Genomic DNA, 57,518 nt, shown 5'->3' with positions numbered 1-57,518 from the left:
GATCGGCGCCACGGCGGGCCGCACGACGCTGGGCGGCGAGGGCCTGCAGCACCAGGACGGGTCGAGCCACATGCAGGCAGCCGCGATCCCGAACTGCCGGGCCTACGATCCGGCCTTCGCGTACGAGATGGCGGTGATCGTCGACCGGGGCGCCCGGGCGATGATGGAGGAAGGCGAGGACGCCTTCTACTACCTCACGGCGATGAACGAGAACTACGCCCAGCCGTCCATGCCGCAGGGGGCGGAGGCCGGGATCCTGAAGGGCATGTACCGCCTGTCGGGGCCGGAGGCGGGAAGCGGCGCCGTGCGGCTCCTCGGCTCCGGGGCGATCCTGCCGGAGGTGATCGCGGCGGCGACGCTGCTCGCGCAGGATTTCGGCGTCGCGGCCGAGGTGTTCAGCGTGACGAGCTTCAGCGAGCTGGCCCGCGATGCCCGCGAGGCCGAGCGACAGGCGATGCTCAACCCGGAAGCCGAGGCGCCGGTCAGCCACGTGGCGGCGCTGCTGCCGGGCACGGCGCCCATCGTCGCGGCGAGCGACTACGTCCGGGCCTACCCGCAGCTGATCGCCTCCTACGTCGGCGCGCGCTTCGTCACCCTCGGCACGGACGGGTTCGGGCGCAGCGACACCCGCAACGCGCTCCGCCGGTTCTTCGAGGTCGACCGGCAGCACGTGGTCATCGCCGCCCTGCACGCCCTGTCTGAGGCCGGCACGGTGCCGCGCGCCACGGTGGCGGACGCGATCCGCCGCTACGGCGTCGCGGCGGACGCGCCCGCGCCCTGGACGATCTGAGGCCGGGCGCCCCGTCGCGGGGCGCCGCCTGCCCCCACCCCTTTTCCGAACGCCCGACCCACGGACACCCGACCGCATGAGCGCCGCGCTGCAGATCGCCCTCCCGGACATCGGCGACTACCGGGACGTGCCGGTCATCGAGCTTCTGGTGAAGCCCGGCGACCGCCTCGCGGTGGACGACCTGATCCTCAGCATCGAGTCCGACAAGGCCACCATGGAGGTCCCCTCCCCGGTCGCCGGCATCGTGCGCGAGTTGCTGGTGTCGGTGGGGTCGAAGGTGTCCGAGGGCACGCCGATCCTGACGGTGGAGCCTGCCGAGGGCGGCGGGGTCGAGACCGCGGCGGCACTGCCTGCCGCGGCTGCAGCGCCGTCGGCTTCCGGGCAGGGCGCGGGTTCCCGCTCCCGTGCGGGAGAGGGACAGGGTGAAGGATCCGGGTTGTCCGGAGACGGCACCCCCCTCACCCCAGCCCTAGCCCGCACGGGAGAGGGAGCCGGTCGCGCCTCGCCGGAGCCGATGCGGGCCGACCCGATCCAGGCGACGAGCGGCGACGTGCATGCCAGCCCGTCGGTCCGCCAGCTCGCGCGCGAGCTGGGCGTCGGGCTCGATCGCGTCGCCGCCACCGGCCCGAAGGGGCGGATCCTGCGCCAGGACGTGCACGCCTTCGTCAAGGCGGCCCTCAACGCGCCGGCCCAGGCGCCCGCCGCCGCGTCCGGCATCGGCGCCGGCCTGCCGCCCTGGCCGGAGGTCGACTTCGCCAAGTTCGGGCCGGTGCGGCGCGAGCCGCTCTCGCGCATCCAGAGTCTCTCTGGCGCCAATCTCAGCCGCAACTGGCTGACGATCCCGCACGTGACCAATTTCGACCGGGCCGACGTCACCGAGATCGAGTCGTTCCGGGTCGGCCTCAACACGGAGACGCGCACGCCGCCCGCCCGGGTCACCATGGTGGCCTTCCTGATCAAGGCGGCGGCCTCGGCGCTGCGCGCCTATCCGCGCTTCAATTCCTCCCTGGAGGGCAGCGACCTCGTCCTGAAGGACTACGTCCATGTCGGCTTCGCGGTGGACACGCCGAAGGGCCTGATGGTGCCGGTGGTGCGCGACTGCGACCGCAAGGGCCTCATCGAGATCGCCACCGAGATGGCCGCGATGGCCGAGAAGGCCCGGGCCGGAACCCTCCCGGGTTCCGACATGCAGGGCGGCTGCTTCTCGGTCTCGTCGCTCGGCGGCATCGGCGGCGACGGCTTCACCCCGATCATCAACGCCCCCGAGGTCGCGATCCTCGGCGCGGCGCGCTCGCGCACCGAGGCGGTGTGGGACGGCAAGGCCTTCCAGCCGCGCCTGATCCTGCCGCTCAGCCTGTCCTGGGACCATCGCGTCGTGGACGGCGTCGCCGCCGCCCGCTTCCTCGGCCACGTGGCCTCGGTCCTGTCGGACCTGCGCCGCGCCCTCCTGTGACCGCCGCCGCCATGCCCGAGACCCTCGACATCCGCGTTCCCGATCTCGGGGACTACGCCGACGTGCCCGTCATCGAGATCCCGGTGGCGCCCGGCCAGCCGGTCGCCAAGGACCAGACCCTGCTGGTGGTCGAATCCGATAAGGCGACGCTGGACATCCCCTCCCACGCGGCGGGCCGCCTCGTGGAGATGCTGGTCGGCCTCGGCGACACGGTGTCGGCCGGCACCCTCGTCGCCCGCCTCGCGGTCGAATCGACCGACGCGCGCGGCGAACCGGCCCCTGCCTCGGCCCCGACCCCCGCGCCCACGCCCGCCGCGCCGCCGAAGCCGCAGGCCGGCGCGGGCTGCGATCTCCTGGTGATCGGCGGAGGACCGGGCGGCTACTCGGCCGCCTTCCGGGCCGCCGATCTCGGGCAGCGGGTCATCCTGGTCGAGCGCCACGCGACCCTCGGCGGCGTCTGCCTCAACGTGGGCTGCATCCCCTCGAAGGCGCTGCTCCACGTGGCCGCGGTCACCGAGGAGGCCGTCCGGCTGGCCGCGCACGGGATCAGCTTCGGCGCGCCGACGGTCGATCTGGAGAAGCTGCGGACCTTCAAGGCCGGCACCGTCCGCCGCCTCACCGACGGGCTCGCCCAGATGGCGCGCCAGCGCAAGGTCGAGGTGGTCCGCGGGACAGCCCGCTTCACCGGGCCCCGCACAGTCTCTGTGACGCTGCACGACGGCGGCACGCGCGACGTCACCTTCACGGGCGCCGTCGTGGCGGCGGGCTCGGCGCCGGTGGCCCTGCCGATGCTCCCGGACGATCCGCGGGTCGTGAATTCCACCGGGGCGCTGGAACTGCCCGCCGTGCCGCGCCGGCTCCTGGTGATCGGCGGCGGCATCATCGGCCTGGAGATGGCAACGGTCTACAGCGCGCTCGGCGCGCGGGTCGACGTGGTCGAGCGCCTGCCCGGCCTGCTCGAGGGCGTCGACCGGGATCTCGTCGGCGTCTGGACGAAGCGCAACGCCCACCGTTTCGACCGCGTCCTGACGGGGGTCGAGGTCGTCTCCGCCGAGGCGAAACCGGACGGGATCGCCGTGACCTTCTCGGGCGGGGCCGAGCCCGGAACCTACGACCTCGTTCTCCAGGCCGCCGGCCGCCGGCCCAACGGGGCGACGCTCGGCCTCGACGCGGCCGGCGTGGCGCTGGACGGCGGCTTCGTGCCGGTGGACGCCCAGATGCGCACGAACGTGCCGCACATCTTCGCCATCGGCGATTGCGTCGGCCAGCCGATGCTCGCCCACAAGGCGGTGCATCAGGGCCACGTCGCCGCCGAGGCCGCCGCCGGCCACAAGGCCGGGTTCGACGCCGCCGTGATCCCGTCGGTCGCCTACACCGACCCGGAGATCGCCTGGGCCGGCCTCACCGAGACGGCCGCGAAGGCGGCCGGGCGGGCCGTCGAGGTGGCGCGCTTCCCCTGGGCCGCTTCGGGCCGGGCCATCGCCAACGGCGCCGATTACGGCCTGACCAAGCTGCTGTTCGACGCGCAGACCAGGCGCGTCGTCGGCGGCGCCATCGTCGGCCCGAGCGCCGGCGACATGATCGGCGAGGTCGCGCTGGCGATCGAGATGGGCGCCGACGCCACCGATATCGGCCGGACGATCCACCCCCACCCGACGCTCGGCGAGACGATCGGTCTCGCGGCAGAGGCCGGGCTCGGCCTCTGCACCGACCTGCCGCCGGTCGCCCGTCGGTAGACACGACATCGGCGCCGGGCCCGTCCGCCCGGCGGCTCGACGGATCGCCGCGTCTTGTATAGATCTCGGCCCGCGTCGCCGGCTCGGCCGGGAAGCCGTCCGGTCGGAGCGTTCTGCCGGGCCTCGATGCGGCGGCACGTAGCGAAGATCTGGTGGTTCAGCTGGGAGGATATGATCCGAGATGCTGTGGCACACCGGAAAGTCTTTCCGCCATGCCGTCCGCATTTTGCCATTACTGGCACGGGATCGATCGGCGCGCGGGGCCCCGCGGCCCGCAACGGCCGCACAGGCGTTCCGGGTACCGCCCCTGGTCCTCGCCGTGCTGCTGGGGTCGGTCGCGGTGACCGGGTCGCCGAGCTGGGCGCGCGACGCCGCCGAGGCGCCGAAGCCGGCCGATACGCCGTCCGCCGCCGACGGGCCGCAGGCGCTGATCGCCTCGCTGCGGAGCCGTATCCTCGCGGCGCACAGCGCGACCTTCGCCCTCGAGAGCTGGTGTGCCGACTACAAGCTCGCCGGGGACCCGCACCTCGTGGCGGAACGCGTGCCCATGGCCGACAAGCCCCTGACGGCCGCGCAGCGCGCCCGTCTCGCGATCGGCCCGGACGAGCCGGTGCGCTACCGCCGCGTCCGTCTCGCCTGCGGGGACCGCGTCCTGTCCGAGGCGGATAACTGGTACGTGCCGGCCCGGCTCACGCCGGAGATGAACGCGACGCTGGACACCACCCGCACGCCCTTCGGCCGGATCGTGCGTCCCCTCGCCCCGGTGCGCAGCACCGTCGAGGTGCGCGCGCCGGTCCGGAGCGCCGCGCCCGGACCGGACGATCCGCTCTTCGAGATCGACGCCGTGCTGTCGACCGGGGCCGGGCAGCCGTTCTGCGAGGTCGTCGAGACGTATCTGGGCGGTGCGCTGCCGCAGGCATCGCGGTAGAACCCGGCCGCGTTCTCGGTTGGGAGGAACAGGTATGGGTTCGAGGTTTCGTCGCGCGGTTCTGGCCCTGCTCGCGACGGGCGCGGCGTGCGCGCCGGCCCTGGCAGCCGATCCGGCCGGCGTATGGCTGACGGAAACCGGCAGTTCGAAGGTCCGCATCGCGCCCTGCGGCGGCGGCTTCTGCGGCACGATCATCAGCGCACCCGGGAAGGGGCTCGACGCGAAGAACCCGGATCCGGCGCTGCGTGGCCGCAGCGTCGTCGGCGTCCAGATCCTCGACGCGCGACAGCCCGAAGGCGGCGGCTTCTCGGGGTCGCTCTACAACCCGAACGACGGCAAGACCTATTCCGGTTCGCTGAAGCTCACGGGACCCGACTCGCTCGAGGTCTCCGGCTGCGTCATGAGCGTGTTCTGCAAGCGGCAGACCTGGACGCGCGTGAAGTGATCGCGCTGGGCGGGCGCCGGGGCGAGGCGGTGCCGCGTCGCAACAACGCGGGATCGATCGCGCGCGACTGAGGTTGCCTGGGTCTGGAACCAGCAAGGATTCTCATGACCCGGACATGTCTCGCCGCTCTTCTCGCCCTCGCCACCGTCGCGCCGGCCAGCGCCCAGGTCGAGGCCCGGCCCGTCGCGCCCGCTCCCGGCGCGCCGGGCGTGGTGAGCCAGCAGATCGACGCCACCGGGAACGAAGCCGCCGTGAGCTACTCGCCCACCGGCCGGCCGGCCGACACGATCTCCAACAACTCGGCGGCGGCGGGCAATGCCAACCAGCCGTCGCGGGTCGCGCCGCAGGGCGGTGGCGGCGGCGGCAGCCGGTGATCTCGCCTGATCCCCGGTGACCCGAGCGGCGCAGGACCCGCGAGGGGGGCCGCGATGTTCGCCCGGGGCCGGAACGGACGCGGGAGCCTGTCGGGGCGACCGCGCCGGTCTCGCGGAGGACAATCGGGCCGCGCCGGCGACGGTGCGGCCCTTCCGCGGCCCGTCGCGGCTCAGGCGGCGTCGGTGAGGGCCTGCGCGACGGCGTCGAGGGCGGCCTCGGCCCCGGCCCCGTTCGGGCCGCCGGCCTGCGCCATGTCGCGGCGGCCGCCGCCGCCCTTCCCGCCGAGCGCCCCGGCCCCGGCCCGGACCAGCCCGACCGCGTCGTAGCGCGCGGTCAGGTCGTCGGTGACGCCGACCACCAGCCCGGCCTTGCCGTCCGGTCCGACGCCGACCACCGCCACGATGCCGGAGCCCAGGCGCTTCTTCTCCTCGTCGACGATCGGCTTGAGGTCGCGCATGTCGAGCCCCTCGATGACGGAGCGGCGGAAGGCCACCCCGCCGATCTCGGTCTGCTGCGCGCCCGAGCCCGGGCCGCCCTCGCCACCCATGGCGAGCTTGCGACGGGTCTCGGCCAGTTCGCGCTCCAGGCGGCGCCGGTCCTCCATCAGCGCGGTCAGGCGGTCGGGCGCCTCCGAGACCGGCGCCTTGAGGATGCCGGCGAGCGCCGCCAGCGTCCGGGCCTCCTCGGCCCGGTGACGGCGCGCCGCGTCGGCGGTCAGCGCCTCGATCCGGCGCACGCCCGCGCCCACCGCGCTCTCGGCCACGATGGTGATCGCCCCGATATCGCCGGTGCGCGCGGCGTGGGTGCCGCCGCAGAGCTCCACGGAGAAGTTCTTGGCGCGCGGTTGCGCGGCGTCGCCGTCGACCGGCAGCCCCATCGAGACCACCCGCACCTCGTCGCCGTACTTCTCGCCGAACAGCGCGCGGGCGCCCGACGCGATCGCGTCGTCCACGGCCATCAGCTTCGTGACGACGGGCGCGTTCTGCAGCAGCACCGCGTTGGCGATGTCCTCGACGCGGCCGAGCTCGTCGGCCTCGATCGGCTTCGGGTGGCTGATGTCGAAGCGCAGCCGGTCGGGGCTGACGAGCGAGCCCTTCTGGGCGACGTGGTCGCCCAGCACCTGCCGCAGGGCCTCGTGGAGCAGGTGGGTGGCCGAGTGGTTGGCCCGGATCGCCCTGCGGCGGGCGTTGTCGACCTTCAGCTCGACCGGCTGGTCGAGGCTCACCGACCCTTCCTCCACGGTGACGTGATGGACGAACACGTCGCCGAGCTTCTTCTGGGTGTCGGTCACCCGCGCCCGCACGCCCGGCGCCAGGATCAGGCCGGTATCGCCGACCTGGCCGCCCGACTCCCCGTAGAACGGCGTCTGATTGACGAGGACGAGGCCGGTCTGACCAGCCTCGAGGGCCTTCACCTCGGCGCCGTCGCGCAGGAGCGCGGTCACGATGCCCTCGGCGGTCTCGGTCTCGTAGCCCAGGAACTCGGTGGCGCCGACGCGCTCGCGCAGTCCGAACCACACCGTCTCGGTCGCCGCCTCGCCCGAGCCCTTCCAGGCCTCGCGGGCCGCCTGCTTCTGGCGCTGCATCGCGGCCGCGAAGGCGTCGGTGTCCACGCCGATGCCGCGGGCCTTGAGGGCGTCCTGCGTCAGGTCGAGGGGGAAGCCGTAGGTGTCGTAGAGGGTGAAGGCGGTCTCGCCGGAGAGCTTGTCGCCCTCCCGCAGGTCGCGGCTCTCGGCGTCGAGGATCGACAAGCCCCGCTCGAGGGTGCGGCGGAAGCGGGTCTCCTCCAGCTTCAGGGTCTCGGCGATCAGGCTCTCGGCCCGCATCAGCTCCGGGTAGGCCTGGCCCATCTCGCGCACGAGGGTCGGCACGAGGCGGAACATGGTGGGCTCGCGGGCCCCCAGGATCTCGGCGTGGCGCATGGCGCGGCGCATGATCCGGCGCAGCACGTAGCCGCGGCCCTCGTTGCCCGGCAGCACGCCGTCGGCCACCAGGAAGGAGGCCGCCCGCAGGTGGTCGGCGATCACCCGGTAGGACGCCATCGTGGCCGCCTCCGGCGCCCGCGAGACCGCGTGGGCCACGGCGTCGATCAGGGCGCGGAACAGGTCGGTGTCGTAGTTCGAGTGGACGCCCTGGAGGACCGCCGCCATGCGCTCCAGGCCCATGCCCGTGTCGATCGACGGCCGCGGCAGCGGGTTCCGGACGCCCGGCTCCAGCTGCTCGTACTGCATGAACACGAGGTTCCAGAACTCGAGGAAGCGGTCGCCGTCCTCGTCCGGCGAGCCGGGCGGGCCGCCCTGCAGCGCCGGGCCCTGGTCGATGAAGATCTCCGAGCAGGGGCCGCAGGGGCCGGTATCGCCCATCTGCCAGAAATTGTCGGAGGTCCCGATCCGGATGATCTTGTCGTCGGAGAAGCCGGCGATCTTCTTCCACAGGCCTGCGGCCTCGTCGTCGTCGGCGTAGACGGTGACGAGGAGCTTGTCGGGCTTGAGGCCGAATTCCTTGGTGATCAGCGTCCAGGCCAGCTCGATCGCGCGGTCCTTGAAGTAGTCGCCGAACGAGAAGTTGCCGAGCATCTCGAAGAACGTGTGGTGGCGCGCGGTGTACCCGACATTGTCGAGGTCGTTGTGCTTGCCGCCGGCCCGCACGCATTTCTGCGCCGTTGTCGCCCGGTCGTAGGCGCGCTTCTCCATCCCGGTGAAGACGTTCTTGAACTGCACCATGCCGGCGTTCGTGAACATCAGCGTCGGGTCGTTCTTCGGCACGAGGCTCGAGGACGGCACGACCTCGTGGCCCGCCTTGGCGAAGTAGTCGAGGAAGGTCGACCGGATCTCGTTGACGCCGCTCATCGGGGCTGACTCTGGCAGTACGGACGGGAAAGGGCGGCCGCGCGTCATCCGCCCGGCGCCCGCATGGCGCCCTCTTAAGGAGGGATGCCGCGCGAGTCACGGGCGGCCTGCCCCGAAATCTCCACGGGACGCCGCAACTCGGCCACAAGCGCGGCCGTGTTGTCGCCACATCTGTCAAGCGATGGTGAGTCCGTAGCGCCACAGCGGCGTGTGGAGAGTCGGGATAACGATGCAGGGCCGCACGGTCGGATCGCCGAGGACCATCACCGGCAAGCAGGGCCATTTCGGCTCGGGCCGCGCCGACGTGATCGCCGCACAGCCCATGCTGGGCCGTGCCCATGGCAGCCGCCCCGCGCTGTTCCGCTCCCTGCTCACCGTCTCGATGATCGCCGGCGGCCTCAGCGCCGCTCTGATCGGGTCGGGCGTGGACCTCGCCAAGGTCGGCCTGTCGCCGGCCGTGTCGGTCGCGGAGGCCGCCACCGAGCTCCCGATGCCGCGCCCGCGCATCCACACCGTCGCCCTCAGCACCCCGCTGGAGCAGACGCCGCTGCGCGCCGCCGCGAGCTTCGCCCCGGTGCACGACCTCGACACCGAGCTCGGCTCCAACACGGTCGACCGCGTGTCGTACGACTTCCTGCTCTCCGAGAGCGCCGTCGGCGACCCGAACGACATCCTCGAGTTTGGCCCGATGAAGATCCGGCGCCACCTCGTGCAGACGATCGTCCGGGCGGCCCAGGCGGTCCAGACCGATCCGGTGCTGCTGATGGCGGTAGCCGACAAGGAATCGAGCTTCGTCACGGCGGTCCAGGCCAAGACCTCCTCGGCGACGGGCCTCTACCAGTTCATCGAGCGGACCTGGCTCGGCGTGGTTCGCGACTTCGGCGCCAAGTACGGGCTGGAGAAGGACGCCGCGCTGATCACCTCCGACGCCAATGACCGGCCGGTGATCACCGATCCGGCGGAGCGCGCCCGGGTGCTGGAACTGCGCCGCGACCCGTACCTCTCGGCGCTGATGGCCGGCGAGATGCTGAAGCGGGACGCGGCCCGCATCGCCCTGCGCATCGGCCGCGAGCTGACACTCGGCGAGGTCTACCTCGCCCACTTCCTCGGACCGGACGACGCCGAGGAGTTCCTCGCCAACGTCGTGAACAAGCCGGCCGCCGCCGCGGCGGCCCTGCTCCCGGGGCCGGCCCGGGCCAACCGCTCGATCTTCTTCGCCGCCGGGCGCTTCGTCGGGCGCGGCCGCCACCGCAAGCCCCTGAGCCTGTCGGTCGCGCAGGTGCACGAGAAGTTCGAGGCGATGATGAGCACCCGCGGGACGCGCTACCAGAACGTCCGCCAAGTCTCTGGAATCATGGCGTATGCCGACGCCGACGCCGGGCTCGCCACGCAGTAACGGCTCTGTGACGCCGGGCGTGATTCCGAACGCCCGGCGCAACCAGCGGCGGATTGCCGACTTTCCTCCTTCGAGCGCCGCATCCTCGGGCGGCGCGGAAGTCGACTTCGGGGGGAGTCCTTGAAAAAGCACCAGACGAGCGCACCCCTGCCGCTCACCGATACGCTGTCACCGGGTATTCCGCTCGATCAGATCGGTCAGAAACTGGCGTCGTTCTACGATGATCTGGTCACCGAGGGTGTGCCCGAACACCTCGCGGCCCTGGTCCGCCGCGTCCGTCAGAACGAGGGCGACGAGACCGCCCCGGGCGCGCCGAGCGTCGTGGCGGCCGAGGCCGGTCCGCCGCGTCTCGCGCTCGTCGTGGAGGACGATCCCGAGATCCGCGCGCTGGCCGAGACCCTCTTGGAGGAAACCGAACTCGACGTGGTCGGGTGCGACAGCGCCGAGGCCGCCCTGTCGGTCCTCCAGGCGCGCGGGGGCGACGTCGCCCTCGTCTTCGCCGACGTCCGGCTGGCCGGCGAGATGGACGGGCTCCAGCTCGCCCGCGCGGTGGCGACCCTGTGGCCCCGGGCCCGTCTGGTGATCACCTCGGGCCACGGCATTCCCCGCCCCGAGCTGCCGGCCGAGGCCGTCTTCATCGCCAAGCCGTGGCGCCCCCTCGACGTGCTGGTCGAGGCCGAGCGCGCCGCCGCCGACCCGGCCCCGCCGGTGGTCTGAAGCGTTCCGCGCGGCCGGGCCCGGCCCTTGCATCGCCGGTGACCGCGTCGGCGCGAGCCCGGAGCCTGCGACTTGCCGATCCTCTCCGTCCGCCACCGCACGGTCTACCGGTACCGGCGTCCGGTCGCCTTCGGCGAGCACCGGATCATGTTCCGGCCACGCGACAGCTACGATCAGCGGCTGATCGCGGCGACCCTCGACATTGCGCCGGAGCCGGCCACCCTGCGCTGGCTGTTCGACGTATTCGGCAACTGCGTGGCGGTCGCGACCTTCGACACCCGCGCCGAGACCCTGACCTTCGACTGCGGCATCACCCTCGACCACACCCCGGAGCACGCGCCGGTCTTCCCCCTGGCGCCGCACGCGACCCACTACCCGTTCGGCTACGGGGCGGAGGACATGCCGGACCTCGCCCGCTCCATCGAGCGGCAATGGCCGGACCCGCGGCACGAGGTCGATGCCTGGGCGCGGAGCTTCCTGCCGCCGCAGGGCCGTATCCCGACGCAGGAGCTGCTGGCCGCGATGACGCGCAGCGTGCGGGCGAACTTCACCTACCTCGCCCGCTCCGAGAAGGGCGTGCAGGACCCGCTCACGACCCTGCGCACGAAGCTCGGCTCGTGCCGGGACTTCGCGGTGCTGATGATGGAGGGCGTCCGGGCGCTCGGCATGGCCGCCCGCTTCGTCTCCGGATACCTCTACAACCCGCGCAACGACCGGGCGCGCCACGTCGGCGGCGGCTCCACCCACGCCTGGCTGCAGGTCTACCTCCCGGGCGCCGGCTGGGTCGAGTTCGACCCGACCAACGGCATCGTGGGCAACCGCGACCTGATCCGCGTGGCAGTGGCCCGCGATCCGGCCCAGGCCGTGCCGCTGCACGGCTCCTTCTTCGGCCTCGCCAGCGACGATCTCGGCATGCGCGTCGACGTCGACGTGGTGGAGCTGCCTGCCGACGGGCCGGCGGCCCGAACCGTGCAGGGGCCGGAGACGACCCTGGCGCGTTGAGTTCGCGCGCACCCGGACTCAGAACGAGCGTGCGTGGCGACTCCGCGCGGACGGCGACAGAGCAAGGTGGCCCCGATGAAGATCAGGACCGGTTTCGATATCGCTTTCACGCTGTCGCAGCCGACACCGATGATCCTGATGCTGAGCGTCCATCCCTCGCGGATCGACGACGTGCTGACCCCGCACGCGATCGGGTTCGATCCGCCGCTCGAGGCGCGGACGTACCGGGACGGCTTCGGCAACATCTGCCACCGCATCATCGCGCCGCCCGGTCAGCTGACCATCGCGGCCGACTTCACGGTCGAGGATTCGGGCGAGCCCGATCCGGTCGTGCCGGACGCCCGGCAGATCCCGGTCCAGGACCTGCCCGACGACGTCCTGATCTTCCTCCTGGGCTCGCGCTACTGCGACACCGACAAGCTCTCGCAGACCGCGTGGTCCCTGTTCGGCGGCACGCCGGAGGGCTGGGCCCGCGTCCAGGCGATCGTCGACTACACGCACGAGCGGATCCGCTTCGACTATCAGCGCGCCGACGCGACCCGGAGCGCGCACGACGCCTTCATGCAGCGCGAGGGCGTGTGCCGGGACTTCGCGCACCTGGCGATCACCCTGTGCCGGTGCATGAACATCCCGGCGCGCTACGCCACCGGATACCTCGGCGATATCGGCGTGCCGAAGGACCCGGCGCCGATGGACTTCTCGGCGTGGTTCGAGGTCTTCCTCGAAGGGCCCGAGGGGCCGCGCTGGTACACGTTCGACGCCCGCCACAACCGGCCCCGCATCGGCCGCATCGTCATGGCCCGCGGCCGCGACGCCACCGACTGCGCCATCTCGACGAACTTCGGCTACGCCCACCTCGCGCGCTTCGACGTCCACACGGACGAGGCCCCCTGAGCCGCGCACGCGTTCGTGATATCGCGCACCGCACGGCCAAGCCGGCCTGCGTATTCCGCCGGACAGCAAATTCCGGGCGGAAGTATGGAACTGCTAGCCTATGCTCACGCTTGTAATGGCAAAGGTTATCGCACAGGTAGGCCACTCATGAAGACCACGGTCACCGCACTCGCCGCGCTCCTCGGCGTGTCTGTTCTTGCCGCCACGCCCGTCCTCGCCGCTTCGTCGTACGATCCCTTCGGCACGGATAGTGCCGACGAGTACTACTCCGATCAGGGACAGTACGGTTACCAGGGCTCTTACGCCCCGGGCTACGGCCAGGGCGTGCAGGCCGCGCCGCAGGCGCAGGTCCAGCCGATCCCCCGCGAGATCGTCGCGTTCAACGGGCCCTACGCGCCCGGCACGATCGTGGTCTCCACCGCCGAGCGGCGCCTGTACTACGTGCTCGGCAACGGTGAGGCGATCCGCTACGGCGTCGGCGTCGGCCGTCCGGGCTTCAGCTGGAGCGGCACCAACAAGATCACCGCCAAGCGTGAGTGGCCGTCGTGGACGCCCCCGAAGGCCATGATCGCCCGTCGTCCCGACCTGCCGCGCTACATGGCGGGCGGCATCGAGAACCCCCTCGGCGCCCGGGCCATGTATATCGGCAGCACCGAGTACCGCATCCACGGCTCCAACGAGCCGGACACGATCGGTCAGGCAGTCTCGTCGGGCTGCATCCGGATGACCAACGACGACGTCACCGACCTGTACGAGCGCGTGAAGGTCGGCGCCAAGGTCGTCGTCCTGAACTGAGCGCGCGGCGCGGGATCACCCGCGCCCCTTGCCCGCCTGTGCCGCGCGGGCCGCGTCATCCCACCCGGGGGCGCGGCCCGCGCGTGTGCGGTCGCCTGCGCGGGGCTGCGCCTCAGGGAACGACGCGGCCGACGGCCGTCTGCGGCGGGCTGAACGAGGCGATCGGCATGTCGCAGAAGCAGCGCACGCCGAGGGGCCGCGGCCCCGGCAGCGGGCAGGAGTACGGCTTCGGGCCGGTGATTCCCTGCTGGACGGCGTCGCAATTGTAGCCGACCGGGGCGCGCTGCGCCCGGCGCGGGACCGGCCGGTAACCGCCGTCGTAGCCCGGATCGTCGTAGTACTGGGCGAAGGCCGCGCTACTCGGAGCGACGGCGGCGAGCGCCAGGGCGGCGACCGCCAGACGGAGAGGTCCACGCAGGCCGGATCGGCCGGAAACAGTGACGCGCATCCCTGAACCCTTCACTCGGCGCGGACCCAACGCGTCCGCCCGGCGGCTCTCGGCGGCAATACCGGCGAAAACGAGACGGCCCGCCCCCGGATCAGGAGCGGGCCGCGGCCCCGTTCGTCGGTGCGAGCGTCAGTGCGACGCGCGCTCGGCGGCGTCCTGGGCGTTCTGGGCCGTCTGCTTCGCGGCGTCCTGGCCCTGCTCCATGGCCTTGCGGGCCTCGTCGGCACCCTGCTGCATCGCCGACTTGGCGCGCTCGGCGCCCTGCTGCATCGCGCTCTGCGCGAGGCCGCTGAACTCCTTCGCCTGGGCCTGGATGGCGGCGAACTGGCTGCGGACGAACTCGGCCTGGTGCTGCATCGCCTCCTGCATGTCCCTGGAGCGGACGAGCTTCTGGGCGAGGTCGAAGGCCGCGTTCACGTTCTGCTCGGCATACTCGAAGCCGCGCGAGGACGCGTCCAGCGCGTTGGAGCGCGCCAGCTCGGCCGAGCCCTGCACGGTGTCGGCGGTGCGGCGAGCAGCGCCGATGAAGCTGTCGAACGCCTTCCGGGCCTGCTCGACGCTCTTCTCGGCGAAGTCGCGCATCTCGGCCGGAACTTCGTAGTTCGGGGGGTTGCTCATACGTCGTCTCCTCTCTTCATTGGCCTGTGGATGGCGCTTTGTGCGGTGCACAATAACTGATTCGCCGCCATATGCCACCCGCGCTCACGGCGTTAAGGTTGACATAACGTAAACGTGTGACGGTTGCGCCGAGAGTCCAGCGCCGCGGCGCGGGGGAGTTTACAATAGGGCTACGGTCGCGCGCGTTTCTCGGGCAAAGCGGGACCGTTGAGCGTCAGGATCGCGTTAGGGTTCGAGGTCGCGGGCTTTGGAGACGACAGTGACACCGACGGCCGCTGCAGTTCCGCCCGGGCTGGGGACTGCCTTCGCGACCTGGGAGCGCCTGCCCGCGCTGGCGGCCGCGCTGGGCGCGCGCGACGCCGTGCATCTCGTGATCGATCCGTCGGAGGCCCGGATCCTGTCCGCGTCCGAAGCGGCGGCGGGTCTCGCCGCGGTTCTGGACGGCCCGGCCCTCGTCGACCTGACCCGGCAGATCGCGACCGCGGTGGCGGGCGACGCCACGCCCCGCCTCGCGCGCCTGCGCTTGGATGCCCGCCGGATCGCGCCGCCGGTCCTGTGCTGGCTGGCGCGCGGCGCGCAGGTCGACGGCCGGCCCGCGATCCTCGTCGTCCCGACCGCGCCGGTGGCGGCTGGCCGCGCGCGTCCGATCCGCCCGGTCGATCCACCGGTCGACGCGCCCGCCGAGCATCCCGTGGCGGCGCGGGCGCTTCCCCAGGAGCCGCAATCGCCTCCGGCGACGCCGCTCCGGCGCGACGACCGCTTCCTCTGGCGCCTCGATGCCGCGGATGTCCTGACGACCCTCACAGGCCCGGAGGCGCTCGCTGGGCTGGTCGGGCAGCGCTGGCAGGATCTGGCCGAGAGCGGGCGCCTCTCAGGCGCCGACGCCGTGCTGGCGGCCCTGCGCGACCGGCGCACCTTCCGCGGGGAACCGGCGGTCCTCGATGCCGGCACCGGGGCGTTCCGGGTCGACCTGTCCGGGGCCCCGCTCGGGCGGGGCGACGCGGCCTTCTCGGGCTTCGGCGGCTTCGGCCTGATCCGCAGCGCCCCGGCCGGCAACCCGAGACCGGTCGCGACGCCGGAGCCGACCCCGGAGCCCATGCTCGAGCGCGTTCCCGAGCGCGTTCCCGAGCCCGTGCCCTCCGCGACGCCGGAGCCGGCAACGTCCGAGGTTGCCAAGCCCGCTGCCGTCCCGGCCGGGACCGGCGACGCCGCGATCCCTGTCGCGATTCCTGTCGCGGTCGACGCGGATCATGTCGCCGCGCCGCTGTCGAACGACGAGCACGCCGCGTTCCGCGAGATCGCCCGCGCACTGGGCGCCCGCTACGCCGGTGACGAGGCCGGATCGGGGTCGCCCCGGACCGCGGGTGGGGCGGTCATGCCGTTCCCGGCGCCGCAGGCCGGCCCGACGGAGACCGGCGCGACCGCCGCGGATCCCGATGTCGAGACCGGGCCAGTGGAGGCCGAGCCGGTCGCCGACGCGCCGTCGTCCCCGGAATCCGATCTCCTCGGCGGATTGCCGGTGCCGGTTCTGGTCCATCGCGACGGAGCGATCGTCGCGGCGAACCGCGCCTTCCTCGATCTGACCGGCCATCCCGACCAGCCGAGCCTCGCGCGCCTCGGTCTTCCGGGATTGCTGCCCGGCCTCCCCCCGGCGGAGACGGTCGACCCGTCCGCGCGCCGGACGACCGTCGCGACGACCGACGGCGGCGCCCGTCCCGTCGAAATCCGGGCCGGCGCCCTCCCCTGGTCGGGCGCGACCGCGACGTGCCTGGTCGTGCGCCCGGTCGAGGACGCCGACATCGCCGACGCCCTCACGGCCGAGCGCCTCGCCCGCGCCGCTGAGACCGAGCGGACGGCCAGCGCCGAGGCGACTCTGGACGCGCTGGAAACAAGCGTCGTCACGGTCGACGGGGCCGGGCGCATCGTCGCGTTGAACCGCGCGGCGGCCGGCCTGTTCGGCTGCGATCCGCGCGAGATCGTCGGCAGCAGCTTCGTCACGCTCTTCGACCGGGAGAGCGTCCTGACGGTCGCCGATGCCCTGAGGGGCACCGCCCCGGGGCGGCGGATCGTGCGCATCGACGGCGCTCCGATGTCGTTGACCGTGGCGGCGGCGGCGGGCCGGCGCGTGGCCCAGATCGCCCGAGCCGAGGACGAGGCCCTCGCGCGGAGCGCGGAGGGCGGCCCGGAGCCCGCGCCGAGCCGCGCCGATGCCCTCGACCGGCTCGGCTGCGCCGTCCGCGAGCCCGTGTCCGGGATCGTCGACCTGGCCGGCGCGATGCTGAAGGAACCGTTCGGCCCCCTCGGGGACGCGCGCTACCGGGGCTGCCTCGCCGAGATCAAGGCCTCGGGCGAGGCGATGCTGGAGCGCGTCGGGAAGCTCCTGGACCTCGCCGCCGTCGAGGCCGGCGCGCTCCACCTGGAGCCGCGCGCCCTCGACCTCAACGACGTCGTGGCGAGCTGTGTCGCCCAGCTCCAGGGGGAGGCGGCGCGGGGGCGCATCGTGATGCGGACGAGCTTCTCGACCGATATCGGCGACCTGGAGGCCGACGAGCGCTCGGTCAGCCGCGCGGCCAGCTTGGTGATCGAGAACGCGATCCGACGCTCCACGGCCGGCAGCCAGATCATCGTGTCCACCGGGTCCGCCGAGCGGGCGGGGATCGCCGTGCGGGTGCGCGAGACCGGCGCCGGCCACGCGCCGCGGGCGGCAGCGCCGCAGGGCGATGTCGAGGACGGGCTGGCGCTGCCGCGGGCGCTCGTGGAGGCCAATGGCGGGCGCCTGCAGCTCTCCGCCCGACCGGAAGACGGCACGCTCGTGGAGATCATCATGCCCGCGCGGCGGGCGGCCAACGGCTAGGGGTGAGCGCCCCCCACCCCCGCGGGGCGGAAACAGAGGGCCGCCGGTGACAGCGGGCTCGGGCGCGCGCGCTTGACAGCGCAGCATCGAAGCCCCAATCAGCCCTTACATTGCGCCCAATCTATTCACGGGAATTGAGCTGCGCAGGAGCGCGCCAAACTGTGATGATATCGTCATCGTAGATTGGCGGCTACGTTACTTTGGAAGTCCTGGCTGCGCGGCGGAGACCGCGATACGATCGGGCGCCAAAACAGGGATGGGACGCCATGGTAGGCAAGGTGATCGAGGTTCAATCCGCGTGGCGCGAGGGTGCGCACGTGGACGATGCCAAGTACCGGGAGATGTACGCGGCTTCGGTCGCCGATCCCAACGCGTTCTGGGCCGAGCACGGCAAGCGCATCGACTGGATGAAGCCGTTCTCGACGGTGAAGAACACCAGCTTCGAGCCCGGCAAGGTCTCGATCAAGTGGTTCGAGGACGGCAAGACCAACGTCGCCCATAACTGTATCGATCGCCATCTCGAGACCCGCGGCGACCAGACCGCGATCATCTGGGAAGGCGACAACCCCGACGAATCCAAGCACATCACCTACCGCGAGCTGCACGCGCAGGTCTGCCGGATGGCCAACGTCCTGCGCAACCGCGGCGTCGGCAAGGGCGACCGCGTCACGCTCTACATGCCGATGGTCCCGGAAGCCGCCTACGCGATGCTCGCCTGCGCGCGGCTCGGGGCGATCCACGCCATCGTGTTCGGCGGCTTCTCGCCGGATTCCCTCGCCTCGCGCATCCAGGGCTGCGGCTCCAAGGTGGTGATCACCGCCGACGAGGGCCTGCGCGGCGGCCGCAAGGTGCCGCTGAAGGCCAATGTCGACGAGGCGATCAAGCGTCTCGGGACCGACCTCGTCGACCACGTGATCGTCGTGCGCCGCACCGGCGGCAGCGTCGCCATGGAGGCGGGCCGGGACGTCTACTACGACGAGGCCGCCGAGCAGGTGACGGACGAGTGCCCCGCCGTGGCGGTGGAGGCCGAGCACCCGCTCTTCATCCTCTACACCTCCGGCTCGACCGGGCAGCCGAAGGGCGTGGTGCACACCACCGGCGGTTACCTCGTCTACGCGTCGATGACTCACGAGTACGTCTTCGATTACCGCGAAGGCGACGTGTACTGGTGCACCGCCGATGTCGGCTGGGTCACGGGCCACAGCTACATCGTGTACGGGCCGCTCGCGAACGGCGCCACGACGCTGATGTTCGAGGGCATCCCGACCTACCCGTCGACCTCCCGGTTCTGGGAAGTGGTCGACAAGCACAAGGTCAACATCTTCTACACGGCGCCGACCGCGATCCGCTCGCTGATGGGCGGCGGCGAGGGGCCGGTGAAGAAGACCTCGCGGCAATCGCTCCGCGTGCTGGGCTCTGTGGGCGAGCCGATCAACCCGGAAGCCTGGGAGTGGTACTACAACGTCGTCGGCGACCAGCGCTGCTCGATCGTCGACACGTGGTGGCAGACCGAGACCGGCGGCATCCTGATCACCCCGCTGCCGGGCGCCACCGCCCTGAAGCCGGGCTCGGCGACCCGGCCGTTCTTCGGCGTGAAGCCCGAGATGGTCGACGCCGAGGGCAAGGTCCTGGAGGGCGCCTGCGAGGGCAATCTCTGCATCGCCGATTCCTGGCCGGGCCAGATGCGCACGGTCTACGGCGACCATGAGCGCTTCGAGCAGACCTACTTCTCGACCTACCCGGGCAAGTACTTCACCGGCGACGGCGCCCGCCGCGATGCGGACGGCTACTACTGGATCACCGGCCGGGTCGACGACGTCATCAACGTCTCGGGCCACCGGATGGGCACCGCCGAGGTCGAGTCGTCCCTGGTCGCCCACCCGAAGGTGGCCGAGGCCGCGGTGGTGGGCTACCCGCACAACGTGAAGGGCCAGGGCATCTACGCCTACGTGACCCTGAACGACGGCGAGGAGGGCGACGACGCCCTGCGCAAGGAGCTCGTGACCTGGGTCCGCAAGGATATCGGGCCGATCGCCTCGCCGGACCTGATCCAGTTCGCGCCCGGCCTGCCCAAGACTCGCTCGGGCAAGATCATGCGCCGGATCCTGCGCAAGATCGCCGAGGACGATTTCAGCTCGCTCGGCGACACCTCGACGCTCGCCGAGCCGGCCGTCGTCGACGACCTGATCGAGAACCGGCAGAACCGGGGCTGATCGCACCCGCGCCGCCCCGGCGGCGCGGGTTCGGACCGGGGCGGGTGCCGGGGCGGCGCCCGCTCCCAACAAGAACCACGAGTCTCAACGCGAAGAACCGGGGGGCCAGAGCAGGCCCTCGCGGGAGGAACACCCATGAGCGGCACGACACTGAACAGCCGAGGGCGCACGGCGCCCCCGGGACCACGCCCACGCGAGATCGCCGCCGATCCGCAGGTCGAGCGGATCGCCCGGACACCCGAGTTCCAGCAGCTCGTTCACGAGCGCACCCGCTTCGCCTGGATCCTGACGATCCTGATGCTGGTCGTCTATTTCGGCTTCATCGGCCTGATCGCCTTCGACAAGTCGCTCCTCGCCGTGAAGGTCGGCGGCACCGCCTCTCTCGGCCTGTTCGCGGGCGTGTTCGTGATCCTGTTCGCCTTCGCGCTCACCGGTGTCTACGTCGCCCGGGCCAACACGCGCTTCGACGCGCTGAGCGAAGCCCTGAAGCGGAGCGTGGCCCGATGAACCGCCTCCTCCTCGGCCTGACGCTCGCCACGATCGTCGCGAGCGCCGCCTACGCGGCCGGCCCGGATCTCGGTGCCGTCGCGCAATCGGCCACGAACTGGCCGGCCATCCTGATGTTCCTGTTCTTCGTGTTGCTGACGCTCGGCATCACCTACCGGGCGGCCAAGGGCACCAAGTCGGCCGCCGACTTCTACGCGGCGGGCGGCGGCATCTCGGCCGGCACCAACTCGCTGGCGATCGCCGGCGACTACATGTCGGCGGCCTCGTTCCTCGGCATCTCCGGCCTCGTCTACACCTCGGGCTTCGACGGGCTGATCTACTCGACGGGCTTCCTGGTCGGCTGGCCGATCGTGCTGTTCCTGATCGCGGAGCGCCTGCGCAACCTCGGCAAGTTCACCTTCGCCGACGTGGCGAGCTTCCGCCTCGACCAGACCGCGATCCGCATCATCTCGGCGGTGGGCACCCTGGTGGTGGTGGCCTTCTACCTGATCGCCCAGATGGTCGGCGCGGGGAAGCTGATCCAGCTCCTGTTCGGCCTGCCCTACCTCTACGCGGTGATCATCGTCGGCGTCCTGATGATCGTCTACGTCGCCTTCGGCGGCATGAAGGCGACCACCTGGGTGCAGGTGATCAAGGCCTGCCTGCTGCTCGGCGGCGCGACCTTCATGGCCGGCGCGGTGCTGCTGAAGTACGGCTTCAACCCGGAAGTGCTGTTCGCCAGCGCCGTTCAGGTCCACCCGAAGGGCGACGCCATCATGGCGCCGGGCGGCCTCGTGTCGAACCCGGTCGAGGCGATCTCGCTCGGCGTCGGCCTGATGTTCGGCACCGCCGGGCTGCCGCACATCCTCATGCGGTTCTTCACGGTCTCGGACGCCCAGGCCGCCCGCAAGTCGGTGTTCTACGCCACCGGCCTGATCGGCTACTTCTACATCCTGACCTTCATTATCGGCTTCGGCGGCATCGCGCTGCTGATGTCGGACCCGGTCTACTTCAAGCTCGGGCCGGCCGGCGCCTTCGACAAGCTGAAGGACATGATCGGCGGCACCAACATGGTGGCGGTGAACCTCGCCAACGCGGTGGGCGGGCCGTACTTCCTCGGCTTCATCTCCGCGGTGGCCTTCGCGACGATCCTCGCGGTCGTCGCCGGGCTCACGCTCGCCGGGGCCTCGGCGATCAGCCACGACCTCTACGCCCAGGTGATCGCCCGCGGGCGCACCACCGAGAAGCACGAGGTCAACCTGTCGAAGATCTCGGCGGTGGTGATCGGCATCGTGGCGATCTACCTCGGCTACGTGTTCGAGAACCAGAACGTCGCCTTCATGGTCGGCCTCGCCTTCGCGGTGGCGGCGAGCTGCAACTTCCCGGTGCTGGCCATGTCGATCCTGTGGCGCGGCACCACCACCTGGGGCGCGCTCGCCGGCGGCCTCGTCGGCCTGCTCGCGGCGGTCATCATGGTGGTGCTGTCGAAGGCCGTATGGGTGACCACGCTGGGCAATCCCGCCCCGCTCTTCCCCTACGACAACCCGGCGCTGTTCTCGATGCCGCTGGCCTTCGCGACGATCTGGATCGTCTCCCTCATGGACAAGTCCCGCCGGGCCCAGCGCGAGCGGGCCGCCTTCGAGGCGCAGTACGTGCGCTCCGAGACCGGCATCGGGGCGGCCGGCGCGCACGCGCACTGACGGCCTTCCGAAGCGTCGAACAGGCGGAGGGCGCGGCGCGAGCCGCGCCCTTCGTCGTTCCGGTGACAACTGCGTACGCGCCCATGTTGACGGGGGTCTTCACGATCGCTTTACCGGTTGACCGCTCCGATCGGTGCGATAACGCATAGGTGATCTGCGCCGTGCGCAGAACCGCCCGGGAATCGGGCCGGTGAGGGGGCGATCCGTGTCGCGGGCCGCCCGAATGCGTCTGGGAGGACCTGTTTCATGGCTGTGGCAACCGCGAGTGCGCGGACAGGGGACGCCGCGAGGCCGATGACGTCGGCCGAGAAGCGGGTGATCTTCGCGTCCTCGCTCGGCACCGTGTTCGAGTGGTACGATTTCTATCTCTACGGCTCTCTGGCGGCGATCATCGGCGCGCAATTCTTCTCGGCCTACCCGCCGGCCACGCGCGACATCTTCGCCCTGCTGGCCTTCGCGGCCGGCTTCATCGTCCGCCCGTTCGGCGCCCTCGTGTTCGGCCGCGTCGGCGACCTCGTCGGCCGCAAGTACACCTTCCTCGTCACGATCCTGATCATGGGTCTGTCGACCTTCATCGTCGGCATCCTGCCCAACGCGGCGACCATCGGCATCGCGGCCCCGATCATCCTGATCGTCCTGCGCCTCGCCCAGGGCCTCGCGCTCGGCGGCGAGTATGGCGGCGCGGCGACCTACGTGGCCGAGCACGCCCCCAACGGCCGGCGCGGCTTCTACACGAGCTGGATCCAGACGACCGCGACCCTGGGCCTGTTCCTGTCGCTGATGGTGATCCTGGCGACCCGGACCATCACCGGCGAGGCCGCCTTCGCCGAGTGGGGCTGGCGCATCCCGTTCCTGGTCTCGGTGCTGCTGCTCGGCATCTCGGTCTGGATCCGTCTCCAGCTCTCCGAATCCCCGGCCTTCCAGAAGATGAAGGAGGAGGGCAAGACCTCGAAGGCGCCGCTCACGGAGGCGTTCGGCCAGTGGCGGAACGCGAAGTTCGCCATCATCGCCCTGTTCGGGCTCGTCGCCGGCCAGGGCGTGGTCTGGTACACGGGCCAGTTCTACGCGCTGTTCTTCCTGCAATCGATCCTGAAGGTCGACGGCTACACGGCCAACCTGCTGATCGCGTGGTCGCTGCTCTTCGGCACCGGCTTCTTCGTGGTCTTCGGCTGGCTGTCCGACAAGATCGGCCGCAAGGTCATCATCCTGGCGGGCTGCGCGATCGCGGCGGCGACGTTCTTCCCGATCTTCAAGGGGATCACCTCGACGGCCAACCCGAAGCTCGAGGCGGCGATCGAGAACGTGAAGGTGACGGTGACGGCCGATCCGGCCGCCTGCGGAACCCTGTTCAACCCGGTCGGAACCCGGGTGTTCACCCAGCCCTGCGACCTCGCCCGTGACTTCCTGTCGAAGTCGTCGGTCCGCTACTCGACCGCCCCCGGCGCGGCCGGCCAGCCCACCACGATCCGGGTCAACGACACCGAGATCCCGTACCCGCAGGGCGGCAACGTCGAGGCCAACAAGGCCACGACCGCCGCGCTGCAGGCCGCGGGCTACCCGAAGGCCGGCGACCCCGAGATCGTCAAGATGTCGAACCCGTTCGACATCTTCCGGCCGCAGGTCGCGCAGGTGATCGGCCTGCTGTTCATCCTCGTGCTCTTCGTCACGATGGTCTACGGCCCGATCGCCGCCATGCTGGTGGAGCTGTTCCCGACCCGGATCCGCTACACCTCGATGTCGCTGCCCTACCATATCGGCAACGGCTGGTTCGGCGGCCTCCTGCCGGCGACCGCCTTCGCCATGGTGGCCCAGACCGGCGACATCTATTTCGGCCTCTGGTACCCGATCGTGATCGCGGTCGCGACCGTGATCATCGGCGTGTTCTTCGTGCCGGAGACCAAGGATCGCGACATCTTCGCCGACACCTGATCGGCGCGAGCCGGCCGGACCAAGGTCCGGCGCGTGTCAGAGACGCCCAGGCAGCTCGCGCTGCCTGGGCGTTCTCGTTCGTACGGCACGACGCGGCCGTCCCGCTTGTGTCGAGCCGGCAACGCGGCGGCGAAATAGCGACCCGTGCGGTTCCTCACGGATTGCGTTTCGTCTGGTCCTATACGGATGTGTCAAGTATCGAGGCCCGGCGGAAACAGGCCTCGACCGACCGGATCCGGAGCGTCAATTGTCCTAGTTCAAACTTTTAATGTTGCGAGAGGCGACTTATTGCAACTGCAAGTAATCTGACCGGCGACCCCGAGCTCATCGAGGGCGCGCCCGTCACCCGAGCCTGGACAAGATTTAACCTGCCGACAATCGGCCCGGTGGAACCCGATGCGGTACGAGCCCGTATCGGCTTTCCCTCCGCACCGGGCCCCTGGGATATCGAACGTGAACACCGTCCTGACACTTCTGCGCAGTCAGCCCGGCACGAAGCCACCGCTTCTCCTTGTGATTACCTGGTCCCTCGTCGCCGCTGGGCTCTGGATCCTGATCAACAGGTACGCCGGACGGCTGGTCTGGTGGTGGTGATGCGCCTCACCGCCCCCGATCGCTCTCGGGGTACCCGGTGAGATAGGCGCCGAGGAGATACCCTGCCTGATGCGCGGTTAGATATCCCAACACGATCAGGACGCGCAGCAGGTCGATCCCGTAGACCGACACGAAGATCGTCGTGGCGGTGAACAGGATCACCGACGAGGTCAGGGCGAGGATGGTCACCGAGTAGGATCGGCCGAGAAGCCATCCCACGAGAAACAACAGCGCTGCGACCACCATCTCGTCACTCGACCCGGAGCTGTTCCAGGAAGTTCTCCACGCGAGCTTCCGGCGCATTTCCCCGCGATGATGGCGTGCGGCCGAGAAAATTTCAACCCGCGGCGCAGACACCGCGCCTATTCGACAAGTTTGGAATATTACACCCGCAATGTTGCACCAAAGATAGTTTTCCCGAACGCCGACCATTCATTGCCGAGCTTGGTCGGGCAACGCGTCTGTTCACGGCAATGCTGGGCGGAAGCGCCCGCTCGGCAAACAATCGACCCGGCCGATCCGATCGCGGCGTATCGTTAACGCGGCGCGGCGGCGCGACCGCGGGTGTTCCGGGGCGTCCGGACCGGTGCGGCCGCCCCCGAGGTGGCGCGCCGTCCCGGAGGGCGGGAGACGGCCCGCCGGCTCAGTGCCGGAAGTGGCGGTGCCCCGTCAGGACCATGGCGAGACCGGCCTCGTCGGCCGCCGCGACCACGTCCGCGTCGCGCATCGAGCCGCCGGGCTGGATCACCGCGGTGGCGCCCGCCTCGGCGGCCGCCATGAGGCCGTCCGCGAACGGGAAGAACGCGTCCGACGCCACCACCGAGCCGACAGCGAGGCTCTCAGCCAGCCCGAGACGCTTCGCCCCCTCGGCGGCCTTCCAGGCGGCGATGCGCGAGGAATCGACCCGGGACATCTGGCCCGCGCCGATGCCGACCGTGGCGCCGGCCTTCGCGTACACGATGGCGTTCGACTTCACGTGCTTGGCCACCCGGTAAGCGAACCGGAGATCGGCCAGCTCGGCCTCGCTCGGCGCGCGCTTGGTCACGACCGTGAGCGGCATGTCGTCGACGACCGCCGCGTCCCGGCTCTGGACCAGCAGCCCGCCCGCGAGGGTCCGCACGGTCTCCCCGCCGGCCCGCGGGTCGGGCACGCCGCCGGCCAGCAGCAGGCGCAGGTTCTTCTTGCCGGCCACGATGGCCGCCGCCTCGGGCGTGGCGTCGGGGGCGATGATCACCTCCGTGAAGATCTCGACGATCCGGCGGGCCGCCTCGGCGTCGAGGGTCCGGTTCAGGGCGACGATGCCGCCGAACGCGGAGGTCGGGTCGCAGCTCAGGGCCCGCTCGTAGGCCTCGAGCAGGCTCGCCCCCTCGGCGACGCCGCAGGGGTTGGCGTGCTTGATGATGGCCACGGCGGCGGTCCGGGCCGGGTCGAACTCGGCCACGCACTCGTAGGCGGCGTCCGTGTCGTTGAAGTTGTTGTAGGACAGCTCCTTGCCCTGGAGCTGGCGGGCGGTGGCCACGCCCGCCCGGACCTTACCGGGGGCGCGGTAGAAGGCGGCCGACTGGTGGGGGTTCTCGCCGTAGCGCAGTTCCTGGCCCAGGGAACCGCCGAAGGCCCGGAAGCGGGCCGGCGCCTCGGCGCCGAAGCGGCCCGCCATCCAGTTGGCGATGCCGGCATCGTAGGACGCGGTGCGGGCGAAGGCCTTCTGCGCCAGGCTCCGGCGCAGATCCGCGCCGAGTGCGCCGTCCTGCGCCTCGAGGGCGGCGAGGACGCCGGCATAGTCCGACACGTCGGTGACGACGGCGACGTCCGCGTGGTTCTTGGCCGCCGCGCGGATCATCGCCGGGCCGCCGATATCGATGTTCTCGATGCAGTCGGCGTCGGACCGGTCGGCCGCGATGGTCGCCTCGAACGGGTAGAGGTTGACCACGAGGAGATCGATGGCGCCGATGCCGTGGGCGGCGAGCGCGGCCTGGTGCTCCGGGTTGTCGCGGATGGCGAGCAGGCCGCCGTGGACCGCCGGGTGCAGCGTCTTGACCCGGCCGTCCATCATCTCCGGGAACCCCGTCAGGTCGGCGACCTCGGTGACCGGCAGGCCGGCCTCCTGCAGGGTCCGGTGGGTGCCCCCGGTCGAGACCAGCGCGATGCCGCGGGCATGGAGCGCCCGGGCGAAATCGACGAGGCCGGTCTTGTCCGAGACCGAGAGGAGCGCGCGGGAGACCCGCACCTGATCGTGCGCCATAGCTTCGTGCCGAAAGTTCGAGATTTTCCGGCGCGGTAGCATGGAAACGGTGAGCCCGGCCAGCCGGCCCTGTCCGGAGACCCGTCAGGGCGCCACGCCGCGCAGGGGCGCGGAGGCCCGACGCTCGAAGCTCCACCGGACTTCCACATCGTCGGATACCCGCAGATGAAGGACGATCTGGTCGGTCCGGCGCGGTCCGGTCAGGCCCGAGAAGTAGACGCTCTCCTCGATGGCGATCTCGGCGTTCTCGGCGCTGAACACCCAGACCTCCCCGAGCGCCGAGGCGAGTTCCAGCCCCTCCGGGACGCTGCGCACCGCGATGCCGGGATGCAGGTGGAAACGGATCGCCACGTCCTGCGGGCGCAGCCGCCGCCCGCGGCTGAGCCCCTTGCCCTGGCGCAGGAAGGCGTCGCGGCCCTCCAGGCGCGCCGTCGCGTGGAAGAGCTGCCAGCGGCGCTCGTGCACGATGCCGAATTCGGGGGCGTAGCCGTTGTGCCGGGCCGCGAGGACGACGCTGTCGGCCTCCTCGGCCCGCTCGGCCGCCACCGCCGATGGACCGCTCAGGACCACGGGCCCGCGCCGGCCGATCAGCCAGTCCGCCAGCAACCGCTCGCCCCACCACCCGGTGCGGGTGAGGAACCGGCAGGATGAGGCGTGGGCCACCGAGGCCGTCGAATGGGCCGGCGTCGAGCGGGCGAGGAGGCGCAGATCCGCGCCGCTGGCCGGCAGGCCGCAATTGACCACGATGCGCTGCGGCCCGCTCGACATCTCGAAGGCGAGGCAGCCCGCACCGGCATTCACCGCGTAGGGCAGCGGCGGGCTGGCACCGACATCGGCCACGATCACCACCCGGCCGCCCTCCAGGCGCTCGTAGCCCGAGTTCGGCGCGTGCATCAGCGGGCGGGCGAGCGCGCCGTCGTAGACCAGCAGGGTCGCGAGATGGTCCGCGTCCGTGGCGCCCATGCCGTTGAAGTGGCTCAGCGAGGCGTCCGGGTGGCGGAGCAGTCGCAGCAGCGGCAGCATCCGGTCGACCGCGCGCAGGAGCGCCAGCGGCGGCTCGACGCTGCGGCTCAGGTAGCTCTGCCGCAGCGGCAGGAGGTCGAGGAGCAGCTCCATGGCGTAGCGCGGGTCGCGGGACCGGTGGCCGCCGTCGGTCAGGATCTGCCGGTCGAGCTCCCGCGTCAGGATGCGGGTCGCCCGGCGCAGGATCGGCTGGATGCCGTCGCAGCACAGGCCGGCGTAGCAGAGCGCCACCGCGGCGTTCAGGCGCCATTGCGGCGGCACACCGCGCCGGAGGTCGCGCTCGAGCTGCTGGGCGTTGCGGCCGATCGCCTTGAGGAAGTTCTGGTAGAAGCCGTGGTCGGCACCCTCCAGCACGAGGGGCGACTGGCACAGGAACGAGATCAGCCGGCGCGCCGCCACCGGCGTCTGGCGGGCGAGGGCCGCGTCGCCGCGGCCGGCGATGAAATCGGCCACGAAGGCGCGGGCATTGGCGCGGGCCAGCGCGGTGTCGGCGGCGCGCAGGTGGCGCAGCCAGCCGAAGCCGTAGAGCTCGTCGGCCCATTCCGGCGACGGTGCCGCGTAGTCGAAGGGCGAGCCGCCGCTCGCCGCGAGTGACCGGCCGGCGAAGACGAACAACCCGGCATAGATGTCGTCCGCGAAGGTCGCGTCGGAGGTGCGCAGGTCCTGCGGCGCGATCACCAAGCCGGCGACCCGCATCCGGGCGAGGATGTCGGGCGGGGCTGTGACGCTGGCGCCGGCGGCGCGGACCGCGCGCGCGGTCTCACGCGCGACGAGCCGATAGAAGCGCCAGCGGTCAGGCCCCCAAGCCACGCGATCTCCGAGCTACGCGTTCTGAAGGCCCCAAGGCCTTGAGCCCTCGCGCACGAGGATCGGCTGGCACCCGTTTCGTAAGGCTAGTGGGGGCCTCTTAACCGGCGGTTTACGCTATGTCATGTCCGACGCCGTGAAGGCGAAGGATCGCGGCGGCGCGCCCTCCCGGCGGGCTAGCCCGGCATCAGCGCGGCGTCGAACGCCTTGATGTTCGACCGCATCAGGTCGAGATACGTCGCGGCTGGGCCGTCCGGCGCCGAGAGCGCGTCGGAATAGACCTTGCCGCCGACGCGGGCGCCGCTCTCGCGGGCGATCTGCTGCATCTGGCGCGGGTCGCTAATGTTCTCGAGGAACACCGCCGGCACGCGCTCCTTCCGGATCTGGCGGATGATCGCGGCCACGTCCCGCGGGCTCGCCTCGCTGTCCGTCGACACGCCCTGCGGCGCGATGAAGCGCAGGCCGTAGGCCGCCGCGAAGTAGCCGAAGGCGTCGTGGGTCGTGATGATCCGCCGCCGCTCCGGAGGGATGCGGGCGATCGCCGCCCGGACGTCCCGCTCCAGCGCGTCGAGCTCGGCGAGGTAGGCGGCCGCCGCCGCCCGGTAGGCGTCGGCATGGGCCGGATCGACCTTGGCGAGGCCGTCCCGGATGTTCGCCACGTAGGTCCGCACGTTGGCGACGTCCTGCCAGGCATGCGGGTCCACGGCGTGGTCGCCGTGTCCGTGTCCGTGGTCGCCGTCCTCGTGGGCGTGCTCGTCCTGCGCGGGGATCGGCTTCACGCCCGCGGAGGCCACCACCACGGGGGCGCGCGTGCCGGAGGCCCGGATCAGCCGGTCGAACCAGCCCTCCAGCCCGAGGCCGTTGACGAACACGATGTCGGCTTCGGCGAGCTTGCGCGCGTCGGCCGGGGACGGGCTCAGGCCGTGCGCGTCGGAGTCCGGACCGACCAGCGTCGCCACCGTCACGTGCGATCCGCCGACCTGCCGGACGAGGTCGCCGAGGATCGAGAAGGTCGCCACCGCCCGCACCGGCTGGTCCTGCGGTGCGGCCGAGACCGGCCCCGCCGATCCGAACCACAGGGACAGGATCGCGAGCGCCGCGATCCGGAATGTTCTCGCCACGCGCCGCACCGCTCCACCTGCTGCAACCCCGTCGCGCCTGCCACTAATGTAACATTGTTACATACACAAGCGGGATACACGGCGGGTGCCCTATGCGCGGCGTTGGGCGCCGCCGCGGGCCGCGGCGACGTCCCGAGCGTGAGACGGAGATTTCCATGTCCCGACCTTTGACGGCGGCCATCCTGGTGACCGGGGCGCTCGGCCTCGGGCTCGTCGGCGCGGCGGTCGCGCGCGATCACGGACCCGAGGGCTTCCGCGGGCACGGCCGCTGGAGCGCGCTGACCCCCGAGGACCGCGCGGCCTTCACGGATGCCCGCATCGCCGCCCTGCATGCCGGCCTGAAGCTCAACGCCGACCAGGAGAAGCTGTGGCCGCCGGTGGAGACGGCGATCCGCGACATGGCCAAGCTGCGCCAGCAGCGCCGCGAGGCGATGCGCGACCGGCCGAAGTTCAGCGACGACGCCCCGGCGGCGCTGCGGGCGATGGCGGACGCGGCGAGCGCGCGGGGCGACGCCCTGCGCAAGCTCGCCGACGCGTCCCAGCCGCTCTACGCCAGCCTCGACCAGGACCAGAAGCGGCGCGCCATGATCCTCGCCCGACCGATGGGCCCGATGGCCGGTCACGGCATGCGGGGCGGCTGGCACCGGGACCGCGGTGACGATCGCGGCGACGACCACGGGCCGCGCGGCGACGGCCGCTGAGCAAAAGCCTTGATCCGCGGCGGCGGCGGCGGCAAACCGCAGCCGCCGCGCATCCTGCCCCGGGGCGGCACTGATCCGACCCGGTAGGTCTCATGGCGCGCCTTCCCGGCGACACGGCTCCCCTCCTCGCCCGGCTCTGGCGCACGTGGCTGTACCCGCACCGGGCCACCTTGGCGGTGGTGCTGGTGTTGATCGCCCTGGTCGGCGCCTCGACCGGGCTCTACCCGGCGCTGATCAAGGCCGCCTTCGACGCCTTCGACCGCAAGGACGCTGCCGCCATCGCGTACGGACCGCTGGTGGTGATCGTCGTCACGGCCACGCGCGGCTTCGCCCTCTACGGCCAGACGGTGCTGACCAATCGGGTGGTGACCCGGGTCGAGGCCGACATGCAGGCGGCGCTCTACGGGCATCTCATCGATTCGGATCTCGCCCAGCTCGGCCGCGAGAGCCCGGCGGCGCTCACCCAGCGCTTCACCACCGACTTCGCCTTCATCAAGGAGGCGCTGACCCGCATCTCGACGGTCCTGCTCCGCGACATCGCGATGCTGATCGGGCTCGTGGCGGCGCTGATCTGGATGGATCCGGTGCTGACCCTCGTGGCCGGCGTCACGGTCCCGTTCGTGGCGGGACCGATCGGGCGGATCGGCCGGAAGCTCCGGCGGGTCTCGACCTCGACCCAGGAGCAGATGGGCGCCACCGCCAGCCTGATCTCCGAGAGCCTGCAGGGGGCCCGGGTCGCCAAAGCCTACGCGATGGAGGCCTACCTCAAGGGCCGCGCCGCGGAGGCCCTCGACGAGGTGCGGCGCCTCAAGATGAAGGCCGCCAATGCCCGCGGCCGCCTCGACCCGCTGCTGGAGATCGGCGGCGGCATCGCGGTGGCGGGCGTCCTGGTGCTGGTCGGCCAGCGGGTCCTGGCCGGCGAGAAGACGGTCGGCGACTTCACCGGCTACGTGGCGGCCCTGCTCCTCGCCGCCCAGCCGGCCCGGGCGCTGGGCAACCTCAACGCCATCCTGCAGGAGGCGGCGGCCGCGCTGCGGCGCTACTTCGACGTCATGGACGAGAGCGCCACGATCCGCGAGGCGCCGGAGGCCCGACCGCTGGCGGTGACCGGCGGCGCGATCCGCTTCGCCGACATCCGGTTCCGCTACCGGCCGGACGCGCCGGCGCTGGAGGGCATCGACCTCGGGATCCCGGCCGGATCGGTGACGGCGCTCGTCGGGCGCTCGGGCTCGGGCAAGTCCTCGCTGCTCAACCTCGTTCCGCGCCTCTACGACGTCACCGGCGGCGCCGTGACCATCGACGGCCAGGATGTCCGGGACGTGACGCTGGCCTCCCTGCGCGCCGCGGTGGCGGTCGTCTCGCAGGAGGTCGTGCTGTTCGACGACACGATCGCCGCCAATATCGGCTTCGGCCGACCCGGGGCGACGCCCGCGGAGATCCAGGCGGCGGCCGAGGCCGCCGCGGCCCACACCTTCGTCTCGGCCCTCCCGGAAGGCTACGGATTCCGGGTCGGCCCGGGCGGCGGCCGGCTCTCGGGCGGCGAGCGGCAGCGGGTGGCGCTGGCCCGCGCCTTCCTCAAGGACGCGCCGATCCTGCTCCTCGACGAGGCGACCTCGGCCCTCGATTCCGAATCGGAGCGGCTCGTCCAGGAGGCGCTGACCCGGCTGATGCGCGGCCGCACCACCCTGGTGATCGCCCACCGGCTCTCGACCGTGCGCGACGCCGATCAGATCGCCGTGATGGAGGCGGGCCGGGTGATCGAGACCGGGCGCCACGACGACCTGCTCGCCGCCGGCGGCGCCTACGCGCGCCTGCACCGTCTGCAGCTGTCGGAGCCCGCGACCGCCGAGTGACGCGCCGAGTGACGCGCCGAGTGACACGCCGAGTGACTCGGCGAGCGACTCGCATGTGCGGCGACGCCGTCATGCGCCGGCTCCGTAGATTCGCGCGCCGGAGCGCGCCATAAGGGCCTCAGTCGATGAGGACCACACCGTGAGCGACCTGACGTTCGAGATCCAAAGTCATCCGGCCCCGCGGACCGCCGAGGAGCGGGCCGCGCTGATGGCGAATCCTGGCTTCGGCAAGGTGTTCACAGACCACATGGTGGTGGCGCGCTACACCGCCGGCCGCGGCTGGCACGACGCGCGGATCCAGGCGCGCGAGGCCATCCCCCTCGATCCTGCCGCCGCGGTGCTGCACTACGCGCAGGAGATCTTCGAGGGCCTGAAGGCCTACCGCACCGCGGACGGCGGCGCGGCCCTGTTCCGGCCGGAGGCCAACGCCCTGCGCTTCCGCCGCTCCGCCGAGCGGATGGCGATGGCGCCCTTCCCGGAGGACGCCTTCGTCGAGGCGATGCGCAGGCTCGTCGAGATCGACCGCGCCTGGATCCCCGACACGCCGGACGGCAGCCTCTACCTGCGCCCGTTCATGATCGCCAGCGAGGCCTTCCTGGGTGTCAAGCCGGCCTCGGAATACCTGTTTGTGACGATCGCCTCGGCCGTCGGCTCCTACTTCAAGGATCCGACCGGCACCGTGACGGTGTGGGTCTCGGAGCACTTCACCCGCGCGGCCCCGGGCGGCACGGGCGCAGCCAAGTGCGGCGGCAACTACGCGGCGAGCCTCGCGGCGCAGTCGGAGGCGGCGTCCCAGGGCTGCGAGCAGGTGGTGTTCCTCGACGCGGCCGAGCGCCGCTACGTCGAGGAGCTCGGCGGCATGAACGTGTTCTTCGTCTTCGAGGACGGCACGCTGGTGACGCCGCCGCTCTCGGACAGCATCCTGCCCGGCATCACCCGCGACTCGGTGATCACGCTGGCGCGGGAGGCGGGCCTGACCGTGAAGGAGGAGCCCTACACGATCGACGCGTGGCGCGCCGACGTGCGGGAGGGCCGCCTGACCGAGGCCTTCGCCTGCGGTACTGCCGCGGTGATCACGCCGATCGGCACCGTGAAGGGCCGGGAGGAGAGCTTCACCATCGGGAACGGCAAGGCCGGCCCCGTGGCCCAGCGGCTGCGGAGCCTGCTGGTGGACATCCAGCGGGGCAATTCCAATGACGCCCACGGCTGGTTCCAGAAGATCTTCTGAGAGCCGGCGTCCGCCCGCGGCCGTGTGGTCGGGGTCGGGACTGCCGGGTTCGCCGCGAGGACCGGGCAGGCGTCTGCCCGGTCCTCGCCCTCGTCCCGAGGTCGCGGCGCGCGTTGCGGACTTCTCGGGCGGTCTTCGGCGGAGCGCACGGTGACGGATACGGCTGCCGCGCGCGTGACGGACGCGTCGGTCCACTCTCCCGAGCCGCCCATCGGCCCCTGGAACCCGGGCGTCCGGTCCGATCTGCCGTCCGCCTTCCTGCCCCTCGTGACCGTCTACCGGCCGGAGCACGTCGAGACGCCGCTCCGCGACGCCCTGGACCTGAGCGACCTCTGCGGGCTGCCCGCCCGCCAGCTCACCCGGTTCCGGGCCGGGCGCCTCGTCGTCCACGAGGTCCTGATCCGGGTAATGTCGGATCTCTCCGTGCCGGTGGGCGAAGTCTACGCCGATCTCGGCGTGAACTTCCGCGCCATCGTCGCGACCATCCTGCGCGAGGGCATCGAGCCGCGCCTCGCCGAGGTCGAGTCCGCCCTTGACCGGATCCGCGCCGAGGCCGACGCGGTGCTCGCCCGCGAGATCGCCGCCATCCTGGAGGAGAGACCTCCCCCGCCGCCGCCAGAGCCGCGCTGGCTCGACCGCCTGCTCGGGCGCCGCCCGCCGACGGTCCAGGCGCCGCGCGAGGATCTCGCGACCCGGGCCCTGCGCCATCTCGAGAGCTGGCAGCGACGCGCCGCCGAAACCGGCGACGCCCTGGAGACGGCCGCCTGCGAGGCCCTGCGCGCCGTGGTGTCGGGCCTCATCGCGCGGCAGAATGCGGTCATCCGCGACGCCGCGCTGCTGCGGACCATCGCGGGGACGCTGGTCTCGAACGGCTACGGCAGCCGGCGCGTCGGCGAGCAGATCGAGCCCTGGATCGACGCCGTCGTCGAGGCGCAGCGCTACCGGCGGCTGGCGCCGCAGGATCATCCGGTGGTGATGAACGTGAAGGGCGCCTCGGCGTCCGGAAAGAGCACGATCCGCCCCTACCAGCTCGGCCTCGCCAGGCGGCTGGGCATGGCGTGGTCGGACTTCGCGGTGATCACCCCCGACGTCTGGCGCAAGTACCTCCTCGACTACGACAGCCTGGGCGAAGCTTCGCGGTACGCCGGGACGCTGACCGGCTACGAGGTCGAGATCATCGACATGAAGCTCGACCGCTACGTCACCCGCAAGGCGGCGGAGCGGCGGATCTCGAACCTGCTGATCGACCGGTTCCGGTTCGACAGCTTCCAGGCCGACGCGGGCTCGGACGGCGGCGGCCAGTTGCTCACCCGGTTCGGCGACCGCGTCTACATGCAGTTCATGGTCACGCCTCCGGCCGACACCGTGGAGCGCGCCTGGAAGCGCGGCGAGCTGTTCGGCCGCTACAAGGCCGTCGAGGACCTGCTGGCCCACAACGTCGAGGCCTATACCGGCATGCCGCGCCTGTTCTTCAACTGGGCGCTCGCACGGGACAAGCAGGTGGTCTGCGAGTTCCTCGACAACAGCGTCCCGCTCGGCGAGCGCCCGCGCACCATCGCGTTCTGGGCGGACGGAATTCTCAACATCCTCGACGTGAAGGGGCTGATCGACATCGACCGCTTCCGCAAGGTCGACATCTTCGCCCACGGGCCCGACGCGGTGTTCGACGGCGCCGACCTCTCGGCCTCCGCCAACACCAGCTTCCTGCGCGAATGCCTGCGCCGGATGGCGGTCGTCCGCTTCGTTCAGGCCGAGACCGGCCGGGCCTTCATGCGTCTCGACCGCGGTCGGATCACGGCGCTGGATCCGGGAACCCTGGCGGCGGTGAAGTCGGGACCCGACTGGGAGGCCGCCTGCGCCCTCATCGGCTTCCCGGCCGACCCGGCCTCGATCCCCGCCCTCGACGAGATTCTGAGCCCCGCGGAGGCACCGACTCTCGGTGCCTGGGGACCGATTCCTCCGGCCGGGCAAACGGAATAATATCGCCGCCCTGACACTTCATCCCGTCCGTCTCACCCTGGTATATTGCATACCTAGAACGGATGTGCATGATCGTCGGTGCACGAGAGACGCCGCCAGAGCAAGGCCGCGCCGCCCAAGAGAAGAGGCTCAGGGATGGAACGCCAGGATTCGCCGTCGGCGAAATGGTGGCAGCTCGCCTTCGGCGTGATCTGCATGGCCATGATCGCCAACCTACAATACGGTTGGACACTGTTCGTGGACCCGATCGACCAGCGCTACCACTGGGGCCGCGCGGCGATCCAGCTCGCGTTCACGCTGTTCGTCGCCACGGAGACCTGGCTGGTGCCGGTCGAGGCGTGGTTCGTCGACCGCTACGGTCCGAAGATCGTCGTCGCCTTCGGCGGCGTGATGATCGCCCTCGCGTGGACCATCAACGCCTACGCTGACAGCCTGGCGATGCTCTATCTCGGCGCCGTCGTCGCCGGCATCGGTGCGGGCTCGGTCTACGGCACCTGCGTGGGCAACGCGCTCAAGTGGTTCCCAGATCGCCGCGGCCTCGCCGCCGGCGCCACCGCGGCCGGCTTCGGCGCGGGTGCCGCCATCACGGTGGTGCCGATCGCCAAGATGATCGCGTCGAGCGGCTATCAGGACGCGTTCCTGTACTTCGGCATCGGCCAGGGCGCCGTGGTGCTGGCCCTCGCCTTCCTGCTGCGCAAGCCGTCGACCAACACGCCGGTCCAGCGCAAGAAGACCCGCCTGCCGCAGACCAAGGTCGACCGCAGCCCGCGCGAGGCGGTGCGCACCCCGGTCTTCTGGGTGATGTACGTGATGTTCGTGATGGTCGCCTCCGGTGGCCTGATGGCGGCGGCGCAGATCGCCCCGATCGCCCACGACTTCCAGGTGGCCGGCGTACCGGTGAGCCTGTTCGGCCTGCAGATGGCGGCGCTGACGCTGGCGATCTCGCTCGACCGGGTCTTCGACGGGTTCGGCCGGCCGTTCTTCGGCTACGTCTCCGACAACATCGGCCGCGAGAACACGATGTTCATCGCCTTCTCGACGGCGGCGCTCGCGGTGATCGTGCTGCTGACCTACGGTCACGTCCCGATGGTCTTCGTCCTGGCCACCGCGGTGTATTTCGGTGTGTTCGGCGAGATCTACTCGCTGTTCCCGGCGACCTGCGGCGACACGTTCGGCTCCAAGTACGCCGCCAGCAACGCCGGTCTGCTCTACACCGCCAAGGGCACCGCGGCCTTCCTCGTCCCCTTCGCCAGCATCCTGTCGGCGGCCTACGGCTGGTCGGCGGTGTTCACGCTGATCATCGTCCTCAACGTGACGGCGGCGGCGCTGGCGATGTTCGTCCTGCGCCCGATGCGGGCCCGCTACCTCGCCTCGGAGGACCAGCCCGCGGCGCTCGGCGCCCGGCCGATCCGGGCGGCCTGACCGGCCTCCCATCCCACGGCGTCGCGGAAGCGACGCCCGACCCTCCCGGATCCCCCGCCCTCCCCCTGTTCGGGAGTGCGGGGGATCCCCAGCCAGCCGGCGCCGAGCGCCGCCCGTCCAAACCGATCTTCCGGGAGATACCGTGATGACCGCAGTCGCCAAGATCGTCCACAGCACCCCCGAGGTCGAGGCCGAGCCCGATCTGACCGACGGCTTCCACCTCGTCATCGATGCGCTCAAGCTGAACGGCATCGACACCATCTACGGTGTCCCGGGCATCCCGATCACCGATCTCGGGCGCATGGCCCAGGCCGAGGGGATGCGGGTCATCTCGTTCCGCCACGAGCAGCACGCCGGCAACGCCGCGGCGATCGCGGGCTTCCTCACCCAGAAGCCGGGCATCTGCCTCACCGTCTCGGCCCCGGGCTTCCTCAACGGCCTGACCGCCCTCGCGAACGCCACCACCAACTGCTTCCCGATGATCCTGATCTCGGGCTCCTCCGAGCGCGAGATCGTCGACCTGCAGCAGGGCGACTACGAGGAGATGGACCAGCTCGCCATCGCCAAGCCACTGTGCAAGGCGGCCTTCCGGGTGCTGCACGCCGCCGATATCGGCATCGGCGTCGCCCGCGCCATCCGCGCGGCCTGCTCGGGCCGCCCGGGCGGCGTCTACCTCGACCTGCCCGCCAAGCTGTTCTCCCAGGTGATGGACGCCGAGGCCGGCCAGAAGTCTCTGGTCAAGGTGATCGATCCGGCGCCTGCCCAGCACCCCGCTCCCGAGGCGATCGCCCGGGCGCTCGAGGTCCTGAAATCCGCCAAGCGGCCGCTGATCGTGCTCGGCAAGGGCGCCGCCTACGCCCAGGCCGATGACGCCATCCGCGCCCTCGTGGAGACCAGCGGCATTCCCTACGTGCCGATGAGCATGGCCAAGGGCCTCCTGCCCGATACCCACCCGCTCTCGGCCGGCGCGGCGCGCTCGACGGCGCTGAAGGACTCGGACGTGGTGCTGCTGGTCGGCGCCCGGCTGAACTGGCTGCTGTCGCACGGCAAGGGCAAGAGCTGGGGCGAGCCGGGCTCGACCAAGTTCATCCAGATCGATATCGAGCCCCGCGAGATGGACTCGAACGTCGAGATCGTGGCGCCCGTCGTCGGCGACATCGCCTCCTGCGTGCAGGCGCTGCTCGACGGCATGGGCCAGGGCTGGCAGCAGCCCCCGTCCGACTGGATCGAGACGCTCAAGACCAAGCGCGAGGCGAACGTCGCCAAGATGGCGCCGAAGCTCATGAGCAACGCCTCGCCCATGAACTTCCACGCCGCGCTCGGCGCGCTGCGCACCATCGTCAAGGAGCGGCCGGACGCGATCCTCGTCAACGAGGGCGCCAACACCCTCGACCTCGCCCGCGGCATCATCGACATGTACCAGCCGCGCAAGCGCCTGGACGTCGGCACCTGGGGCATCATGGGCATCGGCATGGGCTTCGCCGTCGCGGCCGCGGTCGAGACCGGCAAGCCGGTGCTCTGCGTCGAGGGTGACAGCGCCTTCGGCTTCTCCGGCATGGAGGTCGAGACGATCTGCCGGTACGGCTTGCCGGTCTGCATCGTGGTGTTCAACAACAACGGCATCTACCGCGGTACCGACACCGATCCGACCGGCCGCGACCCGGCCACCACGGTGTTCGTGCCGGATTCCCGCTACGACAAGATGATGGAGGCCTTCGGCGGCGTCGGCTACCACGTCACCACGCCGGACGAGCTGACCCGCGCGGTCAACGAGGCGATGAACTCGGGCCGCCCGGCCCTCGTCAACGCCGTCATCGACCCGGCGGCCGGCAGCGAGAGCGGCAACATCGGCAGCCTCAACCCGCAGAGCGGGATCAAGAAGAAGAAGTGAGGGCGAGCCCCTCGCGAGATCTCTGATCCCACACCATCGAAGCCGGGCTCGCGTGTCGAGCCCGGCTCTCTGCCTTGACGAGAACGGCGTCGCGGATCCGCGCGGGACGGTGTTCCGCTGAAGCTCCCGGCCTCCGGGAGACCTTCCCCGCACCGTCATCGCGAGCGAAGCGAAGCGGCCCGGGGCGGCGCGGTCCAGTTCCGCGCGGAGCGCGGGGATGGCTTCGCCGCGCCCGCAGTGACGGCGCCGGATCCGTCATCCGTTCGGTGACGGTGCATCCATGATCGATCCCGACCTCGCCGGCCGCCTGCACTTCCGCCACCGGCTCCCGACCGAGGAGCCCCTCCCCCCGGGCCGGCACGACCTCGGCCTCTTCGCCGAGCGCGACGCGGTGCTGGTGGTCCCCGAGGGCCTCGATCCGCGCCGGCCCTGCCCGCTCGTGGTGCTGTTCCACGGCGGCGGCGGCAGCGCCGAGCGCATCCTGCCGATGCTGGAGGCGCACGCCCGGACCGAGCGCTTCCTGATCCTCGCGCCGCAATCCCTGTTCCCGACCTGGGACATCGTCATCGCCGGCCACGGACCCGACCGGGAGCGCGTCGCGGCGGCGCTGGGTCACGTCGCCGACCGGTTCCTGCTCGATCCGCAGCGGCTCTGCTTCGCCGGCCATTCCGACGGCGGCAGCTACACGCTCTCGTCGGGGCTCGCGAACGGCGACGTGGCGAGCCACCTGATCGTCTCGTCGGCGGGGTTCCTGTCGGTGCACCTGCAGGTCGGCGCGCCGCGCATCTTCCTGTCGCACGGCACACAGGACGAGCAGATCCCGATCGACCGGAGCGCCCGGGTCCACGTGCCGGCCCTGCGCGAGGCCGGCTACCCCGTGACCTACGTGGAGTATGACGGACCGCACGCCCACCAGCCGGCCGTGGTGGCGCAGGCGGTCAGGTTCTTCCTGGCGGATCCGCCCGCCGGGCGCTGAGGGTCAGGCCAGGGCAGCCCGGGCCGGCGCGCGGGCGCGGATCGGCGCCTCGGGCGCATCGGCCTCGGACAGGAGCGCCGGGATCAGGTCGGTCTGCGAGACGATTCCGACCAGGCGGCCGTCGTCGTCGACCACCGGCAGGTGGTGAAGCCCCGCCTCCGACATCCGCGGCACCAGGGCGGCCACGGGCGTGTCGGGACCGACCGGCTCGACCGCGCTCATGATGTCGGCCGCGCAGCCGTGGGGGGCGCGGCCGCGCTCGGCGGTGAGGCGCAGGCGTCGGCCGAGACCGAGGCGCGGCCCGCTCCGGTCCCAGGCGGCCTTGTCGAGCAGGTCGGTCTGCGTGACGATGCCGAGGACGCGCGCGCCCTCGTCGGTGACCGGAAGCGCCTTGATGCGGTGACGGCGCAGCAGCCGCATGGCCTCGGAGAGCGGCGCGTCCGGCGCCACCGCGATCACGTCGCGCGACATGATCGCCGCGCAGGTGATCGGGCCCGAGCGGCGGCCGTAGACCCGCATCTGCACGCGCCGCAGGATCTGCTCCAGGTCGCCCCGATCGACGTCCAGGAGCTGGTCGAAATCCTCCAGCGCGGCGTCGAGGTCCGAGGCCCGGAAGCCGACCCGGGCGTCCGAGGGCGGATCCGCCGTCCGGGGCCCGGCCGGGCGCAGGTGCGGGTAGGCGCGCCCGGTGAGGTTGTTGAACAGCAGGGCGGTGGTCAGCAGCAGCAGCGAGTTGACCGCCACCGGCCACAGCACGAAGCCGTAGCCCAGCTCCCGGATCGCCGGGCCGCCGAGCACCGCCGTCAGCGCCACGGCCCCGCTCGGCGGGTGCAGGCAGCGCAGGGCCATCATCAGCGCGATCGCGACCCCGATGGCGCAGGACGCCGCCACGAACGGGTCGCCGATCCAGGCCGCCGCCGTGACGCCGACGAGCGCCGCCACGATGTTGCCGCCGAGGATCGACCAGGGCTGCGCCAGGGGGCTCGCCGGCACCGCGAAGAGCAGCACCGCCGAGGCGCCCATCGGGGCGATCAGCACCGGCAGGGCCTCGGCCGGGACGGAGACCCGGCAGACGAAGCCGGTCGCCAGGATGCCCACGAGGGCACCGGCCGCCGAGCGCAGGCGCTCGCGCTTGCTGACCGGGGTCAGCTCCGGCAGAAAACGGCTGAGGAATGCGCGCATCGGATCCGGGGCTCGCACGTGAAAAGGACGGCGCCCCGGGGAGCGCCGTCCTGTCTCAGGGTCGCTGAGGTCGGGCGGTCCTTATCAGACCGCGCGGGCCTCGTGCATCGCCCGGATCTGCTCCTGGGTGTAACCCAGGTCTGCGAGCACCTCATCGGTGTGCTCGCCGAGCAGCGGCGACGCCTTCACCTCGACCTGCATGTCGGAGAACTTGATCGGGCTTCCGACGGTCAGGTACTTGCCGAGCTTCGGGTGCGCCACCTCGACGACGGTGCCGCTCTCGCGCAGGGACTTGTCCTCGGCGATCTCCTTCATCGACAGCACCGGCGCGCAGGGGATGTCGTAGGTGCGCAGGATGTCGACCGCCTCGAACTTGGTCTTGTCGGCGAGCCACTCCTCGATCGTCTTGAAGATGTCGAAGATCTTGTCCTGGCGGGCCCGCGGCGTGTTGTAGCCCGGGTCGGTGATCCACTCCTCCTTGCCGAGCGCCTTGCAGATCGGCGCCCAGGCGTGGCCCTGGATCGTGAAGTAGATGTAAGCGTTCGGGTCGGTCTCCCAGCCCTTGCACTTCAGCACCCAGCCCGGCTGGCCGCCGCCGCCCGCGTTGCCGCCGCGCGGCACCACGTCGGAGAACTCGCCGTGGGGGTACTGCGGGTACTCCTCGAGGTAGCCGAGCGCGTCGAGGCGCTGCTGGTCGCGCAGCTTCACGCGGCAGAGGTTGATCACCGAGTCCTGCATCGACACGGCGACCTTCTGGCCCTTGCCGGTCTTGTTCTTCTGGTGGAGCGCCGTGAGGATGCCGATGGCGAGGTGCATGCCGGTGTTGGAGTCACCGAGCGCGGCGGCGCTGACGGTGGGCGGCCCGTCCCAGAAGCCCGTGGTCGAGGCGGCACCGCCCGCGCACTGGGCGACGTTCTCGTAGACCTTCAGGTCCTCGTAGTGGTGGCCGTCCGAGAAGCCCTTCACCGAGGCGAGGATCATGCCCGGGTTCAGCTCCTGGATGCGGGCCCAGGAGAAGCCCATCCGGTCGAGGGCGCCGGGACCGAAATTCTCGACCATGACGTCGGAGTCCTGGATGAGCTTCTCGAGGACTTCCTTGCCGGCCTGGGTCTTGGTGTCGAGGGTGAGCGAGCGCTTGTTGGAGTTCAGCATCGTGAAGTAGAGCGCGTCCGCGTCCTCGACGTGGCGCAGCTGCGTGCGGGTCACGTCGCCGGCGCCGGGGCGCTCGACCTTGATCACGTCGGCGCCGAACCAGGCGAGGAGCTGCGTGCAGGCCGGGCCGGCCTGGACGTGGGTGAAGTCGATGATCTTGATGCCTTCCAGCGGCTTGCTCATTGGGCGTTCTCCCTGTGCGGTTCGGTGATCGGGTCCTTCGGATCGTCCGGTGGGCTCAAGGCGCCCGACGGGCCGGATCCGAGGAAGCTTCGAGTTCGGCGACGCGCTGGCGCAGGCGCTTCTCCTCGGCCCAGCGCTCGGTCTCGTCGCGGATCACGGCGACGATCCCGGTCACCCGGTCGGAGGCGTCTCGCACCATCCCCACCGTGAAGGCGATGGAGAGCTGGCGGCCGTCCTTGTGGAGCGCCGGCACCCTCAGGGTCTCTGCCCCGTAGCGGGTGACGCCGGTGCGCATGGTCTTGGCGTAGCCGTCCCAGTGGCGGCGTCGGTGCCGCTCGGGTGTGATCAGATCGAGGGTCTGGCCCAGGGCCTCGGCGGCGGTGAAGCCGAAGATGCGCTCCGCGGCCGGGTTCCAGACCGTGATGGCGCCGTCCGGATCGGACACCACCACCGCGTCGCCGATCGCCTCGGCCAGACCGTGAATTTCGTGGGAACCGGGCGCGGCCAGGGTCGGCCCGGTCGCCGTCATGGGCGCCACCCGGTCGGCGGCGCGGATGAGAGGTGGATCGCGGCAGTCCGGCGCCTTGTCATGGGGCGGCCCTTCCTGAACGTCACGCGCGGAAACGGCGGTAAAATTCCGGTCCCGCATCCTTGAAGGGCTGTCACCCGCCCTCTTCGGTTGGTATTTGGTATGCCAAATGGAGAATGGCGTCAACCGACGGGGTGACAGGTGGCACTTTTCTTCAAGCGACCGGTGGAGCTTTCCGGGCGAAGCCATCTGCCGACGCGCGCCGTTCGACCGCCGCCGCGCGACGCGGCAAGGCGCTCATGTCCTTCTCAGATTTGCCGCTTTCGGCGAGCAGGACTCGGCCCGTCAGGCAGCTCGGACCGGCGGTTCGGCACACCGCCCGGGAGACCATTTCGGTGATCCGTTTCGAGAAAGTCAGCAAGGTCTACCGGACGGAAGGCCACCGGCGGACCATCCTGGAACAGGTGTCGTTCACCCTGAAGCCGGGCGTGTCTTACGGCATCCTCGGCATCAACGGCGCCGGAAAATCCACCACGATGCGGCTGATCGCCGGCACCGAGGACGCGACGCGCGGCCGGATCCACCGCGGCCTCAGGGTCTCGTGGCCCCTCGGCTTCGCCGGCGGCTTCCATCCCAAGATGACCGGGCGCGACAACGTCACCTTCGTGGCGCGCATCTACGGCGAGGACCCGCGGAAGGTGCTCGATTTCGTCGAGGACTTCTCCGAACTCGGAAGCTACCTCGACGTGCCGATCTACACGTACTCGTCGGGCATGGGCGCGCGGCTCGCCTTCGGCATGAGCATGGCGATCCCGTTCGACTGCTACCTGATCGACGAGATCACCTCGGTCGGCGACGCGCGGTTCTCGAAGCGCTGCGACGAGGTCTTCTCGCAGCGCCGGAAGAACGCCGACATCATCATGGTCTCGCACTCCATGGAGACCATCCGGCAGTGGTGCACGCAGGGATTGGTCCTGCTGAACGGTCGCGCGATCATCTACGAGGACGTGAACGACGCGATCGAGGTGTACCGGCGTCTCAACGCCTGACCGCGCCGGCGGCGGCCGGACCGCGACGACATGCTTTTGCCGCCTCGCCGTGCGAGAGACGGTCGCGACGCCGGGTGCGGCGCGCGCGGGATCCCGGTAACGGGTCGACCTTCGAGGCCGGGGAGGCCGGGAATCAGGCCATGAACATGGAGATCCGGAAGGCCGAGGGGCAGCCGGTCACGCCCGCGGACCGCCAGCAGGCAGTGAGCGAGTCGCTGCGGCAGATCGCGCGCATGTCGCGCTTCGCCGACCGCAAGAAGGGCATCCGGTCCTTTCAGGCCGACGCCAAGAACGATCCCTGGATCCCGATCCTGTTCGTCGTCTGCTTCCTGCTGCCGACGCTCGCCGGGGCGGCCTATTACGGCCTGATCGCCTCGGACCGCTACGTCAGCGAGGCGCGATTCGCGATCCGGCCGGCCATCGGCTCCGCCGAGAAGACGTCCTCGGAGACCGGCGGGACGAATTCCGGCACGGCGAACCAGATGGTGGCGCAGGACACGCTGATCACGCGCGAGTTCATCCTCAGCCGTCCGATGCTGGAGCTCCTCGAGGCGCAGCTTCCGCTGCGCCAGTGGTTCAGCAACGAGTCCATCGACTACTTCTCGCGGTTCGATCCGGAGAAGCCGATCGAGAAGTTCGTCCGCTACTGGAAGCGGCGCGTCGGCGTCGAGGTCGAGGCCGGATCCGGCATCTTGTCGGTGGAGGTCGAGGCCTTCGATCCCCAGGAATCCCTCGCCATCGCCAAGGCCATCATGAAGGAGGCCGAGCGCAAGGTGAACGACCTCAGCGTCAAGTCGCGCGAGGATGCCGTCGCCGAGAGCACGCGGGAGCTGCGGCTCGCCGAGGAGCGCATGACCAAGATCCGCCTCGCGACGCGCGACCTCCGCAACCGCGAGGGCGTGCTCGACGCGCAGAAGACGAACGACATCAACGTCAAGATGATCGCCGAGATGCGGGCCTCGCGGATCAACCTCGCGCTCCAGCTCGCGATCGGGCAGCGGGACCTCGGTCCCGACGCCCGCCGGATCATCGACATCAAGCAGCAGATGAAGGACCTCGACGACAACATCGCCCGGATCGAGCGGCAATCCGCCAGCCAGGATCCGGAGCAGAAGCGCCTGCTCTCCGACGCGCTGACCAAGTTCGAGGTCCTGGAGAACGACCGCAAGAACGCCGAGAAGTACTATCAGCAGGTGCTGACCGCCCACGAGCGCGCGCGCATCATCGCGGCCCGGCAGATCGAGTTCTTCAGCCCGATCGTCGAGCCGGTGAAGGCCGAATCCTCTACCGAACCGCGGCGGCTCCTGATGATCGCGTTGATCACCGCGGGCGCCGGCGTCCTGTTCGGCGCCGCGATGTTCGCCCGGAAGATGATGACCTGACGCGCGTCCCGCCGGGTTCGCCCGGGACGGTCCGGTATCCTCAGCGGCCGGCCCCGGTGCCCCGGTCGTCCGCCGCCGGGCCGATGGTGCCGCCGGTCCAGCCCTGGGCGCGCCAGCCCTCGGCGCGCTGGTCGAGATCGATCGACCCCGCCTGGTCGAGAATGGACAGGACGCGCTCGGCCCGGGACTCGTCGGCGCGCACCGTCACCAGGGTACCGCCGCGACGCACGCCCTCGGCGTAGGTCTCGGCCTCGTCGGCGCTGAGGCCCGCCGCGGTCAAACCGCCGATCAGGCCGCCGGCCGCGGCGCCCACGCCGGCGCCCGTCACGGTGGCGACGAGCCAGCCCGCCGCCGCCACCGGCCCGAGCCCCGGGATCGCCAGGAGGCCCAGCCCAGCGAGCAGGCCGGCGCCGCCGCCCAGGACCGTGCCGACCGTGGCTCCGGTGCCGGCGGAATCCGCCGCGTCCACCGGTCGGGGAACGGCGGTCCCGGGCGCCCGCGGCGGGACCGCGGGCTCGTTGCGATTCGCGATGATGCTGATGTCCGCGTGGGGGATGCCGGCGGCCTCCAGCCGGTCCACCGCCCCCGCGGCGGCGTCGTAATCGTCGAACAGGGCGGTCAGGGCGCGCAGGGCCATCGAGCTCTCCCGGTATGTCCGGGCCTGGGCCCGGAGACGTGGCGGCGGCGCGGGCGGCCCGGACGCGGGCGCGGTCGGATGCCGGATCGACGCTCTCGCCGACCGATCAAGCGATCGCGACGGCCCGGGTTCCCGCGAGCGCCGGCCCCATCTTAACGCCGCGCTAACCATCCGCTCGGCAGATCTTGCCGGGTACGTCCCGGGCCTGTCCCGGGCGAACGGCAGCGGATGGCAGCGATGGCAGAGACGGCGAGCGCGCCGGCACAGACAGGAGCGGCGGCCGTCCTCGGCCAGCTCGCGCTGCCGACGCGCGGCGATCTCCAGGCGCTGTCGAAGCGGTCGGACCTGCTGTTCGCGACCGGCGTGCTGGGGATCCTGGCGGTCCTCATCTTCCCGTTGCCGGCGATCCTGCTCGACCTGCTGCTGGCCGTGTCGATCATCCTGTCGGTCCTGATCATGATGACCGGCCTGTCGATCGACAACCCGCTGGAATTCACCGTCTTCCCGACGCTGCTGCTCATCGCCACGATGTTGCGGCTCGCCCTCAACCTCGCCTCGACGCGCCTGATCCTCGGGCACGGGCACGAGGGCACGGCGGCGGCCGGGCACGTCATCGAGGCCTTCGGCCACTTCGTGATGGGCGGCAACTTCGTCATCGGGATCATCGTGTTCGCCATCCTGATCATCGTGAACTTCGTGGTGATCACGAAGGGCTCGGGCCGCATCGCCGAGGTCGCGGCCCGCTTCACCCTCGACGCGATGCCCGGCAAGCAGATGGCCATCGACGCCGACCTGTCGGCCGGCCTGATCGACGAGAAGACGGCGAAGGCGCGGCGCGCGGCGCTCGAGGAAGAATCCTCCTTCTTCGGCGCCATGGACGGTGCCTCGAAGTTCGTCCGCGGCGACGCGGTGGCGGCCCTGCTGATCACCTTCATCAACGTGGTCGGCGGCATCATCATCGGGGTGGCGCAGCAGGGCCTGAGCTTCGGCGAGGCCGCCAAGAGCTACACCCTGCTGACCATCGGCGACGGCCTCGCGAGCCAGGTTCCGGCGCTGATCGTGTCGACGGCGGCAGGCCTGCTGGTCTCGAAGGCCGGCGTGCGCGGCGCCGCCGACAAGGCGCTCGGCAAGCAGCTCGCGCATTATCCCAAGGCGCTGGGCATGTCGGCCGGGGTGATGCTGCTGATCGCCCTCCTGCCCGGCATGCCGATGCTGCCCTTCGTCCTGCTGGGCGGCGGCGCCGGCTACGCGGCGTGGCGCATCAACAAGACCGCCAAGCTCGCGCCGCCGCTCGACGCCCTGGGCGCCCCGATGGATGCGTCCGCGGTCGCCGCGGCGAGCGCCGCCAAGGAGGAGACGGTCACCGACCTGCTGAAGCTCGACGACCTCAAGCTCGAGATGGGCTACGCGCTCCTCGCCCTGGTCAACGGCGAGGGCCAGGACCGGCTCACCGACCAGATCAAGGCCCTGCGCCGCCAGCTCGCCGCGGAACTTGGCTTCGTGATGCCGTCGGTGCGCATCCTCGACAACGTCCAGCTCGACGCCAACGCCTACGTGGTGCGGGTCAAGGAGATCGAGGCGGGCACCGGCCGGATCTTCCCGGGCCAGTTCATGGCGATGGATCCGATGGGCGGTCAGGTCCAGCTGCCCGGACAGCACATGCTGGAGCCGACTTTCGGCCTGCCGGCAACCTGGATCGACGCGGCCCTGCGCGACCAAGCGCAGCTCAAGGGCTACACGGTGGTCGATGCCGCCACCGTCGTGTCGACGCACCTGACCGAGATCATCAAAGCCCACGTCTCCGAGCTCCTCAACCACGTCGAGGTGTCGAAGCTGCTGCGCGAGCTGCCCAAAGAGCACGCCGAGCTGCTCAAGGAGATCGTGCCGTCGCAGATCTCCACCACCGGCATCCAGCGCGTGCTGCAGTTCCTGCTCGCCGAGCGGGTCTCGATCCGCGATCTCGGGGCGATCGTGGAGGCGATCGCCGAGGTGGCGGGCGCCGTGAAGAATCCCCGCGACGTGGTCGAGCACGTCCGGGCGCGCCTCGGTCGGCAGATCTGCGCGCAGTACCAGGACCCGAACGGCATGCTGCCGATCATCACCCTGTCGCCGGCCTGGGAGCAGGCGTTCATGGAGTCGATCGTCGGCGAGCGCGAGGAGCGCTACCTCGCGATGCAGCCCTCGAAGCTCAGCGAGTTCGTCAACACCGTGCGCGACCGCTTCGAGACGGCGGCGCGCCAGGGCGAGATGCCGGTGCTCGTCACCTCCGCCCAGACGCGGCCCTTCGTGCGCTCGATCATCGAGCGCTTCCGCCGCGAGACGCCGGTGATGAGCCAAGCGGAGATCCACCCGCGGGCGCGGCTGCGGACGGTGAACTCGATCTGAGGACCCAGGGGCCGCGACACCGGCGTGGGCAGACTCGTGCCGGCGCACGGGCCGAGGGAGCAATCACGGGATCGGCGCGCGCCGCGCGCAGACGAAGCGCGCGGCGAAGCGATCCCGGGTTTCGCGGTGTGGCGCGCGGGGGCCAAGGCGGCGGCGTCACCCCCGCGTCGAGACGGCGGTCAGGCCCTCAGATCGCTTTCTGCTTGAGCTCCCGCTCCAGCTCATGCGCGTCGAGCCCGGGAACGACGACGGGCGGCTCCGGCACGGCGGCCGCCTTGGGCCCGTGCGCGGCCGAGCCGATCGCCGCGGCCAGCCGCGAGCGCTCGAAGGCGATCACCACGATCACCGAGACCAAGGCCGGAAGCCAGAAGTAGAAGATCCGGAAGATGATCACCGCCGCGATGATCGCGTCCTTCTGCGCCTCGTCGGTGATGTGCATCGCGGTGATGAACACGATCTCGAACACGCCGAGTCCGCCCGGCGCGTGCGAGGCCAGCGCCACCGAGAAGGAGGCCAGGAAGATCGCCAGGACCGGGATGAAGCCCGGGTTCATCGCCTCCGGCAGGGCGAAGTAGATGATGCCCGCCGCGCCCAGGAGCTCCAGCGGCGCCGCGAGCAGCTGGCGCCCCATGATGCCGGGCCGGGGATACTCGAGCTTGAACGACCGGATGTGCAGCGGCCGCAGGTGCAGGATCGAGCCGATCACGTACAGGCCGACGAAGCCCAGCATGCCGATGCCGACGATCAGCGCGGTCTTGGAATCGGTGAGGAAGCCCGGGAGCTTGCCCTCGAGGCGCGTCAGCAGGTTCGGATCGACCACCAGCGTGAAGCCGCCGAGGAGGACGGTCCCGAGGAAGAACGTGAACGAGCAGAGCGCCACCAGTACGGCGACCTGCGCCGCCGTCAGGCCCTTGGCCGTGTAGGCCCGGTAGCGGACCAGGGCGCCCGAGAAGACCGAGGCGCCGATATTGTGCGAGAGCGCGTAGGTCGTGAACGAGCAGAGCGAGACGAAGAGCCACGAGATGTGGCGCACGCCCAGATGCAGCAGGGCGATCCGGTCGTACCAGGCGAGCGCCGCGTAGGCGACCAGGGTCGACAGGGCCGCCAGCAGGATCCGGTGGGGCGGGATCGCGAGGATCGCGGCCCAGATCGCCGCGAGCGAGGTCGTCTTCAATTCCTGGTAGAGGAAGTAGCCCGATATCACGACGGCCGCGAGGCCGATCAAGGGCCAGATGAACTCGCTGATCTTCTTCATGAACACCGACGCCCTGGGGAGAGCCCCTGATGCGCCGGCACGCGACGCGCTGCAAGCGGCATGGCGCCGCCGCGATCCCCCTTGTCAGGTGATCGTGACGGTTTCGTGCCGCGGAAGCCGGCCGAGCGGTCCGACGGGCCGCGTCAGCCCCGGGCGCGGTTGAGGCCGATCCCGTCCATGGCGGCCTGATCGCGGGCCGATTCGGCAGCGCGCTCGGCGGTCCGCTCGCGGTCGTTCAGGATCTCGACCTTCTTGAGCTCCTCGAACGCCTCGCCCAGCTCGGCCTTCGCCTCGGCGAGCTGGCCCTCGAGCGCCTGGGCGGACTGGATCATGTTGTCCCGGCGCGTCGCCGCGGCCCGGGCGTAGGTCGGGTAGGCGAAGTGACCGACGTCGGTGATTCCGGCCCGGGCCTCCTCGACGGCGACCTCGCGATCGAGCTCCACCGCCATGCGCTGGAAGTCGGCCATCATCATCTCGATCTGGGTCACGCGCCGGCGCTTCTCGTCGACCTGGAAGCGGCGCAGGCGGATCAGCGTGTCACGCGATTTCATCAGGACGCTCACTCCACGCAACGCTTGAGGCCGCGCCCGGGATCGTGCCCGGACCGAGCCTGTGTGCGAGCCTGCCCACGGCAAACCCGCCCGGATCCCCCACGTGCACCATGATCGCGCCGATGCGTTAACGCCCCGGCCCATGGTGCCTAGGCCCTGCCGACGATCTCGGTGAGCCGTGCGTAACCATCGCCGATGGACGTTGCTTCTTCCTTACCCTGCCCCAGAAAAGCCTCAAGATCGGGCATGAGCGCGACCGCCTCGTCGACCTCCTGGGAGGAGCCCGCCCGGTAGGCGCCGAGCCGGATCAGCTCCTCCATGTCGGCGTAGGTCGACAGCAGCCGCCGCGCCCGCCGCACGACCGGGAGGTAGGCCGGGTCGCAGGAGCGCGGCATGGTGCGCGAGACCGAGCGCAGCACGTTGATCGCCGGGTAGCGCCCGCGCTCCGCGATGGCGCGCTCCATGACGATGTGGCCGTCGAGGATGCCCCGCACGGCGTCGGCCACGGGCTCGTTGTGGTCGTCGCCCTCGACCAGGACGGTGAACAGGGCCGAGATCGTGCCCTGCCCCACCCCGGGACCGGCGCGCTCGAGCAGGCGCGGCAGCTCCGAGAAGACGGTCGGCGTGTAGCCCTTGGCGGTGGGCGGCTCGCCGGCAGCGAGGCCGATATCGCGCTGGGCCATGGCGAAGCGCGTGATCGAGTCGATCATGCACAGGACCTTGGCGCCCTGATCGCGGAAGTGCTCGGCGACCGACAGGGTCACGTAGGCCGCGTTCCGGCGCATCAGGGCCGGCTCGTCGGAGGTCGCCACCACGACCACCGAGCGCGCGAGTCCGGCAGCGCCCAGATCGTCCTGGAGGAATTCCTGCACCTCGCGGCCGCGCTCGCCCACGAGGCCGATCACCGCCACGTCGGCGGCCGTGTAGCGGGCCAGCATAGACAGCAGCACGGACTTGCCGACGCCGGACCCGGCGAAGATGCCCATCCGCTGGCCCGCGCACATGGTCAGGAAGGTGTTGATGCACCGGACGCCCAGATCGAGCGGTCCGCCGACGCGTGTGCGGGCGTGGGCGGGGGGCGGGTCCGCGCGCAGGTGGTAGACGTCTGGCCCCTGCACCAGGGGGCCCAGCCCGTCGACCGGCCGCCCGAGGGCGTCAATCACCCGGCCGAGCCAAGCGCCGGAGGGCCGGATCGCGCCGGCCGATTCGTCGCGGACATAGGCGGGGCAGCCGCGCCGCACGCCCTCGAGCGAGCCGAACGGCATCGCGAGCGCCCGATCGCCCTGGAACCCGATGACCTCGCAGGGCACCAGCCCGTGGCCGTTGGCACCCTCGACATCGACCCGGCCGCCGAGTCGCATCGCGGCCACAGGTCCGGCGACCTCCACCAGCAGGCCGCGGATCGCCACGACCCGCCCGAACGTCTCCAGCACCTCGATCCGCTCGAGGGCGGCCTGCGCCGACGCGAGCGAAGCAACGGATCTTGCCGGATCCTGTGTCATCGGCCTGGCTCTCAACGCTTCGTTTACCGGCCTCCTTAACACTGCGGGTCACGGGCTCGTAGCGGCTCGATCCGGGTCGCGACCACAATCGCGCCCGACGAAGTCGTCCCGGTGTGTCCGACGGACAACACCGGGGATCGAATCGTTGCGCAGGAAGTACTTACGCCGAAGGGGGCGAGCGGCCTGGACGAGGGCGGATCGGAATCGGGGCCGAGGGCGAGGCCGGAGGAACGGTGTTTCTCCTGTCAAGCTCGCGGAACTTCGAACGAGACGCTTGCGGGCAGGAATCAGGTTTTGTTAACGATTAATCCATAGCGTTCCACGTCAAGAGCGACGGAGCGCCCGTCCACAGGCCGGTGGCGGGCGAAGGCTGGGACGTGTCTGCGCGCTGATGCGGCCGGCGGGGCTGGGGACCGACGATGCGGGTACTTTTGATCGAGGACGACAGCGCGACCGCGCAGAGCATCGAGCTGATGCTCAAGTCCGAGAACTTCAACACCTACACCACCGACCTCGGGGAAGAGGGTGTCGATCTCGGTAAGCTGTACGATTACGACATCATCCTCCTCGATCTGAACCTGCCCGACATGTCGGGCTACGAGGTGCTCCGCTCGCTGCGCGTGGCGAAGGTGAAGACCCCGATCCTGATCCTCTCCGGCATGGCCGGCATCGAGGACAAGGTGAAGGGTCTCGGCTTCGGCGCCGACGACTACCTCACCAAGCCGTTCCACAAGGACGAGCTGGTGGCGCGCATCCACGCCATCGTGCGCCGCTCGAAGGGCCACGCCCAGTCGGTCATCACCACCGGCGACCTGATCGTGAACCTCGATCAGAAGACCGTCGAGGTCGGCGGCGCCCGGGTGCACCTCACCGGCAAGGAGTACCAGATGCTGGAACTCCTCTCGCTCCGGAAGGGCACGACGCTCACCAAGGAGATGTTCCTGAACCATCTCTACGGCGGCATGGACGAGCCCGAGCTGAAGATCATCGACGTCTTCATCTGCAAGCTGCGCAAGAAGCTCGCCAACGCCAGCCAGGGCAAGAACTACATCGAGACCGTCTGGGGCCGCGGCTACGTGCTGCGCGAGCCGATGGACGGCGAGGAGCGCATGGCGGTCTGACCCGCCGGTCGCACCGTCTCCTGAAAAACCCCGCGCGGTCCGGCCGCGCGGGGTTTTCGCGTTCCGGCGATATCCGCAGCCCTCACCGCGTCCCGGTGGCCGAGAAGACCTGCGCGGCGGGCGCGATCACCACGTAGCCGCCGCAGGGCGCGGCCCGGCTGATCACCGCGCTGGCCACGCCCCAGATGTAGGTGCCGCGGCGATCCTGCGCGACGACCGGGCCGCCGGAATCGCCGAAGCAGACCCGGGCACCGTTGGCCCGCGCGATGGTCAGCCCGGTGCTGCTCGCCGCCACCGGCGTCAGCGTGGCCGTGCGCAGGCGCCCGACGGTCCGACCGGAGAGGCCGGCGCCGGCGATGCGCAGGCTTTTGGGGACCCGGCCGGGATCCGCCGCCAGCGGCACCGGCCGCCGGTCGCGCACCGGCTCGGTCAGGCGCAGGACCGCGAGGTCGAGGGAGAGGTCGGAGAGGCTGACGCCCGACGCCTCGTTCGGCAGCATCTCTCCCGGATCGGGGCTGTAGCGGGCGGCGACCCGCGCCCCGTAGACCGGCCGCGCCGGCTCGCTGCCCCGGAAGAACACGACCAGCGCGCCGAGCGGATCGCCGTTCACGCAATGGGCCGCGGTGAGCACGAGATCCGGCGCGATGAGCACGCCGGTGCAGCGGGTCAGCTTCAGCGCCTCCTCGGGCTGGGTGATCGTGCCGATCGCCACGGTGGCCTGCGCCAGGGCATCCCGGCCGGCGGCCGAGCCGCCGTCGATCGCGGCGGCCGGGCCCGACAGGCCCAGACCGAGGGTGAGCGCCGACGCGGCGGCGGCGCGTCGCGCCCCGATGGTCCGGAAGGTCGTCCCGAAGCTGGTCCCGAAGCTGGTCACGTGCTGCTCATCTCCGCCGCGAGCCCCCGGACCACAGATGCCGCCCGCGCCGCGCCGCGCAAGCGGGCGCGAGGACGCGGCCGCCGTCACGTCCGTGTCATCGACGGCCGCCTCGGCGATCAGCGCGCCACCGTCCAGGTCGTGGTGCCGTCCTTGTTGTCCTTCACGGCGACGCCCATGGCCGCGAGGGCGTCGCGCGCCCGATCCGAGGCGGCCCAGTCCTTGGCGGCCCGCGCCGCCCGGCGCTCGGCGATCAGCGCCTCGACCGCCGCGACGTCGACCCCGGACGCCGCGACCTGATCCTGCTCGCGGTCGCTGCGGGTGCGCGCGAGGAAGCCCAGCAGGTTCGCGCCGGCGCGGAGCGCACCGGGCTGCGCCTCCGCACCGCTCCCGAGCCGGTGCAGCTCGTTGATCGCCGCCGGCGTGTTGAGGTCGTCGCAGAGCGCCTCGACGACCCCGACGGGGATGTCGGGCGCGGCGGGCGCGTCCCCGGCGGCGTTGTACCAGCGGTCGAGCACGCGGGCCGATTCCTCGAGGCCGCGCAGGGTCCAGTCGATCGGCTGCCGGTACTGGGTCTTGAGCATGGTGAGGCGCACGACCTCGCCCGGCCAGTCCTTCAGGACGTCGCGGATGGTGATGAAGTTGCCGAGCGACTTCGACATCTTCTCCCCCTCCACCTGGAGGAAGCCGTTGTGCAGCCAGACGTTGGCCATCACCGGCGTGCCGAAGCAGCAGCGGGACTGCGCCACCTCGTTCTCGTGATGCGGGAAGATCAGGTCGATGCCGCCCGCGTGGATGTCGAAGGTCCTGCCGAGATGCTTGGCCGACATGGCCGAGCACTCGATGTGCCAGCCCGGGCGGCCGGCGGCGGCGATGCCGGCCGGCGACGGCCAGGACGGCTCGCCGGGCTTGGCGGGCTTCCACAGGACGAAGTCGAGGGGCGAGCGCTTGTAGGGAGCGACCTCGACCCGGGCCCCCGCCTCCATCTCGTCGAGGGGCCGCTTCGACAGGCCGCCGTAATCCGGCATCGAGGGGACGTCGAACAGCACGTGGTCCTCCGCCACATAGGCGTGGCCGGCCCGGACCAGGGCCTCGATCATCGTCACCATCTCGGCGATGTGGTCGGTGGCGCGGGGCTCGACGAAGCGGGCTCGCGCGCCCGGCACGTTCACGTCTTCCGGCATGAGCACGCCGAGGTCACGCACGTCGCGGTGGAACTGCGCCAGCGTCCCGTCGGTGAGTTCGCGGATGGTGATGCCGCGCTCTGCCGCCCGGGCGTTGATCTTGTCGTCCACGTCCGTGACGTTGCGCGCGTAGGTGACGTGCTCCGGCCCGTAGAGGTGGCGCAGCAGGCGGAACAGCAGGTCGAAGACGATGATCGGCCGGGCGTTGCCGATATGGGCGGCGTCGTAGACCGTCGGGCCGCAGGCGTAGACGCGGACATGCTGCGGGTCGATCGGCGCGAACGCCTCCTTGGCGCCGGTGAGCGTGTTGTAGAGCCGCAACATCGGCGCCATGAAACCCATCCCTTCTCCGGCGCCGGGAATGAGGTCCGGCCCGGAGCCGTGGCCGGAAATCCGGCCCTGCCTTCAACGACCTGAGGGCCCCGCGCGGCGAAGAGCGGCCGAAACGTGGCGGATCGGCCAGCCCCGGCACGGCACCCTGTTGCATCGCGGCGACGGCGCGGCCCGCGCGATGGGGCTAACCCAAAAGCGTGAGGAATTCGAGATGGCTTGCGCGCCATGCGGGTAAGGCTTCCTTAACCGCGCCGTCGGACCGTCCGGGCCACGATCCTCACGCCACAGATCCTGTGCCCAAGGACAATCCATGCGACGCTCGGCCGTTGGTTCCCTCGCTCTCGCCACCGTTCTCGCCTGCGCGGGCCTGACCCACGCCGCGCTGGCCGGCACCGACGGCGAGACGCCCGCGAAGGCGCCGGCCCGTGTCGAGAAGACCTTCCTGATCCCGTCGAGCGACGGCTACGGCGTCGGCGAGTGCCTGACGACGCCGGGCAGCGCCTGCGGCCAGGTGGTCGCCAACGCGTGGTGCGAGGCCCAGGGCTACGCCGCGGCGAACTCCTACGGCGTCGCCGCCGCCGACGAGTATACCGGCGCGATCAGCCAGCCGGTCCCGGCGCCGTCCGAGCGCCCGATCCGGATCACCTGCCAGGACTGAGCCGGCCGCGGACGGCCCGTCGCCGGGCCGCCGCGCGGAAAGCTCGCGTCACCGGGTGCCGCTCACTTCATGAAGTCGGCGCATTTCTGCGCCGGTTCGGTGCCCCAGGGCGCCAGCGGCACCGCCGAGGTCGAGTTCTTCGGCGAGCCCTGAATGACCTTGTCCGAGTAGACCATGTAGATCAGCGTGTTGCGCTTCGCGTCGCAGCCGCGGACGATCTGCATCGACTTGAAGATCAGCGACCGGCGCTCGCTGAACACCACCTCGCCCTGGCTGAGCTTGCCCTTGAAGGCGATCGGCCCGGTCTGCCGGCAGGCCAGCGAGATGTCCGAGACATCCTCGGCCAGGCCCAGCGTACCCTTGATCCCGCCCTTCTCGGGCTGGGTGTACCAGCACGACACGCCCGAGACCGCCGGATCGTCGACGCCGTAGACCACGAGCTTGTCGTTGGGCGTCAGCGGGCGCCAGACCGTCGACTTGTCGAAGATCCGGTCCGGCTCCTGCGCCGCGGCCGGACCGGCCGCCGCCAGGCCCAGTGCGAGAAGCCCAACATAGGTGAGACTCCGAAACAACATCGCCGGTCAATTCCCCCTCACGCTTGCGGGCCGGATGTAGGAGGGGTGTCGCGGTCTTGCGAGGGGGCGTAGAATGGCCCCGCTTCCGTCCCGAAGCGCGGATGCGCGCGGGCTCCGGATACTCCGGATCGCCGCGCACCCGATCAACGCGATGCAGCCTATGCCTCACCGCCCGATCGTCCGTACGCTGGGCCGCCTCATCCTGAGCGCGGCCATAGCCCTCGGACTGTCCTCTCCGCTCGCGACCTCCGCCAGCGCGCAGGAGACCGCGCCCGCCCCGGCGCCCGCCGAGGTGCGGCCGGCGCCGCAGCTGCCGTCGCCGCAGTGCCGGCGCTACCGGGCGGAGCTGGCCTCGCTCCAGAGCGGCGCCAGCACGACGCGCGCGCTCAACGACGAGATCGGTCGGCTCGAAGCCTATTTCCGCGGCCTGAACTGCGAGGGCGGCAAGTTCCTGTTCTTCGACACCCGGCCGCCCCAGTGCGGCGCGGTGGAGCAGCGCATCCGCGCGCTCAAGGCTACCTACGGTGGCGCCGTGATCGACGACAGCGGCGCCCGGAAGCGGGAGCTCCAGGGGCTGGTCGCCTCCACCTGCCCGCCGCGCGAGGCCTATGCCGGCTCCGGTGAGGCCTACGGCCGGGGCGGCCCGCAGATGGTCTGCGTGCGGACCTGCGACGGCGGCTACTTCCCGATGAAGAACCTGCCAGAGGGCCGCGGCGGCGCCGACGAGATGTGTCAGGCGCTCTGCCCGGGGACCGAGGCGCAGGCCTATTCCATGCCGTACGGCGACGACGCCCTGAAGCACGCCGCCACGGTGAAGGGCAGCCGGGCCTACACGAACCTCGCCAACGCCTTCAAATTCCGCAAGGAATTCGTGCCGAACTGCTCCTGCAAGCCGGAGGGCAAGTCCTGGGCGCAGTCTCTGGTGAAGGCCGAGAGCATGCTGGTCCGGCACAAGGGCGACATCTTCGTCACGCCGATGCAGGCCGAGGCCCTGTCCCGGCCGAAGGTGCGCCTGACCCTCGTCGGCCGGGCCGACCGGACCGCGGCGGAGCTCGCCGCCGACGCCGCCGGCCGCGCGGGCGTCGACACGAAGGGCGGCGCGGGACCCGGCCGCGACGATGCGGCGAAGGTCCAGCCTGCCGCGGCCGACGGCACGAAGGCCGCGGAGGCCGCGGAGGCCAAGCCGGATCACGTTGCCGTGCGCATCATCGCGCCCGACGTCATCGCGGTGCCCCAGCGCCTCACCCCCTGAGACCGGTTTCGCGCCGACGGGCGCGGAACCATACGCGACGTCCGGTGTTCGGCTCGGCCTGAACCGACACGAGACCGCGATGCGCCTGCTCCGCCTGATCCTCCTCACCGGCACGGTGCTGCCGGGCCTGACGCTCGTGCAGCTCGCAGACGCCGCGCCGGGCCGGATCCAGGTGGCGCAGGGCGGACCGGAGGAGCGCGGCCCCCGCGGCGGCGAACCCCCGCACGGCGGCCCGCGCCCCGAGCGGCC

General features: G+C 71.1%; 46 protein-coding genes (1 of these 46 running past the window's edge). 29 read left to right on the top strand and 17 right to left on the bottom strand.

Annotation, left to right across the window (positions count from 1 at the left end; all coding sequences use genetic code 11):
• The 6 genes from mdeB to ACLBYG_RS00205 form a co-directional block, all read left to right on the top strand.
• Positions 1–790, top strand: the end of a protein-coding gene (gene mdeB / locus ACLBYG_RS00230; RefSeq protein ID WP_447680227.1) for an alpha-ketoglutarate dehydrogenase. 1,886 nt of this gene lie to the left of the window's left edge; the window shows 790 of its 2,676 coding nt (coding positions 1,887–2,676); the start codon falls outside the window, past its left edge; it ends in the stop codon at positions 788–790.
• Between the two features lie 76 nt (positions 791–866).
• Positions 867–2,243: a 2-oxo acid dehydrogenase subunit E2 gene (locus tag ACLBYG_RS00225; RefSeq protein WP_447680226.1), complete on the top strand. Its 1,377-nt coding sequence runs from the start codon at positions 867–869 to the stop codon at positions 2,241–2,243.
• 11 nt (positions 2,244–2,254) lie between these two features.
• Positions 2,255–3,979 carry a dihydrolipoyl dehydrogenase gene (lpdA, locus tag ACLBYG_RS00220; protein WP_447680225.1) on the top strand — a complete coding sequence of 575 codons (1,725 nt, stop codon included), beginning with the start codon at positions 2,255–2,257 and terminating at the stop codon, positions 3,977–3,979.
• Between the two features lie 319 nt (positions 3,980–4,298).
• The gene (locus ACLBYG_RS00215) at positions 4,299–4,907 is read left to right on the top strand and encodes a hypothetical protein (protein WP_447680224.1); all 609 of its coding nucleotides are present in this window, start codon (positions 4,299–4,301) and stop codon (positions 4,905–4,907) included.
• A 34-nt stretch (positions 4,908–4,941) separates the two neighbouring features.
• A complete protein-coding gene (locus ACLBYG_RS00210; RefSeq protein WP_020092873.1) occupies positions 4,942–5,352 on the top strand; it encodes a DUF2147 domain-containing protein in 411 nt (136 codons plus the stop codon).
• 104 nt (positions 5,353–5,456) lie between these two features.
• Positions 5,457–5,726, top strand: a complete 270-nt coding sequence (locus tag ACLBYG_RS00205; protein ID WP_012322495.1) for a hypothetical protein — start codon at positions 5,457–5,459, stop codon at positions 5,724–5,726.
• A 170-nt stretch (positions 5,727–5,896) separates the two neighbouring features.
• On the opposite strand, the gene alaS is transcribed toward ACLBYG_RS00205, so the two are convergent.
• On the bottom strand, positions 5,897–8,575 hold the full coding sequence (gene alaS, locus ACLBYG_RS00200; RefSeq protein ID WP_447680223.1) for an alanine--tRNA ligase: 2,679 nt from the start codon (positions 8,573–8,575) through the stop codon (positions 5,897–5,899).
• Between the two features lie 229 nt (positions 8,576–8,804).
• On the opposite strand from alaS, the gene ACLBYG_RS00195 reads away from it, so the two are divergent.
• The 5 genes from ACLBYG_RS00195 to ACLBYG_RS00175 all read left to right on the top strand — a co-directional run bounded on the left by ACLBYG_RS00195 (position 8,805) and on the right by ACLBYG_RS00175 (position 13,379).
• Positions 8,805–9,971, top strand: coding sequence for a transglycosylase SLT domain-containing protein (locus ACLBYG_RS00195; protein ID WP_056531990.1), 1,167 nt, complete (start codon positions 8,805–8,807; stop codon positions 9,969–9,971).
• 120 nt (positions 9,972–10,091) lie between these two features.
• On the top strand, positions 10,092–10,688 hold the full coding sequence (locus tag ACLBYG_RS00190) for a NepR family anti-sigma factor (RefSeq protein ID WP_447680222.1): 597 nt from the start codon (positions 10,092–10,094) through the stop codon (positions 10,686–10,688).
• Positions 10,689–10,760: 72 nt separating this feature from the next.
• Positions 10,761–11,690 carry a transglutaminase family protein gene (locus tag ACLBYG_RS00185; protein WP_447680221.1) on the top strand — a complete coding sequence of 310 codons (930 nt, stop codon included), beginning with the start codon at positions 10,761–10,763 and terminating at the stop codon, positions 11,688–11,690.
• Between the two features lie 75 nt (positions 11,691–11,765).
• Positions 11,766–12,584, top strand: coding sequence for a transglutaminase domain-containing protein (locus ACLBYG_RS00180; RefSeq protein ID WP_447680220.1), 819 nt, complete (start codon positions 11,766–11,768; stop codon positions 12,582–12,584).
• 147 nt (positions 12,585–12,731) lie between these two features.
• Positions 12,732–13,379, top strand: a complete 648-nt coding sequence (locus ACLBYG_RS00175; protein WP_447680219.1) for a L,D-transpeptidase — start codon at positions 12,732–12,734, stop codon at positions 13,377–13,379.
• 112 nt (positions 13,380–13,491) lie between these two features.
• On the opposite strand, the gene ACLBYG_RS00170 is transcribed toward ACLBYG_RS00175, so the two are convergent.
• Positions 13,492–13,827 (bottom strand): hypothetical protein, encoded by a 336-nt coding sequence (locus ACLBYG_RS00170; RefSeq protein WP_447680218.1) that lies wholly within the window; start codon positions 13,825–13,827, stop codon positions 13,492–13,494.
• A 129-nt stretch (positions 13,828–13,956) separates the two neighbouring features.
• Positions 13,957–14,445, bottom strand: a complete 489-nt coding sequence (locus ACLBYG_RS00165; RefSeq protein ID WP_012322487.1) for a phasin — start codon at positions 14,443–14,445, stop codon at positions 13,957–13,959.
• A gap of 259 nt (positions 14,446–14,704) precedes the next feature.
• Between ACLBYG_RS00165 and ACLBYG_RS00160 the strand changes: the two genes are divergently transcribed.
• From ACLBYG_RS00160 to ACLBYG_RS00140, 5 genes are all read left to right on the top strand, one after another.
• Positions 14,705–17,299 carry a PAS domain-containing protein gene (locus ACLBYG_RS00160; protein ID WP_447680217.1) on the top strand — a complete coding sequence of 865 codons (2,595 nt, stop codon included), beginning with the start codon at positions 14,705–14,707 and terminating at the stop codon, positions 17,297–17,299.
• Between the two features lie 266 nt (positions 17,300–17,565).
• Positions 17,566–19,512: an acetate--CoA ligase gene (gene acs, locus ACLBYG_RS00155; RefSeq protein ID WP_020092882.1), complete on the top strand. Its 1,947-nt coding sequence runs from the start codon at positions 17,566–17,568 to the stop codon at positions 19,510–19,512.
• A 135-nt stretch (positions 19,513–19,647) separates the two neighbouring features.
• Positions 19,648–20,019, top strand: a complete 372-nt coding sequence (locus ACLBYG_RS00150; protein WP_447680216.1) for a DUF485 domain-containing protein — start codon at positions 19,648–19,650, stop codon at positions 20,017–20,019.
• The gene (locus tag ACLBYG_RS00145) at positions 20,016–21,698 is read left to right on the top strand and encodes a cation acetate symporter (protein ID WP_447680215.1); all 1,683 of its coding nucleotides are present in this window, start codon (positions 20,016–20,018) and stop codon (positions 21,696–21,698) included. Before ACLBYG_RS00150 ends, ACLBYG_RS00145 begins: the two co-directional genes overlap by 4 nt.
• 294 nt (positions 21,699–21,992) lie before the next feature.
• A complete protein-coding gene (locus tag ACLBYG_RS00140) occupies positions 21,993–23,627 on the top strand; it encodes an MFS transporter (RefSeq protein ID WP_020092885.1) in 1,635 nt (544 codons plus the stop codon).
• Positions 23,628–24,227: 600 nt separating this feature from the next.
• Here the strand turns inward: ACLBYG_RS00140 and ACLBYG_RS00135 are convergent.
• The 4 genes from ACLBYG_RS00135 to ACLBYG_RS00120 all read right to left on the bottom strand — a co-directional run bounded on the left by ACLBYG_RS00135 (position 24,228) and on the right by ACLBYG_RS00120 (position 29,414).
• Positions 24,228–24,467: a hypothetical protein gene (locus ACLBYG_RS00135; protein ID WP_447680214.1), complete on the bottom strand. Its 240-nt coding sequence runs from the start codon at positions 24,465–24,467 to the stop codon at positions 24,228–24,230.
• A gap of 397 nt (positions 24,468–24,864) precedes the next feature.
• Positions 24,865–26,463, bottom strand: a complete 1,599-nt coding sequence (gene purH, locus ACLBYG_RS00130; protein WP_447680213.1) for a bifunctional phosphoribosylaminoimidazolecarboxamide formyltransferase/IMP cyclohydrolase — start codon at positions 26,461–26,463, stop codon at positions 24,865–24,867.
• Between the two features lie 84 nt (positions 26,464–26,547).
• Complete coding sequence (locus ACLBYG_RS00125; RefSeq protein ID WP_091925096.1) at positions 26,548–28,296, bottom strand: heparinase II/III family protein; 1,749 nt, start codon at positions 28,294–28,296, stop codon at positions 26,548–26,550.
• 173 nt (positions 28,297–28,469) lie between these two features.
• Positions 28,470–29,414 carry a metal ABC transporter solute-binding protein, Zn/Mn family gene (locus ACLBYG_RS00120; protein WP_447680212.1) on the bottom strand — a complete coding sequence of 315 codons (945 nt, stop codon included), beginning with the start codon at positions 29,412–29,414 and terminating at the stop codon, positions 28,470–28,472.
• Between the two features lie 155 nt (positions 29,415–29,569).
• Here ACLBYG_RS00120 and ACLBYG_RS00115 point away from each other — a divergent pair, with 155 nt between their 5' ends.
• The 7 genes from ACLBYG_RS00115 to ACLBYG_RS00085 all read left to right on the top strand — a co-directional run bounded on the left by ACLBYG_RS00115 (position 29,570) and on the right by ACLBYG_RS00085 (position 39,465).
• Positions 29,570–30,115, top strand: a complete 546-nt coding sequence (locus ACLBYG_RS00115; protein WP_447680211.1) for a Spy/CpxP family protein refolding chaperone — start codon at positions 29,570–29,572, stop codon at positions 30,113–30,115.
• Between the two features lie 92 nt (positions 30,116–30,207).
• A complete protein-coding gene (locus ACLBYG_RS00110) occupies positions 30,208–31,968 on the top strand; it encodes an ABC transporter ATP-binding protein (RefSeq protein WP_447680210.1) in 1,761 nt (586 codons plus the stop codon).
• A 139-nt stretch (positions 31,969–32,107) separates the two neighbouring features.
• Positions 32,108–33,196, top strand: coding sequence for a branched-chain amino acid aminotransferase (locus ACLBYG_RS00105; protein ID WP_020092892.1), 1,089 nt, complete (start codon positions 32,108–32,110; stop codon positions 33,194–33,196).
• Between the two features lie 174 nt (positions 33,197–33,370).
• Positions 33,371–35,176 (top strand): hypothetical protein, encoded by a 1,806-nt coding sequence (locus ACLBYG_RS00100; RefSeq protein WP_447680671.1) that lies wholly within the window; start codon positions 33,371–33,373, stop codon positions 35,174–35,176.
• A gap of 135 nt (positions 35,177–35,311) precedes the next feature.
• Positions 35,312–36,598, top strand: a complete 1,287-nt coding sequence (gene oxlT, locus ACLBYG_RS00095; RefSeq protein ID WP_447680209.1) for an oxalate/formate MFS antiporter — start codon at positions 35,312–35,314, stop codon at positions 36,596–36,598.
• A gap of 145 nt (positions 36,599–36,743) precedes the next feature.
• Positions 36,744–38,489: an oxalyl-CoA decarboxylase gene (oxc, locus tag ACLBYG_RS00090; RefSeq protein WP_091980109.1), complete on the top strand. Its 1,746-nt coding sequence runs from the start codon at positions 36,744–36,746 to the stop codon at positions 38,487–38,489.
• A 280-nt stretch (positions 38,490–38,769) separates the two neighbouring features.
• Positions 38,770–39,465, top strand: a complete 696-nt coding sequence (locus ACLBYG_RS00085; protein WP_447680208.1) for an alpha/beta hydrolase — start codon at positions 38,770–38,772, stop codon at positions 39,463–39,465.
• 3 nt (positions 39,466–39,468) lie between these two features.
• Here ACLBYG_RS00085 and ACLBYG_RS00080 read toward each other — a convergent pair whose 3' ends face one another.
• From ACLBYG_RS00080 to ACLBYG_RS00070, 3 genes are all read right to left on the bottom strand, one after another.
• Positions 39,469–40,647, bottom strand: a complete 1,179-nt coding sequence (locus tag ACLBYG_RS00080) for an HPP family protein (protein WP_091925118.1) — start codon at positions 40,645–40,647, stop codon at positions 39,469–39,471.
• 84 nt (positions 40,648–40,731) lie between these two features.
• Complete coding sequence (gene frc, locus ACLBYG_RS00075) at positions 40,732–41,982, bottom strand: formyl-CoA transferase (protein WP_020092898.1); 1,251 nt, start codon at positions 41,980–41,982, stop codon at positions 40,732–40,734.
• Positions 41,983–42,037: 55 nt separating this feature from the next.
• On the bottom strand, positions 42,038–42,511 hold the full coding sequence (locus tag ACLBYG_RS00070; RefSeq protein WP_244534811.1) for a PAS domain-containing protein: 474 nt from the start codon (positions 42,509–42,511) through the stop codon (positions 42,038–42,040).
• Positions 42,512–42,906: 395 nt separating this feature from the next.
• Between ACLBYG_RS00070 and ACLBYG_RS00065 the strand changes: the two genes are divergently transcribed.
• Together ACLBYG_RS00065 and ACLBYG_RS00060 are read left to right on the top strand one after the other, a co-directional pair.
• Entirely contained in the window at positions 42,907–43,560 is a 654-nt protein-coding gene (locus tag ACLBYG_RS00065; protein ID WP_012322467.1) for an ABC transporter ATP-binding protein, read from the top strand.
• 140 nt (positions 43,561–43,700) lie between these two features.
• Positions 43,701–44,942, top strand: a complete 1,242-nt coding sequence (locus ACLBYG_RS00060; protein WP_091682051.1) for a capsule biosynthesis protein — start codon at positions 43,701–43,703, stop codon at positions 44,940–44,942.
• Between the two features lie 40 nt (positions 44,943–44,982).
• Here ACLBYG_RS00060 and ACLBYG_RS00055 read toward each other — a convergent pair whose 3' ends face one another.
• Complete coding sequence (locus ACLBYG_RS00055; RefSeq protein ID WP_020092901.1) at positions 44,983–45,579, bottom strand: hypothetical protein; 597 nt, start codon at positions 45,577–45,579, stop codon at positions 44,983–44,985.
• A gap of 237 nt (positions 45,580–45,816) precedes the next feature.
• Here ACLBYG_RS00055 and flhA point away from each other — a divergent pair, with 237 nt between their 5' ends.
• On the top strand, positions 45,817–47,964 hold the full coding sequence (gene flhA / locus ACLBYG_RS00050; protein ID WP_447680207.1) for a flagellar biosynthesis protein FlhA: 2,148 nt from the start codon (positions 45,817–45,819) through the stop codon (positions 47,962–47,964).
• 187 nt (positions 47,965–48,151) lie between these two features.
• Here flhA and ACLBYG_RS00045 read toward each other — a convergent pair whose 3' ends face one another.
• The 3 genes from ACLBYG_RS00045 to fliI all read right to left on the bottom strand — a co-directional run bounded on the left by ACLBYG_RS00045 (position 48,152) and on the right by fliI (position 51,272).
• The gene (locus ACLBYG_RS00045) at positions 48,152–49,219 is read right to left on the bottom strand and encodes a lysylphosphatidylglycerol synthase domain-containing protein (RefSeq protein ID WP_020092903.1); all 1,068 of its coding nucleotides are present in this window, start codon (positions 49,217–49,219) and stop codon (positions 48,152–48,154) included.
• Between the two features lie 143 nt (positions 49,220–49,362).
• Positions 49,363–49,770: a flagellar export protein FliJ gene (gene fliJ, locus ACLBYG_RS00040; protein ID WP_012322462.1), complete on the bottom strand. Its 408-nt coding sequence runs from the start codon at positions 49,768–49,770 to the stop codon at positions 49,363–49,365.
• A gap of 149 nt (positions 49,771–49,919) precedes the next feature.
• A complete protein-coding gene (gene fliI, locus ACLBYG_RS00035; protein WP_447680206.1) occupies positions 49,920–51,272 on the bottom strand; it encodes a flagellar protein export ATPase FliI in 1,353 nt (450 codons plus the stop codon).
• A gap of 419 nt (positions 51,273–51,691) precedes the next feature.
• Between fliI and ctrA the strand changes: the two genes are divergently transcribed.
• Positions 51,692–52,393 (top strand): response regulator transcription factor CtrA, encoded by a 702-nt coding sequence (gene ctrA, locus ACLBYG_RS00030; protein ID WP_010683835.1) that lies wholly within the window; start codon positions 51,692–51,694, stop codon positions 52,391–52,393.
• 82 nt (positions 52,394–52,475) lie between these two features.
• Here the strand turns inward: ctrA and ACLBYG_RS00025 are convergent, their stop codons facing one another.
• The gene (locus ACLBYG_RS00025; RefSeq protein WP_447680205.1) at positions 52,476–53,267 is read right to left on the bottom strand and encodes a trypsin-like serine protease; all 792 of its coding nucleotides are present in this window, start codon (positions 53,265–53,267) and stop codon (positions 52,476–52,478) included.
• Between the two features lie 119 nt (positions 53,268–53,386).
• Entirely contained in the window at positions 53,387–54,784 is a 1,398-nt protein-coding gene (gene cysS, locus ACLBYG_RS00020; RefSeq protein ID WP_447680204.1) for a cysteine--tRNA ligase, read from the bottom strand.
• Positions 54,785–55,094: 310 nt separating this feature from the next.
• Here cysS and ACLBYG_RS00015 point away from each other — a divergent pair, with 310 nt between their 5' ends.
• Positions 55,095–55,442, top strand: coding sequence for a hypothetical protein (locus tag ACLBYG_RS00015; protein ID WP_042672904.1), 348 nt, complete (start codon positions 55,095–55,097; stop codon positions 55,440–55,442).
• 62 nt (positions 55,443–55,504) lie between these two features.
• On the opposite strand, the gene ACLBYG_RS00010 is transcribed toward ACLBYG_RS00015, so the two are convergent.
• Positions 55,505–56,017 carry a CreA family protein gene (locus ACLBYG_RS00010; RefSeq protein WP_020092910.1) on the bottom strand — a complete coding sequence of 171 codons (513 nt, stop codon included), beginning with the start codon at positions 56,015–56,017 and terminating at the stop codon, positions 55,505–55,507.
• 160 nt (positions 56,018–56,177) lie between these two features.
• Between ACLBYG_RS00010 and ACLBYG_RS00005 the strand changes: the two genes are divergently transcribed.
• Positions 56,178–57,269, top strand: coding sequence for a DUF2865 domain-containing protein (locus ACLBYG_RS00005; protein ID WP_447680203.1), 1,092 nt, complete (start codon positions 56,178–56,180; stop codon positions 57,267–57,269).
• The last annotated feature ends 249 nt before the right edge of the window (positions 57,270–57,518 follow it).

Source organism: Methylobacterium sp. D53M (genome assembly GCF_053345625.1).
Note: the sequence above shows the minus strand (reverse complement) of the source record. Positions and strands in the feature narration are given on the sequence as shown.

Bases quoted from the DNA above. Each gene is read 5' to 3' on its own strand.
- ACLBYG_RS00225 (WP_447680226.1), top strand. From the start codon at position 867: ATGAGCGCCGCGCTGCAGATCGCCCTCCCGGACATCGGCGACTACCGG.
- lpdA (WP_447680225.1), top strand. From the start codon at position 2,255: ATGCCCGAGACCCTCGACATCCGCGTTCCCGATCTCGGGGACTACGCC.
- ACLBYG_RS00210 (WP_020092873.1), top strand. From the start codon at position 4,942: ATGGGTTCGAGGTTTCGTCGCGCGGTTCTGGCCCTGCTCGCGACGGGC.
- ACLBYG_RS00205 (WP_012322495.1), top strand. From the start codon at position 5,457: ATGACCCGGACATGTCTCGCCGCTCTTCTCGCCCTCGCCACCGTCGCG.
- alaS (WP_447680223.1), bottom strand. From the start codon at position 8,575: ATGAGCGGCGTCAACGAGATCCGGTCGACCTTCCTCGACTACTTCGCC.
- ACLBYG_RS00195 (WP_056531990.1), top strand. From the start codon at position 8,805: ATGCAGGGCCGCACGGTCGGATCGCCGAGGACCATCACCGGCAAGCAG.
- ACLBYG_RS00180 (WP_447680220.1), top strand. From the start codon at position 11,766: ATGAAGATCAGGACCGGTTTCGATATCGCTTTCACGCTGTCGCAGCCG.
- ACLBYG_RS00175 (WP_447680219.1), top strand. From the start codon at position 12,732: ATGAAGACCACGGTCACCGCACTCGCCGCGCTCCTCGGCGTGTCTGTT.
- ACLBYG_RS00170 (WP_447680218.1), bottom strand. From the start codon at position 13,827: ATGCGCGTCACTGTTTCCGGCCGATCCGGCCTGCGTGGACCTCTCCGT.
- ACLBYG_RS00165 (WP_012322487.1), bottom strand. From the start codon at position 14,445: ATGAGCAACCCCCCGAACTACGAAGTTCCGGCCGAGATGCGCGACTTC.
- acs (WP_020092882.1), top strand. From the start codon at position 17,566: ATGGTAGGCAAGGTGATCGAGGTTCAATCCGCGTGGCGCGAGGGTGCG.
- ACLBYG_RS00150 (WP_447680216.1), top strand. From the start codon at position 19,648: ATGAGCGGCACGACACTGAACAGCCGAGGGCGCACGGCGCCCCCGGGA.
- ACLBYG_RS00145 (WP_447680215.1), top strand. From the start codon at position 20,016: ATGAACCGCCTCCTCCTCGGCCTGACGCTCGCCACGATCGTCGCGAGC.
- ACLBYG_RS00140 (WP_020092885.1), top strand. From the start codon at position 21,993: ATGACGTCGGCCGAGAAGCGGGTGATCTTCGCGTCCTCGCTCGGCACC.
- ACLBYG_RS00135 (WP_447680214.1), bottom strand. From the start codon at position 24,467: ATGGTGGTCGCAGCGCTGTTGTTTCTCGTGGGATGGCTTCTCGGCCGA.
- purH (WP_447680213.1), bottom strand. From the start codon at position 26,463: ATGGCGCACGATCAGGTGCGGGTCTCCCGCGCGCTCCTCTCGGTCTCG.
- ACLBYG_RS00115 (WP_447680211.1), top strand. From the start codon at position 29,570: ATGTCCCGACCTTTGACGGCGGCCATCCTGGTGACCGGGGCGCTCGGC.
- ACLBYG_RS00110 (WP_447680210.1), top strand. From the start codon at position 30,208: ATGGCGCGCCTTCCCGGCGACACGGCTCCCCTCCTCGCCCGGCTCTGG.
- oxlT (WP_447680209.1), top strand. From the start codon at position 35,312: ATGGAACGCCAGGATTCGCCGTCGGCGAAATGGTGGCAGCTCGCCTTC.
- oxc (WP_091980109.1), top strand. From the start codon at position 36,744: ATGACCGCAGTCGCCAAGATCGTCCACAGCACCCCCGAGGTCGAGGCC.
- ACLBYG_RS00085 (WP_447680208.1), top strand. From the start codon at position 38,770: ATGATCGATCCCGACCTCGCCGGCCGCCTGCACTTCCGCCACCGGCTC.
- ACLBYG_RS00080 (WP_091925118.1), bottom strand. From the start codon at position 40,647: ATGCGCGCATTCCTCAGCCGTTTTCTGCCGGAGCTGACCCCGGTCAGC.
- frc (WP_020092898.1), bottom strand. From the start codon at position 41,982: ATGAGCAAGCCGCTGGAAGGCATCAAGATCATCGACTTCACCCACGTC.
- ACLBYG_RS00070 (WP_244534811.1), bottom strand. From the start codon at position 42,511: ATGACGGCGACCGGGCCGACCCTGGCCGCGCCCGGTTCCCACGAAATT.
- ACLBYG_RS00060 (WP_091682051.1), top strand. From the start codon at position 43,701: ATGAACATGGAGATCCGGAAGGCCGAGGGGCAGCCGGTCACGCCCGCG.
- ACLBYG_RS00055 (WP_020092901.1), bottom strand. From the start codon at position 45,579: ATGGCCCTGCGCGCCCTGACCGCCCTGTTCGACGATTACGACGCCGCC.
- flhA (WP_447680207.1), top strand. From the start codon at position 45,817: ATGGCAGAGACGGCGAGCGCGCCGGCACAGACAGGAGCGGCGGCCGTC.
- ACLBYG_RS00045 (WP_020092903.1), bottom strand. From the start codon at position 49,219: ATGAAGAAGATCAGCGAGTTCATCTGGCCCTTGATCGGCCTCGCGGCC.
- fliJ (WP_012322462.1), bottom strand. From the start codon at position 49,770: ATGAAATCGCGTGACACGCTGATCCGCCTGCGCCGCTTCCAGGTCGAC.
- fliI (WP_447680206.1), bottom strand. From the start codon at position 51,272: ATGACACAGGATCCGGCAAGATCCGTTGCTTCGCTCGCGTCGGCGCAG.
- ctrA (WP_010683835.1), top strand. From the start codon at position 51,692: ATGCGGGTACTTTTGATCGAGGACGACAGCGCGACCGCGCAGAGCATC.
- cysS (WP_447680204.1), bottom strand. From the start codon at position 54,784: ATGGCGCCGATGTTGCGGCTCTACAACACGCTCACCGGCGCCAAGGAG.
- ACLBYG_RS00015 (WP_042672904.1), top strand. From the start codon at position 55,095: ATGCGACGCTCGGCCGTTGGTTCCCTCGCTCTCGCCACCGTTCTCGCC.
- ACLBYG_RS00010 (WP_020092910.1), bottom strand. From the start codon at position 56,017: ATGTTGTTTCGGAGTCTCACCTATGTTGGGCTTCTCGCACTGGGCCTG.
- ACLBYG_RS00005 (WP_447680203.1), top strand. From the start codon at position 56,178: ATGCCTCACCGCCCGATCGTCCGTACGCTGGGCCGCCTCATCCTGAGC.